This is a genomic window from Pseudomonas sp. P2S-1 (genome assembly GCF_057197725.1).
The window spans coordinates 3,624,720-3,677,500 of the sequence record NZ_CM170068.1 but is presented as its reverse complement, the minus strand read 5'-3'; the positions used below and the strand labels follow the sequence as shown (position 1 = coordinate 3,677,500).

General features: G+C 59.1%; 48 protein-coding genes, 7 tRNA genes and 2 rRNA genes (2 of these 57 cut by a window edge). 40 read left to right on the top strand and 17 right to left on the bottom strand.

What is annotated here, in order from left to right; translation table 11 throughout:
• The 7 genes from AC2CQI_RS16285 to AC2CQI_RS16255 form a co-directional block, all read left to right on the top strand.
• Positions 1 to 41, top strand: a tRNA-Ile gene (locus tag AC2CQI_RS16285) (it extends 36 nt beyond the left edge of the window).
• 26 nt (positions 42 to 67) lie between these two features.
• Positions 68 to 143 (top strand) — tRNA-Ala (locus AC2CQI_RS16280).
• Between the two features lie 232 nt (positions 144 to 375).
• Positions 376 to 3,266: ribosomal RNA gene (locus AC2CQI_RS16275) — 23S ribosomal RNA — on the top strand.
• A 134-nt stretch (positions 3,267 to 3,400) separates the two neighbouring features.
• Positions 3,401 to 3,516, top strand: a 5S ribosomal RNA gene (gene rrf / locus AC2CQI_RS16270).
• Positions 3,517 to 3,633: 117 nt separating this feature from the next.
• Positions 3,634 to 4,293, top strand: a complete 660-nt coding sequence (locus tag AC2CQI_RS16265) for a paraquat-inducible protein A (protein ID WP_075804474.1) — start codon at positions 3,634 to 3,636, stop codon at positions 4,291 to 4,293.
• Positions 4,280 to 4,903: a paraquat-inducible protein A gene (locus tag AC2CQI_RS16260; RefSeq protein WP_075804473.1), complete on the top strand. Its 624-nt coding sequence runs from the start codon at positions 4,280 to 4,282 to the stop codon at positions 4,901 to 4,903. Before AC2CQI_RS16265 ends, AC2CQI_RS16260 begins: the two co-directional genes overlap by 14 nt.
• A complete protein-coding gene (locus tag AC2CQI_RS16255; protein WP_484577323.1) occupies positions 4,896 to 7,202 on the top strand; it encodes a PqiB family protein in 2,307 nt (768 codons plus the stop codon). Before AC2CQI_RS16260 ends, AC2CQI_RS16255 begins: the two co-directional genes overlap by 8 nt.
• 148 nt (positions 7,203 to 7,350) lie before the next feature.
• On the opposite strand, the gene rpsT is transcribed toward AC2CQI_RS16255, so the two are convergent.
• A complete protein-coding gene (rpsT, locus tag AC2CQI_RS16250; RefSeq protein WP_009403531.1) occupies positions 7,351 to 7,623 on the bottom strand; it encodes a 30S ribosomal protein S20 in 273 nt (90 codons plus the stop codon).
• A gap of 250 nt (positions 7,624 to 7,873) precedes the next feature.
• Here rpsT and murJ point away from each other — a divergent pair, with 250 nt between their 5' ends.
• Positions 7,874 to 9,412 (top strand): murein biosynthesis integral membrane protein MurJ, encoded by a 1,539-nt coding sequence (gene murJ, locus AC2CQI_RS16245; protein ID WP_484577322.1) that lies wholly within the window; start codon positions 7,874 to 7,876, stop codon positions 9,410 to 9,412.
• A 13-nt stretch (positions 9,413 to 9,425) separates the two neighbouring features.
• On the opposite strand, the gene AC2CQI_RS16240 is transcribed toward murJ, so the two are convergent.
• Positions 9,426 to 9,623, bottom strand: a complete 198-nt coding sequence (locus AC2CQI_RS16240) for a hypothetical protein (protein WP_178392021.1) — start codon at positions 9,621 to 9,623, stop codon at positions 9,426 to 9,428.
• Between AC2CQI_RS16240 and ribF the strand changes: the two genes are divergently transcribed.
• From ribF to ispH, 5 genes are read left to right on the top strand one after another with little or no spacing between them, the layout of a single operon-like run.
• On the top strand, positions 9,531 to 10,481 hold the full coding sequence (gene ribF / locus AC2CQI_RS16235) for a bifunctional riboflavin kinase/FAD synthetase (RefSeq protein WP_075804471.1): 951 nt from the start codon (positions 9,531 to 9,533) through the stop codon (positions 10,479 to 10,481). The two genes, AC2CQI_RS16240 and ribF, sit on opposite strands and share 93 nt — an antisense overlap.
• Complete coding sequence (ileS, locus tag AC2CQI_RS16230; RefSeq protein ID WP_484577321.1) at positions 10,478 to 13,309, top strand: isoleucine--tRNA ligase; 2,832 nt, start codon at positions 10,478 to 10,480, stop codon at positions 13,307 to 13,309. The genes ribF and ileS overlap by 4 nt, the downstream gene beginning before the upstream one ends.
• Complete coding sequence (gene lspA / locus AC2CQI_RS16225) at positions 13,302 to 13,817, top strand: signal peptidase II (RefSeq protein ID WP_075804469.1); 516 nt, start codon at positions 13,302 to 13,304, stop codon at positions 13,815 to 13,817. The genes ileS and lspA overlap by 8 nt, the downstream gene beginning before the upstream one ends.
• Positions 13,810 to 14,247, top strand: coding sequence for an FKBP-type peptidyl-prolyl cis-trans isomerase (gene fkpB, locus AC2CQI_RS16220; protein WP_075804468.1), 438 nt, complete (start codon positions 13,810 to 13,812; stop codon positions 14,245 to 14,247). The genes lspA and fkpB overlap by 8 nt, the downstream gene beginning before the upstream one ends.
• A gap of 14 nt (positions 14,248 to 14,261) precedes the next feature.
• Positions 14,262 to 15,209 carry a 4-hydroxy-3-methylbut-2-enyl diphosphate reductase gene (gene ispH, locus AC2CQI_RS16215; protein ID WP_484577320.1) on the top strand — a complete coding sequence of 316 codons (948 nt, stop codon included), beginning with the start codon at positions 14,262 to 14,264 and terminating at the stop codon, positions 15,207 to 15,209.
• On the opposite strand, the gene AC2CQI_RS16210 is transcribed toward ispH, so the two are convergent.
• Entirely contained in the window at positions 15,202 to 15,708 is a 507-nt protein-coding gene (locus tag AC2CQI_RS16210; RefSeq protein ID WP_484577319.1) for a GspH/FimT family pseudopilin, read from the bottom strand. The two genes, ispH and AC2CQI_RS16210, sit on opposite strands and share 8 nt — an antisense overlap.
• A 108-nt stretch (positions 15,709 to 15,816) precedes the next feature.
• Between AC2CQI_RS16210 and pilV the strand changes: the two genes are divergently transcribed.
• The 5 genes from pilV (at position 15,817) to thiO (ending at position 18,925) form a co-directional block, all read left to right on the top strand.
• Entirely contained in the window at positions 15,817 to 16,164 is a 348-nt protein-coding gene (gene pilV / locus AC2CQI_RS16205) for a type IV pilus modification protein PilV (RefSeq protein WP_484577318.1), read from the top strand.
• Positions 16,161 to 16,805, top strand: coding sequence for a PilW family protein (locus AC2CQI_RS16200; RefSeq protein ID WP_484577317.1), 645 nt, complete (start codon positions 16,161 to 16,163; stop codon positions 16,803 to 16,805). Before pilV ends, AC2CQI_RS16200 begins: the two co-directional genes overlap by 4 nt.
• Before the next feature lie 157 nt (positions 16,806 to 16,962).
• Positions 16,963 to 17,355 (top strand): PilX N-terminal domain-containing pilus assembly protein, encoded by a 393-nt coding sequence (locus tag AC2CQI_RS16195; protein WP_178392023.1) that lies wholly within the window; start codon positions 16,963 to 16,965, stop codon positions 17,353 to 17,355.
• Entirely contained in the window at positions 17,355 to 17,765 is a 411-nt protein-coding gene (locus tag AC2CQI_RS16190; RefSeq protein WP_075804462.1) for a type IV pilin protein, read from the top strand. Before AC2CQI_RS16195 ends, AC2CQI_RS16190 begins: the two co-directional genes overlap by 1 nt.
• A gap of 56 nt (positions 17,766 to 17,821) precedes the next feature.
• Entirely contained in the window at positions 17,822 to 18,925 is a 1,104-nt protein-coding gene (gene thiO / locus AC2CQI_RS16185) for a glycine oxidase ThiO (RefSeq protein ID WP_075804461.1), read from the top strand.
• An 11-nt stretch (positions 18,926 to 18,936) separates the two neighbouring features.
• Here the strand turns inward: thiO and AC2CQI_RS16180 are convergent, their stop codons facing one another.
• Both AC2CQI_RS16180 and AC2CQI_RS16175 read right to left on the bottom strand, forming a co-directional pair.
• Positions 18,937 to 19,170 (bottom strand): PP0621 family protein, encoded by a 234-nt coding sequence (locus tag AC2CQI_RS16180; RefSeq protein WP_484577316.1) that lies wholly within the window; start codon positions 19,168 to 19,170, stop codon positions 18,937 to 18,939.
• 102 nt (positions 19,171 to 19,272) lie between these two features.
• Positions 19,273 to 20,289 (bottom strand): outer membrane protein assembly factor BamD, encoded by a 1,017-nt coding sequence (locus AC2CQI_RS16175; RefSeq protein ID WP_484577315.1) that lies wholly within the window; start codon positions 20,287 to 20,289, stop codon positions 19,273 to 19,275.
• A gap of 149 nt (positions 20,290 to 20,438) precedes the next feature.
• Here AC2CQI_RS16175 and rluD point away from each other — a divergent pair, with 149 nt between their 5' ends.
• The 8 genes from rluD (at position 20,439) to AC2CQI_RS16135 (ending at position 27,853) form a co-directional block, all read left to right on the top strand.
• Entirely contained in the window at positions 20,439 to 21,401 is a 963-nt protein-coding gene (gene rluD, locus AC2CQI_RS16170) for a 23S rRNA pseudouridine(1911/1915/1917) synthase RluD (RefSeq protein ID WP_075804458.1), read from the top strand.
• Positions 21,398 to 22,138, top strand: coding sequence for a peptidoglycan editing factor PgeF (gene pgeF, locus AC2CQI_RS16165; RefSeq protein ID WP_484577314.1), 741 nt, complete (start codon positions 21,398 to 21,400; stop codon positions 22,136 to 22,138). Before rluD ends, pgeF begins: the two co-directional genes overlap by 4 nt.
• 125 nt (positions 22,139 to 22,263) lie before the next feature.
• On the top strand, positions 22,264 to 24,828 hold the full coding sequence (gene clpB, locus AC2CQI_RS16160; protein ID WP_075804456.1) for an ATP-dependent chaperone ClpB: 2,565 nt from the start codon (positions 22,264 to 22,266) through the stop codon (positions 24,826 to 24,828).
• A gap of 298 nt (positions 24,829 to 25,126) precedes the next feature.
• Positions 25,127 to 25,202: transfer RNA gene (locus AC2CQI_RS16155), tRNA-Asn, on the top strand.
• Between the two features lie 10 nt (positions 25,203 to 25,212).
• Positions 25,213 to 25,289 (top strand) — tRNA-Pro (locus AC2CQI_RS16150).
• Between the two features lie 5 nt (positions 25,290 to 25,294).
• Positions 25,295 to 25,370, top strand: a tRNA-Lys gene (locus tag AC2CQI_RS16145).
• Between the two features lie 98 nt (positions 25,371 to 25,468).
• Positions 25,469 to 25,545, top strand: a tRNA-Pro gene (locus AC2CQI_RS16140).
• Between the two features lie 241 nt (positions 25,546 to 25,786).
• Entirely contained in the window at positions 25,787 to 27,853 is a 2,067-nt protein-coding gene (locus AC2CQI_RS16135) for a multicopper oxidase family protein (RefSeq protein ID WP_484577313.1), read from the top strand.
• A 167-nt stretch (positions 27,854 to 28,020) separates the two neighbouring features.
• Here the strand turns inward: AC2CQI_RS16135 and AC2CQI_RS16130 are convergent, their stop codons facing one another.
• The 3 genes from AC2CQI_RS16130 to AC2CQI_RS16120 all read right to left on the bottom strand — a co-directional run bounded on the left by AC2CQI_RS16130 (position 28,021) and on the right by AC2CQI_RS16120 (position 30,454).
• On the bottom strand, positions 28,021 to 29,316 hold the full coding sequence (locus AC2CQI_RS16130; RefSeq protein ID WP_075804454.1) for an NAD(P)/FAD-dependent oxidoreductase: 1,296 nt from the start codon (positions 29,314 to 29,316) through the stop codon (positions 28,021 to 28,023).
• Between the two features lie 90 nt (positions 29,317 to 29,406).
• The gene (locus AC2CQI_RS16125) at positions 29,407 to 29,580 is read right to left on the bottom strand and encodes a DUF3094 family protein (protein WP_484577312.1); all 174 of its coding nucleotides are present in this window, start codon (positions 29,578 to 29,580) and stop codon (positions 29,407 to 29,409) included.
• A 244-nt stretch (positions 29,581 to 29,824) separates the two neighbouring features.
• Positions 29,825 to 30,454, bottom strand: coding sequence for a DUF1780 domain-containing protein (locus tag AC2CQI_RS16120; protein ID WP_009403501.1), 630 nt, complete (start codon positions 30,452 to 30,454; stop codon positions 29,825 to 29,827).
• Between the two features lie 140 nt (positions 30,455 to 30,594).
• Here AC2CQI_RS16120 and AC2CQI_RS16115 point away from each other — a divergent pair, with 140 nt between their 5' ends.
• A complete protein-coding gene (locus AC2CQI_RS16115; RefSeq protein WP_075804453.1) occupies positions 30,595 to 31,281 on the top strand; it encodes an energy-coupling factor ABC transporter permease in 687 nt (228 codons plus the stop codon).
• Here AC2CQI_RS16115 and yacG read toward each other — a convergent pair.
• From yacG to AC2CQI_RS16095, 4 genes are read right to left on the bottom strand one after another with little or no spacing between them, the layout of a single operon-like run.
• The gene (yacG, locus tag AC2CQI_RS16110; protein ID WP_484577311.1) at positions 31,275 to 31,481 is read right to left on the bottom strand and encodes a DNA gyrase inhibitor YacG; all 207 of its coding nucleotides are present in this window, start codon (positions 31,479 to 31,481) and stop codon (positions 31,275 to 31,277) included. The two genes, AC2CQI_RS16115 and yacG, sit on opposite strands and share 7 nt — an antisense overlap.
• The gene (coaE, locus tag AC2CQI_RS16105; protein ID WP_075804451.1) at positions 31,478 to 32,101 is read right to left on the bottom strand and encodes a dephospho-CoA kinase; all 624 of its coding nucleotides are present in this window, start codon (positions 32,099 to 32,101) and stop codon (positions 31,478 to 31,480) included. Before coaE ends, yacG begins: the two co-directional genes overlap by 4 nt.
• Positions 32,101 to 32,970 carry a prepilin peptidase gene (locus AC2CQI_RS16100; protein WP_484577310.1) on the bottom strand — a complete coding sequence of 290 codons (870 nt, stop codon included), beginning with the start codon at positions 32,968 to 32,970 and terminating at the stop codon, positions 32,101 to 32,103. Before AC2CQI_RS16100 ends, coaE begins: the two co-directional genes overlap by 1 nt.
• A 1-nt stretch (position 32,971) precedes the next feature.
• Complete coding sequence (locus tag AC2CQI_RS16095) at positions 32,972 to 34,177, bottom strand: type II secretion system F family protein (RefSeq protein ID WP_484577309.1); 1,206 nt, start codon at positions 34,175 to 34,177, stop codon at positions 32,972 to 32,974.
• A gap of 209 nt (positions 34,178 to 34,386) precedes the next feature.
• Between AC2CQI_RS16095 and AC2CQI_RS16090 the strand changes: the two genes are divergently transcribed.
• From AC2CQI_RS16090 to AC2CQI_RS16045, 10 genes are all read left to right on the top strand, one after another.
• Positions 34,387 to 34,803 (top strand): pilin, encoded by a 417-nt coding sequence (locus AC2CQI_RS16090; RefSeq protein ID WP_075804448.1) that lies wholly within the window; start codon positions 34,387 to 34,389, stop codon positions 34,801 to 34,803.
• Positions 34,804 to 34,860: 57 nt separating this feature from the next.
• Positions 34,861 to 34,936 (top strand) — tRNA-Thr (locus AC2CQI_RS16085).
• 161 nt (positions 34,937 to 35,097) lie between these two features.
• Complete coding sequence (locus tag AC2CQI_RS16080; protein WP_484577308.1) at positions 35,098 to 36,393, top strand: tyrosine-type recombinase/integrase; 1,296 nt, start codon at positions 35,098 to 35,100, stop codon at positions 36,391 to 36,393.
• 280 nt (positions 36,394 to 36,673) lie between these two features.
• On the top strand, positions 36,674 to 37,630 hold the full coding sequence (locus AC2CQI_RS16075; RefSeq protein ID WP_484577307.1) for a hypothetical protein: 957 nt from the start codon (positions 36,674 to 36,676) through the stop codon (positions 37,628 to 37,630).
• Positions 37,631 to 37,682: 52 nt separating this feature from the next.
• Positions 37,683 to 37,946 carry a helix-turn-helix transcriptional regulator gene (locus AC2CQI_RS16070; protein WP_484577306.1) on the top strand — a complete coding sequence of 88 codons (264 nt, stop codon included), beginning with the start codon at positions 37,683 to 37,685 and terminating at the stop codon, positions 37,944 to 37,946.
• Entirely contained in the window at positions 37,943 to 38,536 is a 594-nt protein-coding gene (locus AC2CQI_RS16065) for a hypothetical protein (RefSeq protein ID WP_484577305.1), read from the top strand. The genes AC2CQI_RS16070 and AC2CQI_RS16065 overlap by 4 nt, the downstream gene beginning before the upstream one ends.
• A 550-nt stretch (positions 38,537 to 39,086) precedes the next feature.
• Positions 39,087 to 39,371 carry a hypothetical protein gene (locus tag AC2CQI_RS16060; RefSeq protein ID WP_484577304.1) on the top strand — a complete coding sequence of 95 codons (285 nt, stop codon included), beginning with the start codon at positions 39,087 to 39,089 and terminating at the stop codon, positions 39,369 to 39,371.
• On the top strand, positions 39,368 to 39,637 hold the full coding sequence (locus AC2CQI_RS16055) for a DUF3077 domain-containing protein (protein ID WP_484577303.1): 270 nt from the start codon (positions 39,368 to 39,370) through the stop codon (positions 39,635 to 39,637). Before AC2CQI_RS16060 ends, AC2CQI_RS16055 begins: the two co-directional genes overlap by 4 nt.
• Positions 39,634 to 42,528 carry a DUF927 domain-containing protein gene (locus tag AC2CQI_RS16050; RefSeq protein ID WP_484577302.1) on the top strand — a complete coding sequence of 965 codons (2,895 nt, stop codon included), beginning with the start codon at positions 39,634 to 39,636 and terminating at the stop codon, positions 42,526 to 42,528. Before AC2CQI_RS16055 ends, AC2CQI_RS16050 begins: the two co-directional genes overlap by 4 nt.
• Positions 42,529 to 42,609: 81 nt before the next feature.
• The gene (locus AC2CQI_RS16045) at positions 42,610 to 43,500 is read left to right on the top strand and encodes a chromosome segregation protein SMC (protein ID WP_484577301.1); all 891 of its coding nucleotides are present in this window, start codon (positions 42,610 to 42,612) and stop codon (positions 43,498 to 43,500) included.
• A gap of 512 nt (positions 43,501 to 44,012) precedes the next feature.
• Here the strand turns inward: AC2CQI_RS16045 and AC2CQI_RS16040 are convergent.
• From AC2CQI_RS16040 to AC2CQI_RS16030, 3 genes are all read right to left on the bottom strand, one after another.
• The gene (locus tag AC2CQI_RS16040) at positions 44,013 to 46,142 is read right to left on the bottom strand and encodes a KAP family P-loop NTPase fold protein (RefSeq protein WP_484577300.1); all 2,130 of its coding nucleotides are present in this window, start codon (positions 46,140 to 46,142) and stop codon (positions 44,013 to 44,015) included.
• Positions 46,143 to 46,490: 348 nt separating this feature from the next.
• Complete coding sequence (locus tag AC2CQI_RS16035) at positions 46,491 to 46,619, bottom strand: hypothetical protein (RefSeq protein ID WP_484577299.1); 129 nt, start codon at positions 46,617 to 46,619, stop codon at positions 46,491 to 46,493.
• Positions 46,620 to 46,705: 86 nt separating this feature from the next.
• Positions 46,706 to 46,966, bottom strand: a complete 261-nt coding sequence (locus AC2CQI_RS16030) for a hypothetical protein (RefSeq protein WP_484577298.1) — start codon at positions 46,964 to 46,966, stop codon at positions 46,706 to 46,708.
• A gap of 213 nt (positions 46,967 to 47,179) precedes the next feature.
• On the opposite strand from AC2CQI_RS16030, the gene AC2CQI_RS16025 reads away from it, so the two are divergent.
• Positions 47,180 to 48,844, top strand: coding sequence for an ATP-dependent nuclease (locus AC2CQI_RS16025; protein ID WP_484577297.1), 1,665 nt, complete (start codon positions 47,180 to 47,182; stop codon positions 48,842 to 48,844).
• A 1,309-nt stretch (positions 48,845 to 50,153) separates the two neighbouring features.
• Positions 50,154 to 51,008 carry a hypothetical protein gene (locus tag AC2CQI_RS16020; protein WP_484577296.1) on the top strand — a complete coding sequence of 285 codons (855 nt, stop codon included), beginning with the start codon at positions 50,154 to 50,156 and terminating at the stop codon, positions 51,006 to 51,008.
• A 176-nt stretch (positions 51,009 to 51,184) separates the two neighbouring features.
• Here the strand turns inward: AC2CQI_RS16020 and AC2CQI_RS16015 are convergent, their stop codons facing one another.
• Positions 51,185 to 51,445, bottom strand: coding sequence for a hypothetical protein (locus AC2CQI_RS16015; protein WP_484577295.1), 261 nt, complete (start codon positions 51,443 to 51,445; stop codon positions 51,185 to 51,187).
• A 266-nt stretch (positions 51,446 to 51,711) separates the two neighbouring features.
• Between AC2CQI_RS16015 and AC2CQI_RS16010 the strand changes: the two genes are divergently transcribed.
• Positions 51,712 to 52,500: a DKNYY domain-containing protein gene (locus AC2CQI_RS16010; RefSeq protein WP_484577294.1), complete on the top strand. Its 789-nt coding sequence runs from the start codon at positions 51,712 to 51,714 to the stop codon at positions 52,498 to 52,500.
• A gap of 71 nt (positions 52,501 to 52,571) precedes the next feature.
• Here AC2CQI_RS16010 and AC2CQI_RS16005 read toward each other — a convergent pair whose 3' ends face one another.
• A protein-coding gene (locus tag AC2CQI_RS16005) for an EAL domain-containing protein (protein WP_484577293.1) crosses the window boundary here: on the bottom strand, positions 52,572 to 52,781 show its 3' end. It continues 579 nt past the right edge of the window; only the last 210 of its 789 coding nucleotides appear in the window; its start codon lies off the right edge, out of view — the gene reads right to left on this strand; its stop codon occupies positions 52,572 to 52,574.

Sequence of the window (52,781 nt, the reverse complement as noted above, 5' to 3'; positions counted from 1 at the left end):
TAAGGGTGAGGTCGGCAGTTCGAATCTGCCCAGACCCACCAATTAAGTTACACGTTAGCCTCAGTCTGGGGCCATAGCTCAGCTGGGAGAGCGCCTGCCTTGCACGCAGGAGGTCAGCGGTTCGATCCCGCTTGGCTCCACCATAATCTGCTTGAAACGCCTGATTAAAGCTTAGAAATGAGCATTCGCATCGAATGTTGATTTCTAGTCTTTGTTGACTGGTCCGTTCTTTAAAAATTTGGGTATGTGATAGAAATAGACTGAACGACACTTTCACTGGTGTTGATTCAGGCTAAGGTAAAATTTGTGAGTTTTTGTCATGAATTTTCGGCGAATGTCGTCTTCACAGTATAACCAGATTGCTTGGGGTTATATGGTCAAGTGAAGAAGCGCATACGGTGGATGCCTTGGCAGTCAGAGGCGATGAAAGACGTGGTAGCCTGCGATAAGCTTTGGGGAGTCGGCAAACAGACTGTGATCCAGAGATCTCTGAATGGGGGAACCCACTCAGCACAAGCTGAGTATCTTGCACTGAATACATAGGTGCAAGAGGCGAACCAGGGGAACTGAAACATCTAAGTACCCTGAGGAAAAGAAATCAACCGAGATTCCCTTAGTAGTGGCGAGCGAACGGGGACTAGCCCTTAAGTTGATTTGAGATTAGTGGAAGGCTCTGGAAAGTGCCGCCATAGTGGGTGATAGCCCCGTACACGAAAATCTCTTGTCAATGAAATCGAGTAGGACGGAGCACGAGAAACTTTGTCTGAATATGGGGGGACCATCCTCCAAGGCTAAATACTACTGACTGACCGATAGTGAACCAGTACCGTGAGGGAAAGGCGAAAAGAACCCCGGAGAGGGGAGTGAAATAGAACCTGAAACCGTATGCGTACAAGCAGTGGGAGCCTACTTTGTTAGGTGACTGCGTACCTTTTGTATAATGGGTCAGCGACTTATATTCAGTGGCGAGCTTAACCGAATAGGGGAGGCGTAGCGAAAGCGAGTCTTAATAGGGCGTTTAGTCGCTGGGTATAGACCCGAAACCGGGCGATCTATCCATGGGCAGGTTGAAGGTTAGGTAACACTGACTGGAGGACCGAACCGACTACCGTTGAAAAGTTAGCGGATGACCTGTGGATCGGAGTGAAAGGCTAATCAAGCTCGGAGATAGCTGGTTCTCCTCGAAAGCTATTTAGGTAGCGCCTCATGTATCACTCCAGGGGGTAGAGCACTGTTTCGGCTAGGGGGTCATCCCGACTTACCAAACCGATGCAAACTCCGAATACCTGGAAGTGCCGAGCATGGGAGACACACGGCGGGTGCTAACGTCCGTCGTGAAAAGGGAAACAACCCAGACCGTCAGCTAAGGTCCCAAAGTCATGGTTAAGTGGGAAACGATGTGGGAAGGCTTAGACAGCTAGGAGGTTGGCTTAGAAGCAGCCACCCTTTAAAGAAAGCGTAATAGCTCACTAGTCGAGTCGGCCTGCGCGGAAGATGTAACGGGGCTCAAACCATGCACCGAAGCTACGGGTATCACTTAGGTGATGCGGTAGAGGAGCGTTCTGTAAGCCTGTGAAGGTGAGTTGAGAAGCTTGCTGGAGGTATCAGAAGTGCGAATGCTGACATGAGTAACGACAATGGGAGTGAAAAACTCCCACGCCGAAAGACCAAGGTTTCCTGCGCAACGTTAATCGACGCAGGGTTAGTCGGTCCCTAAGGCGAGGCTGAAAAGCGTAGTCGATGGAAAACAGGTTAATATTCCTGTACTTCCGGTTATTGCGATGGAGGGACGGAGAAGGCTAGGCCAGCTTGGCGTTGGTTGTCCAAGTTTAAGGTGGTAGGCTGGGATCTTAGGTAAATCCGGGATTTCAAGGCCGAGAGCTGATGACGAGTTGCCTTTAGGCGACGAAGTGGTTGATGCCATGCTTCCAAGAAAAGCTTCTAAGCTTCAGATAACCGGGAACCGTACCCCAAACCGACACAGGTGGTTGGGTAGAGAATACCAAGGCGCTTGAGAGAACTCGGGTGAAGGAACTAGGCAAAATGGCACCGTAACTTCGGGAGAAGGTGCGCCGGCGAGGGTGAAGGACTTGCTCCGTAAGCCCATGCCGGTCGAAGATACCAGGCCGCTGCGACTGTTTATTAAAAACACAGCACTCTGCAAACACGAAAGTGGACGTATAGGGTGTGACGCCTGCCCGGTGCCGGAAGGTTAATTGATGGGGTTAGCTAACGCGAAGCTCTTGATCGAAGCCCCGGTAAACGGCGGCCGTAACTATAACGGTCCTAAGGTAGCGAAATTCCTTGTCGGGTAAGTTCCGACCTGCACGAATGGCGTAACGATGGCGGCGCTGTCTCCACCCGAGACTCAGTGAAATTGAAATCGCTGTGAAGATGCAGTGTATCCGCGGCTAGACGGAAAGACCCCGTGAACCTTTACTATAGCTTTGCACTGGACTTTGAATTTGCTTGTGTAGGATAGGTGGGAGGCTTTGAAGCGTGGACGCCAGTTCGCGTGGAGCCATCCTTGAAATACCACCCTGGCAACTTTGAGGTTCTAACTCAGGTCCGTTATCCGGATCGAGGACAGTGTATGGTGGGTAGTTTGACTGGGGCGGTCTCCTCCTAAAGAGTAACGGAGGAGTACGAAGGTGCGCTCAGACCGGTCGGAAATCGGTCGTAGAGTATAAAGGCAAAAGCGCGCTTGACTGCGAGACAGACACGTCGAGCAGGTACGAAAGTAGGTCTTAGTGATCCGGTGGTTCTGTATGGAAGGGCCATCGCTCAACGGATAAAAGGTACTCCGGGGATAACAGGCTGATACCGCCCAAGAGTTCATATCGACGGCGGTGTTTGGCACCTCGATGTCGGCTCATCACATCCTGGGGCTGAAGCCGGTCCCAAGGGTATGGCTGTTCGCCATTTAAAGTGGTACGCGAGCTGGGTTTAGAACGTCGTGAGACAGTTCGGTCCCTATCTGCCGTGGACGTTTGAGATTTGAGAGGGGCTGCTCCTAGTACGAGAGGACCGGAGTGGACGAACCTCTGGTGTTCCGGTTGTCACGCCAGTGGCATTGCCGGGTAGCTATGTTCGGAAGAGATAACCGCTGAAAGCATCTAAGCGGGAAACTTGCCTCAAGATGAGATCTCACTGGAACCTTGAGTTCCCTGAAGGGCCGTCGAAGACTACGACGTTGATAGGTTGGGTGTGTAAGCGCTGTGAGGCGTTGAGCTAACCAATACTAATTGCCCGTGAGGCTTGACCATATAACACCCAAGCAATTTGCGCGTAAGCCGAATTGTGGTGGTGAAGACGCAATGAACCGAAAGTTCGTGCAAACCACAAATGTCACATACCCGATTTGCTGAAGCGTCGAAAGACGATTTGGCACACAGAATTTCTTGACGACCATAGAGCATTGGAACCACCTGATCCCATCCCGAACTCAGCAGTGAAACGATGCATCGCCGATGGTAGTGTGGAGCTTCTCCATGTGAGAGTAGGTCATCGTCAAGATTCAATTCCGAAACCCCTATCTGCGTATGCAGGTAGGGGTTTTGTCTTTCTATCCTCCCCACAAATCGGAACGGGCGCACTAGAATAGACCCCGACGCCGTCATTCAGAATTTTCCTATGTCCGATCCTGCCGACTCCCGGCCCCTCGCGAATCTGCCGCTGGACGAACTGGTGGCCTGTCACGAGTGCGACCTGCTGATGCGCAAACCGGTGCTCAAGCGCGACGAAAAGGCCCACTGCCCCCGTTGTGGCTATGAGCTGTATGCCCACAGGCACAATGTCGTCGATCGTAGCCTGGCGCTCGTCCTGGCTGCTTTAATGCTGTACGTCCCGGCGAACTTCCTGCCAATCATGCAGCTCCATCTATTGGGGCAGAATGCGGATGACACCGTGTGGAGCGGTGTGCTTGGTCTGTATGACTCTGGCATGCGTGGTATCGCCGTGGTGGTGTTTCTCTGCAGCATGGCGATACCGCTACTCAAGTTGCTGTGCCAGCTTGCCGTGTTGCTCAGCATTCGCTGGAACATCGGAAGAAGCTACGGATTGCTGCTCTATCGCATTTATCACCACCTGCGCGACTGGGGCATGCTCGAGGTGTACTTCATGGGTGTGCTGGTGGCGATCGTCAAGCTGGTGGACCTGGCCGAACTAAGCCTTGGCCTGGGCCTGGCGTGTTTTATCAGTCTTTTGCTGGTTCAGGTCTGGCTGGAAATAGTGATGTCGCCACACCAGATCTGGGTGGCTTTGTCGGGAGAAGACCTGCATGCGGGCGATTGATGCCGGAATCCTTATTTGTTGCGAATGCCACCAGCTCAATCATCAGGAGCCGGATGCTCGTTCGCAGGTCTGCACACGCTGCGGCGCGATCGTGCATGCGCGGCGCCCCAACAGCCTGGTGCGTACCTGGGCGTTGCTGCTGACCGCGGCGATTCTCTATATCCCGGCCAATGTCCTGCCGATCATGACCGTCAGTACCTTGGGCCAGGGCAGTCCGGACACCATCATGTCCGGCGTGATCACCCTGATGAAGCACGGCATGCTGCCGATCGCCGCGGTGGTGTTCATTGCCAGTATCCTGGTGCCGACCTTCAAATTGGTCGGTATTGCCCTGCTGCTTTATTCGGTACAGCGCCATCAACCCTTGTCCGCTCGCCAGCGCATCCTGATGTACCGTTTCATCGAGTTCATCGGGCGTTGGTCGATGCTGGATATCTTCGTCATCGCCATTCTAGTGGCAGTAGTGAATTTCGGGCGCATCGCCAGCGTCGAAGCCAACCTGGGGGCTGTTGCCTTTGCCAGTGTGGTGATACTGACGATGTTTGCAGCAGTAACTTTCGATCCCCGACTGATCTGGGATAACACGGAGTCGGACGACGACCATGAGTGACGATTTGCCTACGGCTAGAACCCGGCCAGCCTCGAACTGGTCGGCCATCTGGATTTTGCCTTTGATCGCCCTGCTGATCGGCGGCTGGCTTGGCTGGCAGGCTTACCGGGATTCGGGGGTGAACATCGAGGTTCGCTTCAAGAGCGGCGACGGTATCGTCGCCAACAAGACCGAGGTGGTCTACAAGGGCATGCCGGTCGGCAAGGTCAAAAGCCTGGTACTGGATGCCAAGGGCAGCGATGCCGGGGTGGTCGCCACCATCGAGATGAATGCTGCCGCCGAGCCCCATCTGCGGACCAATACGCGCTTCTGGCTGGTCAAGCCCAGTGTCACGCTGGCGGGTATCACGGGTCTGGAGACGCTGGTCTCCGGCAACTATATTGCCGTCAGTCCGGGTGATGGCGAGCCGACCAAGAACTTCGTCGCCTTGCCGGAGGCGCCGCCGCTGTCCGACAGCGAGCCGGGTCTGCACCTGACGCTCAAGGCGGACCGCCTGGGTTCGCTCAATCGCGACAGTCCGGTGTTCTACAAGCAGATCCAGGTCGGCCGGGTGAAGAGTTATCGCCTTGCTGAAGACCAGGGCACGGTGGAGATCAAGGTCTTCATCGAGCCTGCCTACGCCTCCCTGGTGCGCAAGCACACGCGTTTCTGGAATGCCAGTGGTGTGAGCGTCGATGCCAGCCTGTCCGGGGTGAAGATCCGCAGCGAGTCGCTGGCCAGCATCGTCGCCGGCGGTATCGCCTTCGCCACGCCTGAGCACCGCAAGGACAGCCCGCCCACGGACCCGAGCCTGCCGTTCCGTCTGTACGAGGACTTCGACGCGGCCCAGGCTGGTATCCGGGTAAAGGTCAAGCTGAGCGACTTCGAAGGCCTGCAGGAAGGCCGTACCCCGGTGATGTACAAGGGCATCCAGGTCGGTACCCTGAAAACCCTGAAGGTCGAATCCGATCTGAATAGCGCAATGGCCGAACTGACCCTCGACCCGCTGGCCGAGGATTACCTGGTGCAGGGCACCCAGTTCTGGGTGGTCAAGCCGTCGATTTCCCTCGCGGGCATCACTGGCCTGGAAGCGTTGGTGAAGGGTAACTACATTGCCGTGCGCCCAGGCGACAAGGGCGCCGCGCCGCAGCGCGAGTTCGAAGCCCGGGCCAAGGCACCACCCCTCGACCTGAAGGCGCCGGGTCTGCACCTGGTGCTGTTCAGCGAGAACCTGGGTTCGCTGGAGGTCGGAAGCCCGGTCCTCTACCGCCAGGTCAAGGTCGGTACCGTGCAGAGCTACCAGTTCTCGCGCAAGCACGAGAAACGCCTGCTGATCGGCGTCCATATCGAGCCGGAGTACGCCAACCTGGTCAATGGCTCGACGCGCTTCTGGAATGCCAGCGGTATCACCCTGACCGGTGGCCTGTCGGGTATCCAGATCAAGAGCGAGTCGCTGCAAAGCCTGATGGCCGGCGGTATTTCCTTCGATACGCCCAAGCCGAACGTACCGCTTAAACGGAAGATTCCTACCTTCCGCCTGAATGAAAGCCAGGAGGCCGCCAACCTTTCGGGTATTCCAGTCACCATCAAGGTGGCGGATGCCGATGGCCTGAAGGTGGGCACGCCGATTCGCTTCAAGGGCCTGGATGTTGGCAAGGTCGAGGCGGTCGATCTGAGCGCGGACCTGCAATCCGTGCTGCTCAAGGCGCGGATCACCGAGGTGCCTGAACGTATTGCGCGGGTGGGCACGCAGTTCTGGGTGGTCAAGCCGGCGCTGGGGATCGTCAAGACGGAGAACCTTGGCACCCTGATCACCGGACAGTACCTCGAAGTCCAGCCGGCAGCACAGAACAAGGGGTCGCAGCGCGAGTTCACGGCATTGCCCGAGGCGCCGGAGGTCATCGGAGCGCCGCAGGGGCTGGCCCTGGTCTTGAGTGCGCCAAGGCGCGGGTCGATCAAGCCGGGTGTGCCGGTGACCTACCGGGAGATTCCCGTGGGCAAGGTGACAGGTTTCGAGTTGGGGCAGACGGCTGACCGCGTGCTGATCCATATCCTGATCGAGCCGCGTTACGTTCCCCTGGTGCGTGGCGGCAGCCGTTTCTGGAACACCAGCGGCTTCGGCTTCGAGTTCGGTTTGATCAAGGGGGCGACCATCCGCACCGAGTCCCTGGAAACCATGATCCAGGGCGGTATCGCCTTCGCCACGCCTGAAGGCGAGCAGATGGGCAAGCCGGCCTTGCCGCAGCAGACCTTCGCCTTGTTCGAGAAGGCGGAAGAAGACTGGCTGCAATGGGCGCCGAAGATTCCGATCGGTAAGTAAAGCTACAAGCTTTAAGCTGCAAGTCATAAGTAGGAGCGGGCGCGGTGCTGGCCAGCTTTTACTTATGACTTGCGGCTTGAAGCTTGGAGCTCAAATCCCAGGCAATAAAAAACCGACCCTGAGGTCGGTTTTTTAACAAGCTTGTCGCTTAGGCAGCAGCTTTCAGCGCCTTGATGTGGCCATTCAGACGGCCTTTATGGCGAGCAGCCTTGTTCTTGTGGATGATACCCTTGTCGGCCATACGGTCGATTACAGGTACAGCCAGGATGTAAGCAGCTTGCGCTTTTTCGGCGTCTTTTGCGTCGATGGCTTTAACTACATTCTTGATGTAGGTACGAACCATGGAACGCAGGCTGGCGTTGTGGCTGCGACGCTTCTCAGCCTGTTTTGCACGTTTTTTGGCGGAAGGTGAGTTGGCCACCGTCGAGCTCCTCGAAAGACTTGGTAAATAGCAAACAAAATAGGCCGCGAATCATGCCGATGAGTTGACTGCTTGTCAAGGCCACGAACGGGTAACCGCTCGGTGGTCATTCTCCATCGGGATGATTCCCTTCTGGTGCACGACCTGTAAACTCGGGAGCTTTTGCGCTGCCTGTTTTGCGCGGCGCGCATTATTGCACATCCGAATGACGTTCGGCCTGCACTTCATCCAACGGCGTGAAAAACTTTCGATGAATCTCCTCAAATCCCTGGCTGCGGTCAGCTCGATCACCATGGTCTCGCGGGTGCTGGGCTTCGTCCGTGACACCATCCTGGCCCGTATCTTCGGCGCCGGCGTGGCCACCGACGCCTTCTTCATCGCCTTCAAGCTGCCCAACCTGCTGCGCCGGATCTTCGCCGAGGGCGCCTTCTCCCAGGCTTTCGTGCCGATCCTGGCCGAGTACAAGACCCAGCAAGGCGAGGAAGCGACCCGCACCTTCATCGCCTACGTATCCGGCCTGCTGACCCTGGCCCTGGCGGTGGTGACTGCGCTCGGCATACTGGCGGCCCCGTGGATCGTCTGGGCCACTGCGCCGGGCTTCGTCGACAGTCCGGAAAAATTCCAGCTGACCACCGACCTGCTGCGTGTGACCTTTCCTTATATATTGCTGATCTCGCTGTCATCCCTGGCCGGCGCGATCCTCAATACCTGGAACCGCTTCTCGGTCCCGGCCTTCGTGCCGACCCTGCTCAACGTCGCGATGATCTTCTTCGCGCTGTTCCTCACGCCGTACTTCGATCCACCGGTGATGGCCCTGGGCTGGGCGGTGCTGGCCGGCGGCGTGTTGCAGCTTCTTTATCAGCTGCCGCACCTGAAAAGGATCGGCATGCTCGTGCTGCCGCGCCTGAACCTGCGCGACACCGGTGTCTGGCGCGTGATGAAACAGATGCTTCCGGCGATCCTCGGGGTCTCGGTCAGCCAGATCTCGCTGATCATCAACACCATCTTCGCCTCGTTCCTGGTGGCCGGCTCGGTCTCCTGGATGTACTACGCCGACCGCCTGATGGAGCTGCCGTCCGGCGTCCTTGGCGTGGCCCTGGGCACCATCCTCCTGCCGACCCTGGCCAAGACCTACGCCAACAAGGACCGCCAGCAGTACTCGCAGATCCTCGACTGGGGCCTGCGCCTGTGCTTCCTGCTGGTGCTGCCATGCTCCCTGGCCCTGGCGATCCTCGCCGAGCCGCTGACCGTCGCCCTGTTCCAGTACGGCAAGTTCAGCGCCTTCGATGCGCAGATGACCCAGCGCGCGCTGATCGCCTATTCGGTCGGCCTGCTCGGCATCATCATGATCAAGGTCCTGGCGCCCGGCTTCTATGCCCAGCAGAACATCCGTACTCCCGTGAAGATCGCGCTCTTTACCCTGGTCTCCACGCAACTGCTCAACCTGGTGTTCATCGGCCCGTTGCAGCACGCCGGGCTGGCCCTGGCGATCAGCGTCGGTGCGTGCCTCAACGCGGGCCTGCTGTACTGGAAACTGCGCCAGCAGCGCCTGTTCGAGCCGCAGCCGGGCTGGACCGGTTTCCTGGTCAAGCTGGTGATCGCGGTGTTGCTGATGTCCGCCGTACTGCTGGTCGGCATGCATTTCATGCCGCCCTGGGCAGAAGGGGAGATGCTGATGCGCTTCCTGCGCCTTGGCGCCCTGATCGCTGCGGGCGTGGTGACCTATTTCGGCAGCCTGTTCCTGTTCGGCTTCCGCCCCCGGGACTTCGCCCGCAAGGCGCTGCACTGACGGACGGCGCGGGTCAGGCGTCGGTTTCGCGAAATCGGCGTCCTGGCAACGCGCTGCTGCCTGTCGTCAGCGCCCGGGTATGGTTATAATCGACCACTTTATGAGCAAGAAGCGCGTTATGCAGCTGGTTCGAGGCCTTCAAAACCTTCGCCCCCGGCATCGGGGCTGCGTTGCTACTATCGGCAACTTCGACGGTGTTCACCGCGGTCACCAGGCTATCCTGGCCCGTTTGCGTGAGCGCGCGGTGGAGCTGGGCGTACCCAGCTGCGTGGTGATTTTCGAACCACAGCCGCGTGAGTACTTCGCCCCGGACACCGCCCCGGCCCGCCTGGCCCGCCTGCGCGACAAGGTCGCCCTGCTGGCCGCCGAAGGTGTCGACCGGGTCCTGTGCCTGGCCTTCAACCAGCGCCTGAGCAAGCTCAGTGCCGACGCGTTCGTCGAGACCATCCTGGTCGACGGCCTCGGCGTGAAGCACCTCGAGGTCGGTGACGACTTCCGCTTCGGCTGCGACCGCCTGGGCGACTTCGCTTTCCTGCAGGACGCCGGCCAGCGCCACGGCTTCAGCGTCGAAGCGGCGCAGACGGTGGAGCTGGATGGCCTGCGGGTCAGCAGCACCCAGGTCCGCGATGCCCTGGCCGCGGCGGACTTCGCCCTGGCCGAGCGCCTGCTGGGCCGGCCGTTCCGTATTCGCGGGCGGGTCCTGCATGGCCAGAAGCTCGCACGGCAGTTGGGTACGCCCACCGCCAACGTACAACTCAAGCGCCGTCGCGTGCCGCTGACCGGGGTCTACCTGGTCAGCGCTGAAATAGACGGCAAGGTGTGGCCCGGGGTCGCCAATATCGGCGTGCGCCCGACCGTTGCCGGCGACGGCAGCGCCCACCTGGAAGTGCATTTGCTGGATTTCGCCGGTGATCTGTATGGCCGGCGCCTGACGGTGGAATTCCACCACAAGCTGCGCGAAGAGCAGCGCTTCGCCTCCCTGGAGGCGCTCAAGTCGGCGATCGACGCGGATATCGCCGCCGCTCGTGCCCATTGGCACGCTCAACCGCTAACCAAGAGCCTGAAATGACCGACTATAAAGCCACGCTAAACCTTCCGGACACCGCCTTCCCGATGAAGGCCGGCCTGCCACAGCGCGAACCGCAGATCCTGCAGCGCTGGGACAGTATTGGCCTGTACCGGAAACTGCGTGAGATTGGCAAGGATCGTCCGAAGTTCGTCCTGCACGACGGTCCTCCCTATGCCAACGGCAAGATTCACATCGGTCACGCGCTCAACAAGATCCTCAAGGACATGATCATCCGCTCGAAGACCCTGTCGGGCTTCGACGCGCCTTATGTTCCGGGCTGGGACTGCCACGGCCTGCCGATCGAGCACAAGGTCGAGGTCACCCACGGCAAGAACCTGACCGCGGACAAGACCCGCGAACTGTGCCGTGCCTACGCCGCCGAGCAGATCGAAGGCCAGAAGGCCGAGTTCATCCGCCTGGGCGTGCTGGGTGACTGGGACAACCCGTACAAGACCATGGACTTCGCCAACGAGGCGGGTGAAATCCGTGCCCTGGCCGAAATGGTCAAGCACGGCTTCGTATTCAAGGGCCTGAAACCGGTCAACTGGTGCTTCGATTGCGGTTCGGCCCTGGCCGAAGCGGAAGTCGAGTACGCCGACAAGAAATCCCAGACCATCGACGTCGCCTTCAAGGCCGTCGATGAAGACAAGCTGGCCAGCGCCTTCGGCCTGGCCAGCCTGGCAAAACCAGCTTCCATCGTGATCTGGACCACCACCCCGTGGACCATCCCGGCCAACCAGGCGCTGAACATCCATCCGGAATTCACCTACGCCCTGGTCGACGTCGGCGACAAGCTGCTGATCCTCGCCGAAGAGCTGGTCGAGTCATGCCTCAAGCGCTTCTCCCTGGAAGGCTCGGTGATTGCCACCGCGCCGGGTTCGGCCCTGGAGCTGATCAACTTCCGTCACCCGCTGTACGACCGCCTGTCGCCCATCTACCTGGCCGAGTACGTCGAGCTGGGCGCCGGTACCGGCGTGGTTCACTCCGCCCCGGCTTACGGCGAGGACGACTTCGTCACCTGCAAGCGCTACGGCATGGTCAACGACGATATCCTGACCCCGGTGCAGAGCAACGGTGTCTATGTCGACTCCCTGGAGTTCTTCGGCGGCCAGTTCATCTGGAAAGCCAACCCGCACATCGTCGAGAAGCTGGCCGAAGTCGGCGCGCTGATGTTCACCGAGACCATCAGCCACAGCTACATGCACTGCTGGCGCCACAAGACCCCGCTGATCTACCGCGCCACCGCGCAGTGGTTCGTCGGCATGGACAAGCAACCGAACAACGGCGACACCCTGCGTGAACGCGCCCTGAAAGCCATCGAGGACACCAAGTTCGTCCCGGCCTGGGGCCAGGCGCGCCTGCACTCGATGATCGCCAACCGTCCCGACTGGTGCATCTCGCGCCAGCGCAACTGGGGCGTACCGATCCCGTTCTTCCTGCACAAGCAGACCGGCGAGCTGCACCCGCGCACCGTCGAGCTGATGGAAGAAGTGGCCAAGCGTGTCGAACAGGAAGGCATCGAAGCCTGGTTCAAGATGGACGCCGCCGAACTGCTCGGTGACGAAGCCGGCCAGTACGACAAGATCGCCGACACCCTCGACGTCTGGTTCGACTCCGGCACCACCCACTGGCACGTGCTGCGTGGCTCGCACAACATCGGCCACGAGACCGGCCCGCGCGCCGACCTGTACCTGGAAGGCTCCGACCAGCACCGCGGCTGGTTCCACTCGTCGCTGCTGACCGGTTGCGCCATCGACAACCACGCGCCGTATCGCGAGCTGCTGACCCACGGCTTCACCGTCGACGAAAACGGCCGCAAGATGTCCAAGTCGCTGGGCAACACTATCGAGCCGCAGAAGGTCAACGACACCCTGGGTGCCGACATCATGCGCCTGTGGGTTTCCGCCACCGACTACTCGGGCGAGATGGCCGTTTCCGACCAGATCCTCCAGCGCAGCGCCGATGCCTATCGCCGCATCCGCAACACCGCGCGCTTCCTGCTTTCCAACCTGTCCGGCTTCGATCCGGCCCGCGACCTGCTGCCGGCCGAAGACATGCTGGCCCTGGACCGCTGGGCCGTCGACCGTACCCTGCTGCTGCAGCGCGAGCTGGAAGAGCACTACGGCGAATACCGCTTCTGGAACGTCTACTCGAAGATCCACAACTTCTGCGTGCAGGAGCTGGGTGGCTTCTACCTCGACATCATCAAGGACCGCCAGTACACCACCGGCGCCAACAGCGTCGCCCGCCGCTCCTGCCAGACCGCGCTGTACCACATCGCCGAAGCGCTGGTGCGCTGGATCGCGCCGATCCTGTCGTTCACCGCGGACGAGCTGTGGCAGTACCTGCCTGGCGAGCGCAACGAATCGGTGATGCTCAACACCTGGTACCAGGGCCTGACCGAGCTGCCGGAAGGCACCGAGCTGGATCGCGCCTACTGGGATCGCGTGATGGCGGTGAAGACCGCGGTCAACAAGGAACTGGAGAACCAGCGTGCGGCCAAGGCCATCGGTGGCAACCTGCAGGCCGAAGTGACCCTGTTCGCCGACGAGGCCCTGGGCAACGACCTGACCAAGCTGGGCAACGAGCTGCGCTTCGTGTTGATCACCTCCGCCGCCAGCGTCGCGCCGTTCGTCGAAGCGCCTGCCGATGCGGTGGTTACCGAAGTCGCCGGCCTCAAGTTGAAGGTGGTCAAGTCCGGCTACGTGAAGTGCGGTCGTTGCTGGCACTTCCGTCCGGATGTCGGGGTCAACCCGGAGCACCCGGAAATCTGCGGTCGTTGCGTTGACAACATCAGCGGCAACGGCGAGGTGCGCCACTATGCCTAATGCGTCTGCGGGGCGGTTCGGCCGCCTCGCCTGGCTCTGGCTGAGCGTGCTGGTCCTGGTCCTCGACCAGGCCAGCAAGTTCCATTTCGAAAACTCGCTGAGCATGTACCAGCAGATCGTAGTCATTCCCGACTACTTCAGCTGGACCCTGGCCTACAACACCGGCGCGGCGTTCAGCTTCCTGGCCGACAGCTCCGGCTGGCAGCGCTGGCTGTTCGCCCTGATCGCCGTGGTGGTCAGCGCGGTGCTGGTAGTCTGGCTCAAGCGCCTGGGGCGTGACGAAACCTGGCTGGCGATCGCCCTGTCCCTGGTCCTCGGTGGTGCCCTGGGCAACCTGTACGACCGGGTCGCCCTCGGCCATGTGATCGACTTCATCCTCGTGCACTGGCAGAACCGCTGGTACTTCCCGGCCTTCAACCTGGCCGACAGCGCCATTACCGTTGGTGCGGTGATGCTGGCGCTGGATATGTTCAAGAGCAAAAAGTCCGGAGAACCTGTCCATGAGTGACATCCGTATCGGCCAGAACACCGAAGTCACCCTGCACTTCGCCCTGCATCTGGAAAACGGCGATACCGTCGACAGCACCTTCGACAAGGCTCCGGCGGTCTTCAAGGTCGGCGACGGCAACCTGCTGCCCGGTTTCGAAGCGGCGATCTTCGGTTTCAAGGCCGGTGACAAGCGCAACGTCACCGTGGCCCCGGAGAATGCCTTCGGCCAGCCCAACCCGCAGAACGTGCAGGTCATGCCGCGTTCGCAGTTCCAGGACATGGAGCTGTCCGAAGGCCTGCTGGTCATCTTCAACGATGCCGCCAATGCCGAGCTGCCAGGTGTGGTGAAAGCCTTCGACGACGCCCAGGTGACCGTCGACTTCAACCATCCACTGGCTGGCAAGACCCTGACCTTCGAGGTGGAAATCCTTGAAGTGAAGGCTCTCTGAGCCGGGAGTTCCTCATGCAGATCAAACTCGCCAACCCTCGTGGCTTCTGCGCCGGCGTGGACCGGGCGATCGAAATCGTCAACCGGGCGCTGGAGGTCTTCGGGCCGCCGATCTATGTGCGCCACGAAGTGGTGCACAACAAGTTCGTCGTCGAAGACCTGCGCGCCCGCGGCGCCATCTTCGTCGAAGAGCTGGATCAGGTGCCGGACGACGTCATCGTCATCTTCAGTGCCCATGGCGTTTCCCAGGCCGTGCGCCAGGAGGCGGCAGGCCGCGGCCTGAAGGTGTTCGACGCCACCTGTCCGCTGGTGACCAAGGTACACATCGAAGTCGCCCGCTACAGCCGCGACGGCAAGGAATGCATCCTGATCGGCCACGCCGGGCACCCGGAAGTCGAAGGCACCATGGGTCAGTACGACGACAGCAATGGCGGCTCGATCTACCTGGTCGAAGACGAGGACGATGTCGCCAAACTCGAGGTGCGTAACCCCGAGAAACTGGCGTTCGTGACCCAGACCACGCTGTCGATGGATGACACCAGCCGCGTGATCGATGCCCTGCGTACCCGTTTCCCGAGTATCGGTGGGCCGCGCAAGGACGACATCTGCTACGCCACCCAGAACCGTCAGGATGCGGTCAAGCAACTGGCCGACGAGTGCGACGTGGTCCTGGTGGTCGGCAGCCCGAACAGCTCCAACTCCAACCGCCTGCGCGAACTGGCTGAGCGCATGTCCACCCCGGCCTACCTGATCGATGGTGCCGAGGATCTGCAGCGCGCCTGGTTCGATGGCGTCGCGCGCGTCGGCATCACTGCCGGCGCCTCGGCCCCGGAAGTCCTGGTACGTGGCGTGATCCAGCAACTGCGCGACTGGGGTGCCAGCGGCGCGGAGGAGCTGGATGGTCGCGAGGAGAATGTCACCTTCTCCATGCCCAAGGAACTGCGGGTCCGTACCGTCAGCTGATGTCGCCGTCGCACAGCGGCTGGTCGGGCGGCGCATGCTGCAGCCTGACCCGGCCGCTGGCCGACAGGCGCACCTGATACAGGCTTTCCTGTCCGGGCGCCCCGCAGACCAGCAGGGTCCCGGCCTGGAAAGCGCCGCCCTCACGCAGCGGAACGCCCAAGCCGCTGAAGCGCACCCACTGCGCGACCGGTTGATTGCCGATCACCCTGACACCGCCCCTCGCCGAATACTCCCGTAACAACTGCTCCGGACCCTGCTCCAGGCGTATCTGCCAGCCGTTGCTCCAATCACCCTCCAATGCATGCAGCATGACCACCTGGTTGCGCAGCAAGGCCTCGCTGCGCGTGGCGCGCAGGGCTTGGGCGAGGCTCTCGGCGATGGCCTGCTGTTGCAGGTCGTGGCTCATCTTGCTGTAGGACGATATTCCCAGTTGCGTCAGAAGGGCCAGCAGGCCAACCGCAAACAGCATCTGCATCAGTGTTACGCCCTGTTGCTTCATCGTGCATTCCTCCCTGGAAGTGCTTCGCTTAGGGTCCGGCGTCGGGGCGGGTGGTGTCGAGTCAGCCGGGTTGGCAGTGTGCCGGGGAAAGTTCGCAGGAGGCGGGTGATGGCAAGGAAGCAGCGGGGATTGACCCTGATCGAGGTGATGGTGGCGCAGGTGGTGCTGGCGCTTGGGCTGCTGGGGGCGGCGGGGCTGCAACTGCGCTCGGTGCAAGGGACAGACAGTGCGCGTATGGTCAGCCAGGGGGCGGTCATCGCTCACGGGATGCTGGAGCGGGCGCGCTCGGCGCGGGGTGTCGACGGGCGTGATCAGGCCGAACTGCAGCGTCAGGTCGAGGCCTTCGCTGGCGCGTCCGGGCGCGGCGTATTTCGTGGAAATGGCGTGCTGGTGAGCTGGCGCGATGAGCGCGGTGGGGGAGGGCTGCGGTCCATCGAGCTGGGGATATCACAATGAGATCGGTGGCGGGGTTCAGCCTGATCGAGGTGTTGCTTGCCATGAGCCTGGGGTTGCTGCTGATACTCGGTGGCAGCCGGGTGTTCATCGGGGCCTTGCACAGTTGGAAAGTGCAGGAGGCAGCGGCGCGGCTGCAGGAGGATGCGCGCCTGGTGCTGCACCGGATGGCCGGGGATATTCGCATGGCTGGCATGTTTGGTTGTTTGCGTCGGGAGGCGATGAGCTTTCCTGATGCGGACACGGCGCGGCTGTTCGCGCAGGCGATGCGGCTTGAGCAGGCGAGCGATGGTGGACTGGGCAGCCTGACGCTGGTCGCAGCCGAATGGGGCGAGCTGGCTGGCGCTCCCGACTGGACGCTGGTGACTGATTGTCTGGCCAGTGCCACCGTTTTGAAAGGCCGTGCAATCGCCGGCCCTGGCCAGTTCGCGGTGCCCATCCGTCAGCAAATCTATCGACTCGACGGTCGTAGCCTATTGCTCGGCGGTGGGGGCAGTAGTGCGGTGCTGGTCGACAATATAGGGCGATTCGGTGTTCGTCGGGATGATGATCGGATGCTGCTCAGCTTGACGCTGGAGGATCCCGGGCAGCGGGTCCGCCCGCAGACCTATGAACTCACCGTGGTCCTGCGCAATGGCCAATAATCAAAAGCGACACGGACCCTGTGGGAGCTGGCTTGTCGGACCGCCGAACCGCAGCGATTGCAATAGTGAATTCACCACCGCTATCGCTGGCAAGCCAGCTCCCACAGGTCCGCGCCAGGCAAGAAAAATGCAGCGGGGCGCAGTACTGGCACTGGTCATGATTCTATTGGTCCTGTTGGGCATCCTCGGCCTTTTCGCCATCCAGTCCAGCACCCAGCAAACCCGCATGGCCAGCAACCACCTGGCCTCGCTCCAGGCCTTCGAAGCCGCAGAAAACCTCCTGTCGACAGCCGAAGCCCGCCTCCCCGCAACGCCACCATCCGGCTGGCAACAGCTCGGCACAGGCCGCTACCTCATTGAACACCTCGGCCAGACCGACCAGGCCGCGCACATGCCGGCAGACCTCCCCGCCACCCTGTTCCGCATCACCGCCATCGCCGAAGAGCGCCAGGCCCGGATCACCCTGGAAAGCGTCGTGGCCTGGCCACTCTCGCCCGACCACGGCCCCGCCCGCCGCATCCTCTGGCGCCAACATCCACGGGAGTCTTGATGCAGCGCACGCAGAATGGCCTGAGCCTGATCGAAGTGTTGATTGTCCTCGCGCTGGTGGGCATGCTGGCGGGCATTGCCTACCCCAGCTACAGCGAAATGGTCCGCAAGGGCGCGCGCACGGAAATAGCCGGGATCCTGTACGAAAGCGCGCAGCACCTGGAGCAGCACCATTCCCGCACCGGCCGCTATCTCGACACTGACGGGTCGATTGTCCCGCTGCCGGACGGAAACGCCCATTACCGCCTGCATGCCCGGCGCGAAGCCGACAGCTACCTGCTGAGCGCCACCCGGCGCCCGGGTGGCCCCATGGCCTTCGACGCCTGCGGCGATTTCGAACTCGATCACCGTGGCGTGCGCGCCAATCCCGGCAGCGACGCGGATGCCGGCAAGGGCTGCTGGGAGGGTTGAAGGCATTCATGGCGCCTGCGTGGCGTCGCGGTTCACTTCGGGTACTGGATCTACAGATGAGCAAGCAAGTGGTGATTGTGGGTGGCGGTGTGATTGGCCTGCTGACGGCGTTCAATCTGGCCGCGCAGGTCGATCGGGTGATCGTCTGCGACAAGGGCGAACTGGGCGGCGAATCCTCCTGGGCCGGCGGTGGCATCGTCTCGCCGCTTTACCCATGGCGCTACAGCCCGGCGGTCACTGCGCTGGCGCACTGGTCCCAGGACTTTTATCCACAGCTCGGCGAGCGTCTGCATGCCAGTACCGGCATCGATCCGCAGGTGCATGTAACCGGCCTGTACTGGCTGGATCTGGACGATGAAGCCGAGGCGCTGGCCTGGGCCGCAAGGGAAGGGCGCCCGTTGAGCAAGGTCGCGGTCTCCGAGGCCTACGCCGCGGTGCCGGTGCTGGGCCCGGGCTTCGAGAGTGCGGTGTACATGGCTGGCGTGGCCAACGTGCGCAATCCGCGACTGCTCAAGTCGCTCAAGGCGGCGTTGCAGGCGCTGCCGAACGTCACCCTGAACGAGCATTGCGCGATCACCGGCTTTATCCGCGAAGGCGAGCGTATCGCGGGTGTGGAAACGGCCGAAGGCGCCATCACCGCTGATGAAGTGGTGCTGACCGCTGGCGCCTGGAGCGGCGATCTGCTGCGCCCGCTGGGCTTCGAACTACCGGTGGAGCCGGTGAAGGGGCAGATGATCCTGTTCAAGTGCGCCGAGGATTTCCTGCCGAGCATGGTCCTGGCCAAGGGACGCTATGCGATTCCGCGTCGCGATGGTCATATCCTGGTGGGAAGCACCCTGGAACACGCCGGCTACGACAAGACTCCGACTGACGAAGCACTGGAAAGCCTGCGCGCTTCCGCCATCGACCTGGTACCGGCGCTGGCCGATGCCGAGCTGGTCGGGCACTGGGCCGGGTTGCGGCCGGGGTCGCCTGAGGGCGTGCCCTATATCGGTCGGGTTCCAGGTTGCGACGGGCTGTGGCTGAACTGCGGGCATTACCGCAATGGCCTGGTGCTGGCGCCTGCTTCCTGCCAACTGTTCAGCGACCTGATCGGCGGGCACGAGCCGATCATCGACCCGGCGCCTTACGCGCCGGCCGGACGCTTGCAGGTGATCTGAGCCGAAGGGCCTCAGCGCTTGTCGCTGGGGCCTTGTTCAAGGTGAGCGGTGCTGCAATACCACTCGTTGCCGCGGTGCAGGGCGCGGTCATTCGGCAGGTGTACGCCGCAATGGGCGCAACGCACCATCTTCAGGGTGGTTTCCTGAGGCGGGGTCGAGGAGGAGGCGTTATTGCCGACCTTGAACTTGCGCCACAGCCAGAAGGCGGCAGCGATCACGGCGATCCAGAAAAGTAGGCGAACCATGGTGTCCAGCTTATTCAGTGAAGATGCGGCAGTGTAGAAGAGCCGTTGGTCGCGGCCAATAAAAAGGGAAGCCCAAGCTTCCCTTTTTGTATTTCTTTGCGATCAGTCAAACACGCCGAAGGTCATGTAGCTGAACCAGGAGCGGTCGTTGTTGTTGCCTTCTGCCTCGTGATTCTCTTCCTGAACGGCATCGCCGTCTTTTGGCAGCAGGTCTTCCGGAATCGCTTCCTTGGCGTCTTCGTACTGCTTGATCACGTCCTGGTTGGCGCGGGTCTCGCCCGGCGGCAGCGGCGTGGCAGTGTTGATCAGGCCCAGGGTGGCCTTGGACAGCCAGGAACGGTTGTCGGCTTCTTCCTGGCGCGGCACGAACTGGCCGTCGACCAGGCTCGGGTGGTCAGGGTAGTTCAGCTTCAGGGTTTCCAGGCTGGTAGCGGCCAGGTCGTCCAGGTGCAGGCGCTGGTAGGCCTCGGTCATCACCGCCAGGCCGTCGCCGACCGATGGGGTTTCCTGGAAGTTCTCCACCACGTAGCGGCCACGGTTGGCAGCGGCGACATAGGCCTGACGGGTCAGGTAGTAGTCGGCAACGTGGATCTCGTAGGAGGCCAGCAGGTTGCGCAGGTAGATCATGCGCTGCTTGGCGTCCGGCGCGTAGCGGCTGTTCGGGAAGCGGCTGGTCAGCTGGGCGAACTCGTTGTAGGAGTCGCGGGCGGCGCCCGGGTCACGCTTGGTCATGTCCAGCGGCAGGAAGCGCGCCAGCAGGCCGCGGTCCTGGTCGAAGGAGGTCAGGCCCTTCAGGTAGTAGGCGTAGTCGACGTTCGGGTGCTGCGGGTGCAGGCGAATGAAACGCTCGGCGGCGGACTTGGCGGCCTCCGGCTCGGCGTTCTTGTAGTTCGCGTAGATCAGCTCCAGCTGCGCCTGGTCGGCATAGCGACCGAACGGATAGCGGGATTCCAGGGCCTTCAGCTTGGAAGTGGCGCTGGTGTAGCTGTGGTTGTCCAGGTCGGCCTGCGCCTGCTGGTACAGCTCGGCTTCGCTCAGGTTTTCGTCGACGACTTCCTTCGAAGAACAAGCAGCGGTGAGTCCGAGGATGGCGATCAGCAGCAGGTGTTTCACTTGCATGGCGGCTTGCGTCCCTATGACGGCCGCTGTCTTGGGCACGGCCGTCCTGTTATGATGAGCACCCCGCGGAGCACCCGGGGCAAAAGACGCCGTATTTAACCACAAGCGCGCAGCCGAAACCAAAGGCTGTGCCGTCGCCTTGTCAGAGCATGTCCGAGATCATTCAACTTAGCGCAGAGGTGCCGTCCGAAATGGGCGGGCAACGCCTCGACCAGGTCGCCGCCCAATTGTTCGCCGAGCACTCGCGCTCGCGCCTTTCCGCCTGGATCAAGGACGGCCTCCTGACCGTCGACGGCAACGTCATGCGGCCCCGTGACATCGTTCACGGCGGCTCCGTGCTGGCGCTGGAAGCCGAACAGGAAGCCCAGGGCGAGTGGGTAGCCCAGGATATCGAGCTGGATATCGTCTACGAAGACGAGCAGATCCTGGTGATCAACAAGCCTGCGGGCCTGGTGGTCCACCCGGCTGCCGGTCATGCCGACGGCACCTTGCTCAATGCCCTGCTGCACCATGTGCCCGGCATCATCAACGTGCCGCGCGCGGGTATCGTGCACCGCCTCGACAAGGACACCACCGGTCTGATGGTGGTGGCCAAGACCCTCGAGGCGCAGACCAGCCTGGTGACCCAGCTGCAAAGCCGCAGCGTCAGCCGCATCTATGAATGCATCGTGGTCGGCGTGGTCACGGCGGGTGGCAAGATCAACGCCCCGATCGGCCGTCACGGCGGCCAGCGCCAGCGCATGGCGGTGACCGAAGGCGGCAAGCCGGCGGTCAGCCACTATCGCGTGCTGGAGCGCTTCCGTTCCCACACCCACGTGCGGGTCAAGCTGGAAACCGGGCGGACCCACCAGATTCGCGTGCACATGGCCCACGTCAACTTCCCGTTGGTCGGCGATCCAGTGTATGGCGGTCGTTTCCGTATTCCACCGGCTGCCAGCCCGACCATGGTCGAGGCGGTCAAGACCTTCCCGCGCCAGGCCCTGCACGCGCGCTTCCTGGAGCTGGAACATCCGGAGACGGGCAAACGCATGAAGTGGGAATCGCCGCTGCCGGATGATTTCGTCTGGCTGCTGTCGCTGCTCAAGCAGGACCGCGAGGCCTTCATCGGATGAGCGACCTGACCCCCAGCCTGCTGATTCCGGACTGGCCTGCGCCAGCCGGGGTCCGTGCCTGCGTCACGACGCGGGCGGGCGGGGTCAGTCTGCCTCCCTATGACACCTTCAATCTCGGTGACCATGTCGGCGATGCGTCGGCTGCGGTGGCCGAGAATCGCAAGCGCCTCACCGACGAGTGCCGCGCTGACGCGGCATGGCTCAAGCAGGTCCATGGCCTGGCGGTGGCCTACGCCAACCCGCAGGTAATCGACGAAGCCGACGCCAGCTGGACCGATACCCCTGGCATCGCCTGCACGGTGATGACTGCCGACTGCCTACCGGCCCTGTTCTGTGATCGTGCCGGGACTCGCGTAGCCGCCGCCCACGCCGGTTGGCGCGGTCTGGCGGGTGGCGTGCTGGAAGCCGCCCTGGACACCCTCGATAGCGATCCTGCCGAGATTCTCGTCTGGCTTGGCCCGGCCATCGGCCCGCAAGCCTTCGAAGTCGGCGCCGAAGTGCGCGAAGCCTTTATCGCCATCCATCCGCAAGCCGATGAGGCCTTTGTTCCAGGCGCACAGCCGGGCAAGTTCATGGCCGACATCTACAAGCTGGCGCGCATCCGCCTGGCTGCCCGCGGTGTCACGGCCGTCTACGGTGGCGGTTACTGCACCGTCACCGATCCGCGCTTCTTCTCCTACCGCCGTGCCTCCACCACCGGCCGCTTCGCCTCCCTCATCTGGCTCGACGCCCGCTGACCTGCATCAAGCCGTCTACGCTTGAATCTTCCAGAATGATCCCTATCTAGATGGGTATCTCAGGCAGGCTTTTCTTCATCAGGTGTGTCCATCGCTCCGGCCTGCCCTTTATAGGAAGGTAACTTATGCGTATAGACCGTTTGACCAGCAAGTTGCAGCTGGCGTTATCCGACTCCCAATCCCTGGCCGTTGGCATGGATCATCCGGCCATCGAGCCCGTACACCTGTTGCAGGCCCTGATCGACCAGCAGGGCGGCTCGATCAAGCCGCTGCTGATGCAGGTCGGCTTCGACGTCAATGGCCTGCGCAGCGCGTTGAGCAAAGAGCTCGACCAACTGCCGAAAATCCAGAACCCCACCGGCGACGTGAACATGTCCCAGGACCTGGCGCGCCTGCTCAACCAGGCCGACCGCCTGGCCCAGCAGAAGGGCGACCAGTTCATTTCCAGCGAGCTGGTGCTGCTCGCCGCCATGGACGAAAACAGCAAGCTCGGCAAGTTGCTGCTGGGCCAGGGCGTGACCAAGAAAGCCCTGGAAAATGCCATCAGCAACCTGCGCGGCGGCGAAGCGGTAAATGACCCGAACGCCGAGGAATCCCGTCAGGCTCTCGACAAATACACCGTCGACCTGACCAAGCGCGCCGAAGACGGCAAGCTCGATCCGGTGATCGGCCGTGACGATGAAATCCGCCGGACCATCCAGGTCCTGCAGCGCCGCACCAAGAACAACCCGGTGCTGATCGGTGAGCCCGGCGTCGGTAAAACCGCCATCGCCGAGGGCCTGGCCCAGCGCATCATCAATGGCGAGGTGCCGGATGGCCTGAAAGGCAAGCGCCTGCTGTCCCTGGACATGGGCGCGCTGATCGCTGGCGCCAAGTTCCGTGGCGAGTTCGAGGAGCGCCTGAAAGCGCTGCTCAATGAGCTGTCCAAGCAGGAAGGCCAGATCATCCTGTTCATCGACGAACTGCACACCATGGTCGGCGCGGGCAAGGGCGAGGGCTCCATGGATGCGGGCAACATGCTCAAGCCGGCCCTGGCCCGTGGCGAGTTGCATTGCGTCGGTGCCACCACGCTGAACGAGTACCGCCAGTACATCGAGAAGGACGCGGCTTTGGAGCGGCGCTTCCAGAAGGTGCTGGTGGAAGAGCCGAGCGAGGAAGACACCATCGCCATCCTCCGCGGCCTGAAAGAGCGCTACGAAGTGCACCACAAGGTGGCGATCACCGACGGTGCGATCATCGCGGCGGCCAAGCTCAGCCACCGCTACATCACCGATCGTCAGTTGCCAGACAAGGCCATCGACCTGATCGACGAAGCGGCCAGCCGCATCCGCATGGAGATCGACTCCAAGCCGGAAGTGCTGGACCGCCTGGAACGCCGTCTGATCCAGCTCAAGGTCGAATCCCAGGCCCTGAAGAAGGAAGACGACGAGGCTGCGATCAAGCGCTTGGAGAAGCTGACCGAGGAAATCGCCCGTCTGGAGCGTGAATACGCCGACCTGGAAGAGGTCTGGACCTCCGAGAAGGCCGAAGTGCAGGGCTCGGCGCAGATCCAGCAGAAGATCGAGCAATCGCGCCAGGAGCTGGAAACGGCCCGGCGCAAAGGCGACCTGAGCCGCATGGCCGAGCTGCAGTACGGGGTGATCCCGGACCTGGAGCGCAGCCTGCAGATGGTCGACCAGCACGGCAAGGCGGAAAACCAGTTGCTGCGCAACAAGGTCACCGAGGAAGAAATTGCCGAGGTGGTCTCCAAGTGGACCGGTATTCCGGTGTCGAAGATGCTCGAAGGCGAGCGGGAAAAACTGCTGAAGATGGAAAGCCTGCTGCATGAGCGGGTGATCGGCCAGGACGAAGCCGTGGTGGCGGTGGCCAACGCGGTACGGCGTTCCCGCGCCGGGCTGTCGGACCCGAACCGTCCGAGTGGCTCGTTCCTCTTCCTCGGCCCGACCGGCGTCGGCAAGACCGAGCTGTGCAAGGCGCTGGCGGAGTTCCTCTTCGATACCGAGGAGGCCATGGTGCGCATCGACATGTCCGAGTTCATGGAGAAACATTCCGTGGCTCGCCTGATCGGTGCACCGCCAGGCTACGTGGGTTATGAAGAAGGCGGCTACCTGACCGAAGCCGTGCGGCGCAAACCCTACTCGGTGGTGCTGCTGGACGAAGTGGAGAAGGCCCACCCGGATGTGTTCAACGTGCTGCTGCAGGTTCTGGAGGATGGCCGTCTGACCGACAGCCACGGACGTACGGTGGACTTCCGCAATACCGTGATCGTCATGACCTCGAACCTCGGTTCGGCGCAGATCCAGGACCTGGTCGGCGACCGTGAGGCGCAGCGCGCTGCGGTCATGGACGCGGTGGGTTCGCACTTCCGGCCGGAGTTCATCAACCGGATCGACGAAGTGGTGGTGTTCGAGCCACTGGGCCGCGACCAGATCGCCGGTATCACGCAGATCCAGCTCGGCCGCCTGCGCAGCCGCCTGGCCGAGCGCGAGCTGAGCCTGGAGCTGAGCCCCGAGGCGTTGGACAAGCTGATCGCCGTCGGTTACGACCCGGTCTACGGTGCACGGCCGCTGAAACGGGCGATCCAGCGCTGGATCGAGAACCCGCTGGCCCAGCTGATCCTGGCGGGCAGCTTCCTGCCGGGGGCTTCGATCACGGCGAAAGTGGACGGCGAGGAGATCGTTTTCGCCTGATTTTCCGGGGGTTGAAGAAAGGCCTCGAAATTCGGGGCCTTTTTTCTTTGCATTTTCTTTCGAGTGCTTGTAAAGTGCGCCCCGCTGTAAGTCATCCCGGTTTTCCAGCAGTTTTTGGAAATCTGAAAACAAGTTGCAAATCAGTAAGTTGAATGCAAATTGGGGGTTGACAAAGGTTTTGAAGGTTGTAGAATGACGCGCCTCAGAGACATGAACGCAGCGATGCACAAGGTCGAAGGGTTCGAAGCGGTAGTGATACAGCGTTCGAAATTGCAGTAGATGTATTGAAATTGATAGTTCCGCGATAGCTCAGTCGGTAGAGCAAATGACTGTTAATCATTGGGTCCCTGGTTCGAGTCCAGGTCGCGGAGCCAAATTTCAAGCCGGGGTATAGCGCAGTCCGGTAGCGCGCCTGCTTTGGGAGCAGGATGTCAGGAGTTCGAATCCCCTTACCCCGACCATTTTTGGGTCGTTAGCTCAGTTGGTAGAGCAGTTGGCTTTTAACCAATTGGTCGTAGGTTCGAATCCTACACGACCCACCATTTTCGAATCCGGTTCGCTGGAATCGAATCTTAAAAGACTGGAACGCCATTAGCGCCCAGTCGTAAAAAAGGCGCCTTAACCGGTGCCTTTTTTTTACCGGGGTATAGCGCAGTCCGGTAGCGCGCCTGCTTTGGGAGCAGGATGTCAGGAGTTCGAATCCCCTTACCCCGACCATATTCAGAAAAAGGGCACCCGCAAGGGTGCCCTTTTTCGTTTGCGCCGAGATCTTTTCCTGTTGCGCTTCTGCCCCCGTTTTCACTAGGGTTGGCGGCGCAGGGATAGCACCAAGCCATTATTTCTCGGCTCGAACCCAGGTTCGCGTTTTCCCCTGCGCCTACGGCGGTCGTGGCAGGCGGGGGAGCCTGGTCCATGCCCGTTTGTCTTTTCTCGACGAAACGCTGCAGGAGCACCCGGCATGACAGGACTTCACCCAAACAGGCACGCCCGGCCATTCGGCCTGAGCGCGCTGGCACTGATGTGTGCCGCCACGGCGGCCCAGGCCGATCAGCAGCCCCTGGGTTTCAGCAACCCGCCTTCGATCCAGCAGGTCGCGCCGACCCTTGAGGAAGCACGCGGCACCCTGCTGATGAAGGCGAAGGCTCCAGCCAGCGCAGTGCTCAACCCGCACGCGGGTCATGAGCGGCTGCTGGACCTGACGATCGAATACACCCACAACACCATTCGCGATCCAGGCACCAAGCGCGACGTGCCCGTTTACCTGCGTAGTTATCACGGCACCGGTGTGGATCCCAAGGCGCCGTTCGTGGCGCCGACCATCGACGTCACGCCGGGCGACACCATTCGCATTAACCTGGACAACCGCCTGCCTGCGGACCCGAGCTGCCTTCCCGGTGCGAAAGTGCCGATGAATACGCCGCATTGCTTCAACGGCACCAACCTGCATTCCCATGGACTGTGGGTCAGCCCGACGGGCAATAGCGACAACGTCCTGCTGAAAATCAATCCGCAGCAGAAATTCCAGTACGAATACAACATTCCGTCCGACCACCCGGCCGGCACCTTCTGGTATCACCCGCACCTGCACGGCTCGACGGCCTTGCAAGTGGGCAGCGGCATGGCCGGTGCCCTGGTCATTCGTGGCGACCGCTTGCCGACCAAGGACTCCAACGGTGATATCGATACCCTGCTCAAGCCGATCAAGGGCCAGGACTTCGTCGAACGCCTGCTGGTGCTGCAGCAGATCCCCTATGCCTGTGTCGGCGACAACGGCAAGGGGCCGATCAAGAAGAAGCAGAAGATGAAAGACGGCCAGCCGGTGATGAAGGACGGCAAGCCGGTCATGGAAGTCGATTGGAGCTGTGCCGAGGGGGAAATCGGCGTGGTCGAGTCCTACGATCAATTCGGATTCGGGACCTGGGAAGCCTCCGGTCGTTTTACCAGCGTCAACGGCCTGGTGCAGCCGCGCTTCGCGGCCAATACCCGTGACGTCCAGCGCTGGCGCCTGGTGCATGCCGGGGTGCGGGACACGGTGAACCTGCAGTTCGTCAAGCTCAAGGACAGTGCCATCAAGCTGAGCCAGGCGGGCGTCTCGGCGGCCGATGCGCCGGCGTTCATCGCGCAGAACTGCACGGGTGAAGCCGTGCCATACCAGGTGATCGCCGCCGACGGCCTGACCTTCGCCAAGGCCCAGCAGAAGCAGCAGCTCACCCTGCAGCCGGGCTACCGCAACGACCTGTTGATAGCCTTCCCGGAGAAGGGCGATTACTGCGTGATCGACCGTGCCGGTCCGGCCACGGCCGAAGTGACCCAGGAGCAAAGCGAGCATCAGTTGCTTGGCTTCGTCGACGTGCAGGGCGATAACAACAGCAACAAGGACTACATTCGCGACACGCTGGTCGCTGCTGCCAAGGTCAACATGCCCCAGGGCGAGGTGCGCGACCAGGTGGTCGCCGATCTGCAGAAGGACCTGTCGCTGAGCAAGTTCGTGCCGCACCGCGCGATCGACGACAAGGAGCTGGTCAGCGAAGAGCAACACCTGGTGTTCAACATCACCGGCGAGGGTGCAAACACCAAGTTTGCCATTGGTACTACAGCAGACGACGCCGAGCCCTACGATCCGGCGCAGATCCCGCGTGAGTTGAAGCTCGGTGATTCCCAGCGCTGGGTGCTGCAATCGGCGCTGGCGGGGCATCCGTTCCACATCCACGTCAACCCGTTCCAGATCGAGAAGATCATCGCCCCGGACGGCGTCACCGATCTCAGTGAGCCGGGGGCGAAGGACACCGACGGTGATAGCCAGTATGCGGGCCTCAAGGGCGAGTGGAAGGACACGCTGTTCGTCAAACCGATGAACGCCGACGGCAAGTACTACACCGTCTACGTGAAGACCCGTTACCAGCGCTATATCGGTGAGTTCGTCCTGCATTGCCACATCCTCGATCACGAGGACCAGGGCATGATGCAGAACGTGCGGATCTCCCTGGATGGCAAGGGAGGCGATGCCCACAGCGCGCATCACTGAGCGAAAAAAACCGGGCCCTGATGGGCCCGGTCTTTTCTTTGTCCCTTCCGGCCTCATCGCTGGCAAGCCAGCTACCACAGGTTCGTGGCGCACGCGATACCTGTGGGAGCTGGCTTGCCAGCGATGAGGCCCGGTCAGTCAACCCAAGGCTGGCTGCCCCGCCACCATCAGTGCAGCTTCAACCGCGGCTCGGTCCCACGCCCGATTCGGCTGCCGATCATCAGCATCAGCGTACGGAAGGTGCCATACAGCGCCATCTGGTGCATGCGGTACAGCGACACGTAGAACATCCGCGCCAGCCAGCCTTCCAGCATGACGCTACCGGTCAGGTTGCCCATCAGGTTGCCGACCGCCGAGAAACGCGACAGCGATACCAGCGAGCCATAATCGCGGTAGGCGTAGGTGCCCAGCGGTTTGCCTTCCAGGCGGGCCTTCAGGCTTTTCGCCAGCAGCGAGGCCTGCTGGTGTGCGGCCTGGGCCCGTGGCGGCACATTGCGGTCGCTGCCCGGCTGCGGACAGGCGGCGCAGTCACCGAAGGCGAAGATATTGTCGTCCAGGGTGGTTTGCAGCGTAGGACGCACTACCAACTGGTTGATCCGGTTGGTTTCCAGGCCGTCGATGTCCTTGAGGAAGGCCGGTGCGCGGATCCCGGCGGCCCACACTTTCAGGCTCGCCTCGATCACATCGCCACTGCTGGTCTTCAGGCTGTCGGCGGTAACTTCGCTGACCGCTGCGTTGGTCATGACCTTCACCCCGAGTTTCTCCAGGGTCTTGTGCACCGGCACGCTGATGCGTTCCGGCAGCGCTGGCAGCACCCGCGGGCCGGCCTCGATGAGGGTGATGTGCATGTCTTCCGGCTTGATCCGGTCCAGGCCATAGGCCGCCAGTTCATGGGCAGCGTGGTGCAGCTCTGCGGCCAGTTCGACCCCGGTGGCACCGGCGCCGACGATGGCGACGCTGATCTTTTCCTTGGCCTGGTCGCCGGCATGGGCGCGCAGGTAGTGGTTGAGCAGTTGCTGGTGGAAGCGCTCGGCCTGCTTGCGGGTATCGAGGAACAGGCAATGCTGCGCCGCGCCCAGGGTGCCGAAGTCGTTGGTGTTGCTGCCGACGGCGATCACCAGGGTGTCATAGGCCAGGGTACGCGCAGGCAGCAGCTCGCGGCCGTCCTCGTCGAGGGTGGCGGCCAGCTGGATCTGCTGGGTGGCGCGGTCCAGGCCGCTCATGCGGCCGAGCTGGAACTGGAAGTGATTCCACTTGGCCTGGGCCACGTAGTTCAGTTCGTCTTCCGAGGAGTTCAGCGAGCCGGCGGCCACTTCGTGCAGCAGGGGTTTCCAGATATGGGTCAGGTTGGCGTCGACCAGGGTGATCTCGGCGCTGCCTTTCTTACCCAGGGTCTTGCCCAGGCGGGTCGCCAGTTCCAGGCCGCCGGCGCCGCCGCCGACAATCACGATGCGGTGAGTCATGGAGATATCTCATAAGGTTTACGGAATTCGAATTCGGGGCCTGAGTATCCGGCCGCAAGGGGCGGGCGGCGTGGGCGAGCGCGAGGCAGCTCATAGCACCAACAGACTCAGGAGGCGGCTCAACACACCCAGACCTATGGTCACGCCAACCACCAGGGCAAGGAGCAGCCACGGCCGGAAAGGCTTGCGCTCGACTTGATGATGGGGGGCTTGCAGGTACTGATCGACACGTCGCTGGTCTTCGGGGTTCAGGCGGCTGGTCATGTGGGCCTCGGCAAGGTAGACGCTTGTGACTGTGGGAAAGCTACAGTGTTCACTGTAGCCGTTTGCCACTGGCGTACCTGCCGGCAACTGCTCGGGAGCGGAATGATTGCGCTTTGTATCACCGCTGATGGGTTTCTGCCAATCCTGCTTTTGCAGGAGGAGGGATTTGGCAGGTTTCTCAGGGCTTCATTGCCGGCATATGCGCCGCGGTCCCTGTGGGAGCTGGCTTGCCAGCGATGAGGCCCTAAAGGCTGATACCGACATCGAATACGATGCTGCGCCCCAGATTGCTCCTCAGGAAATCCGGTGCATCCGGATGGGCAAAGATCACCCGGGCAAAGGTCGGCCCCACCAGGGACAACGACCGCCAGCCCTGGCGCAAATACTCGGTCGGCGCCGGAAAGTGGCTGTTCAGGTCCAGCGTCTCGCGCTTCAGCGCGGTGAAGGCGATGATATCCAGCTCGCCCAGGTCCAGCCCGCGTTCGCGGTAGTTGTGCGCCTTCTTGCGCAAGGTCGGCGCCAGGCGCTGCAATAGCTCCGGTGCGCCGATCCGTCGTGGCCGGGCTTCGCGGCGCACCAGCTGCGCCAGGGAAAACGCACTGCGCCGCCGCTGCAACTCCTCGCGCCATTCGTCGTTCAAGCGCCGCCCTTCATCCAGGACGAAAAACACCTCGAACGCTGCATCGCGGAACAAAACATCCGGCGGCTCTTGCCCGGCGGGGGTGAAGTCCTCGCTACGGTAGGGAATGTTCAAGCCTTGCAGCAGGCGCTGGCAGACCCAACGCTCGCGCTCCCATTTGCGCGCGTTGGACAGGAACGCATTGGCTTGTTCGGCCTGAAGGGTCAGCAGGCGCAGGTAGTCTGAGTCGTCCATGGGAACAAGCTTAGCGCCCAATCGCCCGGTTGCGCGGAGCAAGTGGCTGATTCTGGTCGGGTTTGCCTGCTCCAGCGCAGGGCAGGAGGGCGACGCGGGTGTAGACTTCGAGGATTCCCCGTGAACAAGGGCTGCCTGCCGTGATCGCCGCGCAACTGCTTTCGGACCTGAGCCTGACCCTCGGCTGGCTGGCCTTCGTGCCCCTGCTGCTGTGGGCGGTGGCGCGCACGCGCTGGGTCGAGCTGTTCACCGACAGCCGGCGCCAGCATCTGCTGTTCGGCACGGTGTTCGCGCTGTTCGCGTTGTGGCTGGTGCGCAGGGACTTCGATACCGGTGTGTCCTACCACTTTATCGGCCTGACCGCGGTCACGCTGCTGCTGGACTGGCCGCTGGCGGTACTCGGCGCCTTTATCGCCCAGCTGGGACTGGTTGCCCTCGGCCGCCAGGACCTTGCGGCCATGGGCGTCAACGGCGTGCTGCTGATCGGTGTGCCGGTGCTGGTCACCGAATGCTGCGCGATCCTGGTCGAGCGCGCGCAGCCGCGCAATCTGTTCGTCTACATCTTCTGCTCGGGATTCTTCGCCGCCGCGTTGTCGGCACTGCTGTGCCTGCTGGCGAGTCTTGGCGTGCTATGGCTGGACGGACGTTTCGCGATGCCGGAATGGCTGGAGGATTTTATCGGCTACCTGTGGCTGATCATGTTCCCCGAGGCCTTTATCAACGGCATGGTGATCAGTGCGCTGGTGGTATTCCGCCCGGAATGGCTGGAGACCTTCAACAGGACCCGCTATCTGCAGGCCCCATGGAAGGACGACGAACCTCAGTGATGGTCGCGAGGCATCAGCTCGCCGGAGAACAGTTCATCCTCGGCGTCCGGTGCCACCGGAATCTTGTGCTCTTCGGCGGCCCAGGCGCCGAGGTCGATCAGTTTGCAGCGATCGGAGCAGAACGGCCGGTAGGTGCTGGCGCTGCTCCATTCGACAGGGGCGCCGCAGGTCGGGCAATCAACGGTGACGGGCTGGCTCATTCGCGGCCTCCTCGTAAAGTCAGGTAGAAGTTGTGCAGGCGGTCGACCTCCGAATGCAGCCAGGCGATATCGCGGTCATTGACCAGGATGTCGTCGGCGTGGCGCAAGCGCTCCTCGCGGTTGGCCTGGGCCTTGAGGATGGCCTGGACCTGTTCCGGGCTGGTCTGGTCGCGCAGCAGGGTGCGCTGGACCTGCAGCTCCTGCGGGGCGTCTATCACCAGCAGGCGGTCGGTGCGTTTGTATTGTCCCGACTCGATCATCAAGGGGGAAACGAATACCGCATAAGGCGATTCGGCCTTGGCCAGGTAGCTGAAGATTTCCTGGCCGATCAACGGGTGGAGCAGGGCCTCGACCCAGCGGCGCTGCTCGGGATCGGCGAAGATCACCTGGCGCAGGGCGGCGCGATCGAGTTGGCCGTCTTCCAGCAGCATACCCGGGCCGAAGCGCTCGACGATGCTGGCCAGGGCCGGGCGACCGGGTTCGACCACCCAGCGTGCGGCCTGGTCGGCGTCCACCAGGTGCACGCCCAGTTCGACGAAACGTTGCGCGGCCGCGCTCTTGCCGCTGCCGATGCCTCCGGTGAGGCCGAGAATCCAGGGGGTGAAAGCGGGTGTTGTCATCAGGATCCAGCGAAATGCAGATAGGAAGTGGTTATTTGACCACCCCAGAGCAGCGCGATCCACCCCGTCAGTGCCAGATAGGGACCGAAGGGAATTGGCGTGCTGGTTTCGCGGCCCTTCACCCTTAGCAGGATCAGGCCGACCACCGCCCCCAGCAGCGAGCTGAACAGCAGGATAAACGGCAGGATCTGCCAGCCACCCCAGGCACCGAGCATTGCCAGCAACTTGAAATCGCCATAGCCCATGCCTTCCTTGCCGGTGACCAGGCGAAACAACCAATACACCGACCACAGCACCAGATAACCCCCGACTGCGCCCCAGAGCGCCTGCTCCAGTGGCACGAACAGGCCGAAGGCATTGACGATCAGGCCCAGCCACAACAGCGGCAACACCAGGGCGTCGTGCAGTAACTGGTGCTCGAGATCGATCAGGCTCAGGGCCAGCAGCCCCCAGCTCAACAGCATGAAGGCCGCCGCGCTGATGCTGACCCCGAAATGCCAGGCGGCCAACAGGGTCAGCCCGGCGCTGAGCAGTTCCACCAGCGGGTAGCGCGGGCTGATGCGGGTCTTGCAGGCGGAACAGCGACCGCGCAGCAGCAGGTAGCTCAGCACCGGGATGTTTTCCCAGGCGCGGATCCGATGCTGGCAATGCGGACAATGGGAGGCGGGCAGCAGCAGGTCGAAGCGCTCTCCTGCGGGAGCTTCCGCCAGCCCCAGTGCATCACGGGCTTCCGCCTGCCAGCGGCGCTCCATCATCAGCGGCAAGCGATGCACCAGCACATTGAGGAAACTGCCGACGATCAACCCCAGCAGCAGGGCGCTGCCCAGGTAGATCGACGGCTGGTTGACGAACAGGTCCCACAGGCTCATCTCAGATCACATCGCCCAATTGGAAGATCGGCAGGTACATGGCAATCACCAGGCTGCCGACCAGCAGGCCGAGCACCAGCACGATCACCGGCTCGAACAGGCTGGTCAGGCTTTCCATCAATTGGTCGATGGACTGTTCATGATGGTTGGCAATGCGGTCGAGCATATCGTCGAGGGTGCTGGATGTCTCGCCGATACTGCACATCTGCACGCACAGGTTGGGGAACAAAGGGCTGGCGCGCATCGCCGTGCTCAGCGACAGGCCATTGCCGAGATCATGGCGCAGCCGGCCGATAGCCTGCTCATACAATGCGTTGCCGCTGGCCCTGGCCACCGGCACGAGGGCGTCCATCAGCGGAATCCCGGCCGCGAAGCAGGTGTGCAGGGTGCGGGCAAAGCGGGCCATGGCCGCATGCCGCAGCAGCGTGCCCACCAACGGCAGGCGGTGGGCCATACCCAGCACCCGTAAATGAAAGCGCTGGTGATGGCGAAACAGCTGGCGCACACCAACGGCCGAGAGTCCCACCGCCAGGCTCAACGCCAGCAGATGGCTGGAAAGCCAGCCGGCGAGACCGATGACCATCCGCGTGAAGGTTGGCAGCTCCGCGCCCATGCCGGCGAACAGCACCTCGAACTGGGGCACCACCTGCAACAGCAGCAGGCTGGACACCCCCAGCCCGACCATCAGCACCAGCAACGGATACAGCATCGCCTTGCGCATGCGCGAGCGCAGGGCGGCGCGTTTCTCCTGGTAGGTAGCCAGTTGGTCAAGCAGGGTATCCAGGCGCCCGGACGTCTCGCCCACCTCCACCAGGTTGCAGTAAAGCGTGTCGAAATAGCGCGGATGCTTGCGCAGCGACTCGGCCAGGCTATTGCCCGCGGCGATATCGCGCTTGAGTGCGGCCAGCAGGTTGATCATGCGTGGGTGACGGCTGCCGTCGGCGATGATATCGAGGCCGTGCAGCAGGGGAATACCGGCCTGGAACAGCGTGGCCAGATGGCGGCTGAGCTGGGTCAATTGCGCGGCATTGATCTCCCGTGACCAATACAAGGCGGCCAGCCGTCGCGAATGGCGGATGCGGGTGGTATGGATCCCGCGTTTGCGCAGCATGGCCTTGACCAGCGCCGGGCTCTGCCCGTCGCTGCGGCCGCTGACCCGGGTGCCGTTACGGTCGACCCCCTGCCAGCTGTAGGTTCTGGTTTTCATGTAGTGCCACGTCCTTGTTGCAATTGGCCAAACACAATTTCCGTTACAGCTCCAGCCGGCAGCGTTACCCGGCCCGCACTAGAGTAGACGAGCCACGCCGGGCGGCCGTGTTCAGCGAGGTGACAAAAGATGTCGGTTCGGGCCTACTGGCGCGCTTGTCGGCCTGACCGGTCGAAATGATTGACGGATTTGAGATGGGGAATACGTCCATGAGGATGCAACGCGGTATTACATTGATCGAACTGATGATCGTGATTGCCATCATCGGCCTGCTGATGACCATTGCCATGCCGTTCTACACCGACCACCAGGCGCGGACCAAGGCCACGGCTGGCCTGGCCGAGATCAGCGCGCTGAAGACCGCCTTCGAAGTGCGTCTCAGCCAGGGCCAGGACATCACCGGCCCGACCCAGCTTGGCGGGCAGGAACGCACGGCCCACTGCACCATCACCGCTGCGGGCACAGCGGCCAACGGCACCGGCAGCATCGCCTGCGCCCTGCTCGACGCCCCGGCGCCGGTGCTGGGCAAGGTCCTCACCCTGACCCGCTCCGCCACTGGCTGGGCGTGCAGCACCGACGCCAGCGAAGACCTCGCGCCGAAGGGGTGTACCGGCACGGCTCAATAGTCGTTAGGAAACAGTGAATTGCGTAACCCGCGCGGCAGTGGTAGCGTTGCTGCCACCGCCGGTGTAGCTCAGTCGGTAGAGCAGCGCACTCGTAACGCGAAGGTCGCAGGTTCGATTCCTGTCTCCGGCACCAGAGACCAGTTTCCAGAAGTCTATGACTGTCTACGAAACACCCAGAAAAGCCCGCCTAGTGCGGGCTTTGCTGTTTCTATCTGTCTCGTTTTGTCTCTGGGCATCTACACGATTTAGGGATATGGTTAGGGATATCTCGGTTCGACAAGGAAACGTATCCCTATGGCACGCACAGTGGTGCCTCTCACCGATCCCAAATGCGATGCGGCCAAGCCTCGGGATAAGGATTACAAGCTGTTCGATGGCAAAGGCCTCTACCTGCTGGTGAAGCCGTCAGGGGTCAAGACCTGGCGTATGAAGTACACCAAACCTGATGGCCGTGATGGTTTAGCTACCTTTGGCAACTATCCGGCGCTCGGCTTGAAAGCGGCCAGGGAGCGACGCGCTCAGGCGCTTGAGCTTCTTGCTGCTGGGAAAGACCCCATCGAGCAGGCACGCTTGGACAAACAGGAAGCGGTCAATGCCCGGGCGAATACCTTCCGTTTGCTTGCACAGGAATGGCACGCGGCCTGCGCTCGTAAGTGGACACCTGGTCATTCCTCCACCGTTTGGCGACGTATTGAATCCCATCTGTTGCCCACTCTCGGTGATCGTCCGGTCGCGGAGCTGAAAACACGGGATCTACTTGTCCCTCTCAAAGCGGCAGAAAAGCGGGATACCCTGGATACGGCTGCACGCCTGCGCCAGTACATGACAGGCATCCTCCGCATGGCGGTTCAGCATGGCCATCTAGATTTCAACCCAGCGATCGATCTGCAAGGAGCCACGGCTACCCGCAAAACAGCGCACCGGCCTGCTTTACCATTTGACCGCTTACCTGAGTTTCTCCAGCGGATAGATGCCGACAGCGGGCGGGGCCTGACTAAGCTCGCTGTACAACTGACCTTGCTGGTGTTTATCCGCTCCAGTGAGCTCCGGTTCGCTCGCTGGAGAGAGATCGACATGGAGAGGTTGATGTGGGAAATCCCTGGTGAGCGAGCGCCTATCGAGGGAGTAAAAAACTCCCATCGCGGTTCGAAGATGAGCACGCCACACTTGGTACCGCTCAGTCGCCAATCAGTGAATGTCCTGGAACGAATCCGCGATCTCACCGGCCGATTCGACTTGGTATTTGCAGGTGACCACCATCACTGGAAACCCATGAGCGAAAACACCGTCAATAAGGCCCTGCGACGCATGGGGTATGACACGAAGTCAGAGGTGTGCGGCCACGGTTTCAGGACAATGGCTTGTTCAGCACTGGTTGAGTCTGGGCTGTGGAGTAAAGACGCCGTCGAACGACAGATGAGCCATCAGGAGCGAAACACGGTGCGCGCAGCGTATATCCACAAAGCAGAACACATTCAGGAGCGAAGGCTCATGGTGCAGTGGTGGGCAGATTATTTGGACGCCAATCGGGTGGAAGCGATCACCCCGTACGACTTTGCCCATCGAGATGCTGTAGCGAGCGGCATTTGAGACTTCAAGAAACGCATGAGGCATCGAGAGCAAGCGATGCGTCACGGTCATCAGTGCTCGCGGATCGTAGCCACCAGTTGGGGTGTTTCATGTGTAACTGGTGTTTCGGTGCTGATGGAATAGTTGAAAATCCTAGCCTCCGGACTGGTAACACGTCGCTGGCCCACGCGGACAAGCAGGTGTATCAACGCTGTATGGTGTTTCGCACCACCGTTGCCTGTCGGCAGCTTAGCGATCATCTACCGCGCAGGCTCATTTTTCGATCAAGGGGGCGTGGGGTGTGATCTGGTCCGCAAATGAGGTGGAGCAATTCACGTTCGAGCTTGCGAATACTGATATCAGTAGCCTGCTCGATGAGATCCAGATCATGGAGGATGCTGTAGCGGAAGCTGCGCTTTTCCCTGAGTTTCGTGGGCACTTTCGCCAGGCATTCGATGTGATAAACGAGGCAGCTTCATATTGGCTCGAAGACGGCCTGGGGTATTCCAGTCAGGCAAGGCGGGTAATCCATGAGACGTTCAGCCAGCGAGATCTCATTTACGAGCGATTGTGTTATGCCCAGTCGTTTTCGCTGCCAGATGTAGTGCGTGAGGTGCTAGGTCAAGTTGAAGCTATTCCTAGCTCTCGAATGGCGGCGAGCTATGCCTTCGCACAAGCACTGGACGCTGTTCAGTTGCTGACTGATTGGCTGGGGAATGTTGAGCTCAATGTGTACGACATCGACCCTGACTTAGCCGAATACCTAAGGCTGAATGATCCCGCGTTTTTCCAAACCATGGTTGAGCGCCAACGTCTTACCCAACCGGGCAGGGAAGCGGAGGTGAGAGAGGCCTTTGCTCAATGGGTGGCTGAATCGGAAAAGGTTTTGATGCTTGCTGACCTTCATCGCCAGTCTGAAGTCGCGCTCCGCTCTGGGACGCTTCAGCCAGGTAGCTTTTTTCCGACGATGATCGACAAAATCTACACCGTGAAAAGCTCCGAGAGGGCTCGCTTGGCTGGCAAGGGGAACAGTCGGCCAGGTACCGCCACTCAAGATGGAAAGGCGAAGAAGCGGGAGCTCACCCGGGCAGCCGTTGAGCGTATCAAGAAGTCCTACCCTGAAATTGAACCTAAGGCACTGCTGTCCAGGCTGGTCGGTATAGTGGGGATCGGAACGCGGGACACGATTAGGGAAAATCTCAGAGAGCTGGGAGAGTACGGCCCTAGGAAAAAAAGAAAAAAGAGCGGACCGTGTTGATTCGTTTTTGAGTTTTTAGTCTGTACCTGTCTCTGTAGATATAGGTACGACTATGACCACTTTCTCCGCAGCAACCTCCCTCCATTCTGGGCGCGACCCACAGACCACTCTGATACGCATCACTGAAGTGATGGCCATCGTAGGGTTGGCCCGCCCCACGATCTACAAGCTGATGCAGCAGGCCGAGAGTGGCTTTCCGCTGCCCGTTAAGCTGAGCAACAGCAACGCCCGGGGTGCCCCAGTAGCCTGGGTTCTTTCCGAAGTTCAAGCATGGACGCGCAGCCGAATTCAGGCGCGTGATCGGGTGGCTGTATGAGCGTGCGCCGCCACCATTTCGCCGGCCCATTCCACGATCCGTATGGCGCAGCGTTCTGTTTGTACAAGAAGGACGAAATCAACTGGCGTCACCGGATCATTGCCGGTGTGAGCTGGAACGGCCAAACCCAAGAGGCGTTCTTTTTCAATCCAGACGGGCTGACCATTCCGCTCCGTGCGAACCCATGGGAAATGCCCGACTTCGTGCGCAAGCACGGCATTCGTCGCGAGTTCTCCACCATTCACGGCGACGGCCCGTTTGCCATGGAGAAACAGCGGTGCTTGGCGTTGACGCCGAGCCAGACAGCCGAGTGGGTCACCTACTGGTTCGTCGATGAAAGTTGCACCTACTCCAACGACCCAGAAGTCTGGGACACATGGGTAGCGAAAGACCTGGAAGCGGAGCGAGCCACCAGTGAAAAGAGCCACGCATTTGGACGGGAAAAGGCCGACCTGGAAACCTTCGTCGCAGAGTGCGTGGCGGATCGAGAGACATGGCTCGCAGAAGAGTACCGGCGCCGTTGTCGTGAAGACGCACGGATCTATGCCTGGCTGAAAGGCGAGCCTCACCCGCCGGAGTCCGGCAACTGACCCTCCCAGCTTTCCCTCCAAATGAAAACGCCCCCGGCGGCTACCAGGGGCGTTTGGGTGAATCTGTATGCACGCTCAATCTATTTCGCTTCGGATCAATCCGCAAGCCCTCGTTACGGTTGCGCTTTCAGAAGAGCACAGTTACTCTCATCCGGTCGCTGCAAATTCAGCGACCGGGTTTGGCGACCCGATGAATTCAAGGCGCACAAGCGCCCCCATTACGATTGCTGGCGCTTTTTTTGTGCCCGCACGTCCTGTTTATGGTGGCTGTGCGTGGGAGACCTTCGGGTCTGCCGGTTTCCTTGATTCCCGGTTCGCCAACCCGCGCACAGCTACCACCCTTAATCGTTTGGCGACGGTTGGTGGTAGCTCCTCAAATCAAGGAGTCTCACCGTATGCACGCCCTCAGTCCGTCCAAAATTCGCGCCGCTGCACACCGTGCAATGGCTCTCGCCGCTCTACACGCCAACTCCAGCCTCGCTACACGCCTCTCCCGCTACAACGCCCATATGGCAAAAGCTCGCGCCCTGGAAACCACCGGGGGTGTCCTATGAGCACTCTCCACGGATCCGACCTGCCTGAGCAATTGCTCACCGTCGGTAATCAAGCCGAACCCGGCATACCTATCGATGCGATCACCTGCGCGATCAACCGCGCTGACTCCGTGCTGACCTTGCTTGAGTACCACTTCGAGAGTGATCAACCCAGCCTCTCCGGCGATGTCATCGCATCAATCATTTGGGATGTTCGTGGCACCCTGGGTCTGATCAAAACACTTGCGCTTCATGGTGATGCGACCTCTGTTCCTGTTGAGCAGAAAGGCGGTGCCCAATGACCGCTCCAACTACGCTGGGCCGGGCATCTTTCCTTGAAAGCCCAAATGGGGAGCGCCTGTTTCGAGTGAACGCCGGAGCGTCTATCTCTGATGCTCTCGAAACGGTTTCCCTTCTGCAGTTTTACGCAAATCAACTGACCCTCGAGGCCGCCCTGAACGATGGCAGCGAGCGCTTCAGTTGGCCCGCCTTCTACCTCGGCCAGATGGCCAAGGCCCTCCTTGATGACGTGAGCGACTCAATGTTTGCAGCGAGGGCAGAGCCATGACCCAGCGCACTGGCAGCACTCAAAAACGACCAAGCTTCGCTGACGTGAAAAGCGCCGCTCTGCAGAACATCGATCGTGTGCTGGAGCACTGGCTGCCACACGGCAAGCGTGTCGATGGCGGCAAGGAATACACCGCTCCCAACCCAACCCGTACCGACAAGCACGCGGGCTCGCTCAAGGTGAGTTTGAGCAAGGGCACCTGGGCGGACTTCGCCACCGGTGACAAAGGCGGGGACCTTATTGACCTGGTGCGCTACCTCGATGGGGGCACTGACGTTGAAGCCTGCAACAAGCTGGCGGACCTGCTTGGAGTTTCTGCCGGCACAACCCAAGGCAAGAGCTCGCCTGCCAAAAGTAAGGCACCTGACTGGATCGCTGTTCAGCCGATCCCTGCCGAGGCCATGAGCAAGTGTCCGGCCAAACATCGGCAGCACGGCGCGCCATCCAAGGTATGGATCTACCGGGATGCCCAGGGTGAACCTCTCATGGTCCTGTATCGCTTCGATCTCGGACCGGATGAGGACGGCAAGCCGAGAAAAGTGTTTGCACCGTTGACCTGGTGTAACCGGTCTGACGGTCAAGCCACTCAGTGGCGTTGGCAAGGGCTATCCGAGCCACGCCCACTGCTGCGATTGAATGAGCTGGCCCAGCGAGCCGATGCACCGGTAGTCCTGTGCGAAGGTGAAAAGGCTGCTGACGCTGCGGCTGAGTTGATGCCAGAGCACGTGGGGACCTGCTGGCCGAATGGCTCGAACTCTTGGCATAAGGCGGACCTGTCTCCACTCAAGGAGCGCGACGTGTTGCTCTGGCCGGACAACGACGCCAGCGGAAAAGCTTGCATGGATGCCGTCGAGTCGAAGTTGCTTGAGCTCGGGGCGAAATCAGTCCAGCGACTGACGCTTGAGGTGTTCAAGCGTAAGCCCACCAGCAAAAGCGGAAAGCCCGCATTTGCCAAAGGCGGTAAGTGGGAAGACGGCGATGACGCTGCCGATGCACTGGCGAAAGGCTGGACCGCTGACCACCTCGCGGAGCTGCTGCGAACTGGCGAACTTCTTTCGTCCGCGACCGGCAAGAAACCTGAAGAGCCTGCACCGGCAAAGCCAGTGGCCAAACGGCCTGTAAAATCAAAGAACGACCTGATGCCTGGGGGCTTTCGGCTGACTCCCGATGGGGTCTTCTACGCCGGCGATGATGGCGAGGCGCGTCCGGTGTGTTCGCCCTTGGAAATCATTGCCCGAACTCGCGATGAGAAGGGCCACAACTGGGGCTTGCTGGTCGAGTTCGACGACCCGGACGGCGTGAAAAAACGCTGGAACATTCCGGCGCGGACCATGACCGGGGACTTCGGCAAGGACGTGTTAGGCCCTCTGGTGGATATGGGGTTACGACTTGCCGGGAGCCGCTCCGGACGCAATGCCCGAAACGACCTCCAGAGCTATCTGGGTGGGTTCGATAGTGCGCAGCGAGCCCGACTGGTTACGCGCCTGGGCTGGCACGGTAATGCCTTTCTCCTACCAGAGCAGCAGATCGGATCAAACGACGAGCATCTGTACTTCTACGAGGCTGGGGCGCAACTGCCGCCCATCAGCGAGGCCGGTTCCCTGGAGCAGTGGCAACAGCAGATCGGCGCGCTGTGCATAGGCAACCACCGTTTGGCATTTGTCGTCAGCGTCGCCTTTGCGGGGCCTTTGTTGAACCTGTTGGGCCATGAATCCGGCGGCTTCCACTTCTACGGCGATAGTTCGGGCGGCAAGACCACACACCTGCAGGTGGCCGCGTCCGTCTACGGCGGTCCCCGCCTGGTGCGTTCGTGGCGGTCGACGGATAACGCCTTGGAGTCCATCGCCGCCGCGCATTCGGATGGACTCCTGGTACTGGATGAAATCGGCATGTGCGATGCCCGCATCATCGGTGAGACGGTGTACATGCTCGGCAACGGGACCGGTAAGGCCAGGGCCAATGATCGAGGTCAAGCGGGCCGGCAGGTGCAGGAGTGGCGTCTGCTGTTCCTCTCGACCGGCGAGAAGACATTGGCGCAGCACATGGCCGAGGCCAACAAGGATCTCAAGGCCGGTATGGAAGTGCGGATGCTTGCCGTGCCGGCAGACGCGAGCAAGGGCCTCGGCATGTTCGATGCGCTGAACGGATTTGAGGATGCCGCTGCGCTCTCTGACGCCCTCAAGGCGCGGGTAGCCAAGTATTACGGCACGCCGCTCACTTCCTTTCTGAGGGCTCTGAGTGAGCCTGGCGACATGCTGCGGTGGTCGGTGATCGTGCGGCGTACCGTGGAGCAGTTCATTGCCCAGAACCTTCCTGCCACGGCCAGCGGCCAGGCCCAGCGGGCGGCGTTGCGTTTTGCCTTGGCAGCAGCGGCGGGAGAGCTGGCAACCGCCTTTGGTGTGACGGGCTGGCCGGATGGAACGGCCACGACCGCAGCCCGGGTTTGTCTGCATGGATGGCTGGCGGAGCGTGGCGGCGCAGGCAACCTGGAAGGCGAAGCGATCATGACTCGATTGCGCCAGGTGATCGAGCGCTTCGGCGAGAGTCGGTTCACACGCTGGGAATCCACCGCCGCCAAGATCGATGAGCACGGACCGCGAACCATTGATCGACTGGGCTTCCGAAAAACCATGGAGCACGGTGTAGGCGACAACCTGCATACCACCATCACCTATTACGTGCTGCCCGAGGCCTGGCGCTTTGAAGTGTTTGGAGGTTTTAACCTCACCGCCGTCAATCGGGAGCTTGTCCTGCGGGGGGTACTGCAGCCAGGTAAAGACGGAAAAGCGTCTAGCTCGGTACGCCTTCCTGGCATGGGTGTGCAGCGCTGCTATGTGGTCTTGAGCGAGCCAGGGGCAGAGGTGGCATTGGCGGAAACGGAAGCGGCTTAACGGCAGCTCATCACGACGAGATCTAGCCGGGCGCTTCCGGCCTCGCCAGCCATCCAACCCCAACGACTTTAAGGAAACCCTATGAGAACTTTCGACGCATTATCTGTAGAACGCGCAAGCCTTGAATCTGAAATTCAGCAGCACCAGGAGGACGTAGCGAGGCATGAAGCTCTGCTACGCGAGCCTGCAACAGAGCATTCGGGAGAAAGAGGCAGCATCGAAACGGACCTGAATATCAGCTTGGGCCGTATCAGTAGCCTTCAGCACAGGATTGAAATAATCGACCGTGATCTCAACTGGCACCAGCGCAAACAAAATACCCCAAGCCTGATGGCCGACTATCACGAACACCTGCGTTCCTGGGCGGCGGATAAGTCCGAACTGTTGGAGAAGCGCAAAGTGCTGACCACTCGCCTCGAAGAGGTGAAGGCCCAGACGACTAAGCAAACCTCAGAGGCCCGCGCTGCTGAGGAGGAAGCGGCTCGAAGCTATGCTCAAGCGGTAGCCTGGGGGGATATCGACGGAGAAAAAGCTGCCTCGACTGCCGCTCAGAAAGCGGCCAAAGCTCTAGAAACTGCCCAAGAGGATGAACGCCGTCATGGCCTGATCGTCACCGCACTAGAGCGAGAGATTCAGGTCGTGGATGAGCATATCGAGGAGGCTGACCGAGAGTATTCAAAGCTCGAACGTAATGCGGTATCGCTGGCCACCGAGCGGCTGGAGGAGGAGTGGGATGCGGCAGCCCAGGCGCTGATCGATCTCGGGGGTAAGCTGTACGCCGGCATGCAGTACCTGGGGCGAGAGCAAATGGCCTTCCATGATTTCAGGATCCCGAGTCGCATGGATCTGTATCGCCAATGGAATCAGAGCAGCTTGATGGTTGGGGCCAGGCAATTCGGACCTCAACAGATCATCGGGTTGGAAAACGATGCAGAAAGTCAGGCTGACGCCACGGCGGGGGGCCTTGATTGAGCCCTAGCCTCAATAGGAAGCGAGCAGTCTGCATCAGCAGGCTGCAATGCGTTTGGAACGCATAAGAGAAAGGACCATGTTTGGATTAACAGAAAACTCACCCTCTGTTCGCGACGCGCTAACAGAGCGAAGGCTTTACCTGCGGGGCCTGGTGAAGCTAATCAAGGATAATCATCAAAGACTCACGCTCGTTGAAAGGAAGTCGATAGATGTCATGAACGCAGCAGTGAAGCACATCGATAATCGTCTGATTTCTTTGCAGAAGACGTGAACTTGATAGTGACATAGCCACAGAAAAAAGAGGGCGCAGCGCCCTCTTTTTTCATACCGTATCCCGACCTGGTGTCGGAGCGGTCTGTCGCGACCGTCCGCTTTCGACCCAAAGCAGCCATCTGCTGAAGACAGCAAACGACCAGGAGCGGACACTCCTAAATCCGAGCAAGCCTGCCTTTGCATGATAACGTCCCCAAGAACGAGCGGAACGCATCGGCTGTAGTAGCATTAGCGATCGATCACATTCGTCCATCAGAGCCATTACCGTATAGCGGTTTCTTCTCTACCACCGATCTCCATGCCGCACGCACTGGATACTCAACATCCTTATCTGCAAGGCGTATCTGAGCATGTGCGAGGAGTGTCTGGGGTCTAACCAGATTCGTGACCGCTGGATCATCGGGGAGGCAGTAGCTTTGACCGCCATTGGAGCTGAAGGCATGCTTCAAAAAGTGCAGTGCGAACTCATCAAGTGTCGGGTCTTGTCGCTTGAGTGCTGAGAACATTTTCTTTGCTGATTCGGGGGCCGCTCGCATGATCGTCCATAGAACTCGAGACGGATCATATCTAGACCAGAGCGAGCCATCCTCCGCTGAGCTGATTGCGTTCTTAGCGAATGCTTCAGCTACCGTATTTTGCGCTTGAGGATTGCATACCAGCTCATGGTCCTCTTTGGGAGCGAAGAGTCCTCGACTCAAGACGAGAGCGGCCATAGATAGAGAGTCTGGATCTGCAGTGATCGAGTGGGCAATCTCATTGGCATCTTGGCCGGAATTGGTGATGAGACTTTCGATGGCCGACATCGCAAGCGCATCAGCTGAAACTGTGAAGAAGCCACGCGAATCGATCGAAAGCGAGAACGGTGGTTTATCTAAGAGCCGGCCAATAGCTAAACAGAGGTCATTCAGATCGGCAACCTCTTCTGGCGTGGTTGATTCTGCAATGTCACCTAATAGTTCGAGGAAACCTAAGCAGTTCTCTCTCGACAGTTTTGCCTCAATGTTTCCGCGTAAATGCGGCTGAACAATATATTGTCTGGCATCCACCAGACTCACATCTGTGGTTCCAATCGCCATGCTTAGTGCAATGTTTAGACGGCTCGGTGCGGCTAAATGACCCTCGATATCGATCGAGCGGGAAAATCCAAAACTGCCGCTAGCCTCCGCTACTGCAGGGAAAAGATGATGTACGAGCTTACGAACTGCATCCGGATTCGAGCACTGAGAAAAGAGGCGGTTCGCCTTCCTTCGATAGTCATTTTCCCGCTCTTTAGCGTCCGCCCCCCCTCTAATGGAGGGGCTCCTTGCAGTGAAAAAGTCAGGGTCCTTCCGTAGAACGCTATAAACACTAGGCGCTCGGACCATCAGGCAAGCCAAACCTAGAATGTCGGCAAGAACAATCTCACCACGTAGCCCCGGTTCTATGACACTTAAGGTGTTCATCACTCGTGTCACATCGCGCGGGTGTTCTAGTAATTCGCGGAGGCCAGAGAAGTAAAGGGTTTGAAGGCGGCCTTCCTGCTTCTCGAAGTAATCCGCCGTCATGTCCTCTGGAAGCGCCGCCAAAGCACCGTTCAGAAGCTGGAGACGAGCATGCGCAGAGATAGCGGGAATAGGAAGGCGAACCTGGACAATTTTGTCGAGGTAGTTGGCTGCCTGCGGGACTGTCGCGGCTTTCAGGGCACGACAGATATAGTCTGGGTCCCAGGCCACCACGTAACCGACATTGGGTAATTGGCCCACTGCCTTGATGATTCGAACCATTTCAAAAACTTCAGTCGGGAACAGTCGATCCACGTCATCAATAAACACGTAGATCTTCTTGTCCAGCTTTCGCAGAGCCTTCTCAAGCCTATCTTTCTGTCCTTCAATGCCCTGAATTTTTTCTTCAGCAATTCCGCCGACAACTTTCCCTCCTGCTTCCATTACTCCCTTAACAAGTGAGGCCCACGGCTCTGCGCCTGGAACCCACTTCACGAGATCAAAGACGGTGGCGTAGTTGAGCAGTGCTGTGGATGCTTTTTGAGCTTTCCCTGCATGATCCTGAACGTTGATTGCTGACGCGATGGCATTCAGGAACTGGCGAAGGAGTGCATCGCGATCACCGACCAACCAGGGATTGAAGTTAGCGATGATCGGGGGCTTGCGTTCATCCTGGACAATCAGCTGCTCCATCATTGCGAGCACTGATGACTTCCCACTCCCCCACGGTCCTTCAATTGATATGACGAATCCGGCCGTGGACGATACCCTCTGCAGGGCCTTCATTGCAGCTTCAGCGAAGCCCCGTCGCTGGAGCTTGTCATGATCAAGAGCGTGGGACTTCGATAGAGGTTGGTCTGAGTCGATGAGCGGAAGGTCTTTCTTCATAGCTGGGTAGCATCCGATGCAAAGGGGGCGCCTGCGCGACGCAACGGTAGAGTCAGTATTGGCAACCGTAAGGCTTTAGGGGTGTGATGCTCAAGGTCTGGAGGGGCGACCTCGTTTGTAATCGGCGAGGCGTCTTGCTTTCCACCGAACCCGATGCAATTGGCCGCTAGCACCGAGCTGGAGAAAGGATTCGACGTCTCCCAAAATTTTGAGTGGCGCTCAGCATGAGATGGAAGCTCCAGTTTTATATACAGGCGGATGGTCCGCTGTTGTCCGTGAGTTGCTCCCGCCAACGGGCTGCTTTGGGTCGGAAGCGGGCGCCTCACAAGGCAGCCTCCCTCCTGCCCTTCAGTTGCTGCCGTTGCGTTTCAGGGTCATCTTGAATGAGAACTTTCCATTCACATTGGGCTTGTCGCCAGTGGTGATGACATTGCCATTGGCGCCGCCATCGATCGAAAGCGCGTAGTCCTTACGCATGACCATTGCCGCCAGCCCAAGCACGCCGACGGTGGCAATCGCAGCAACGGCAATCGCAGCTGCGCCGCCAGTGATACCGGTAGCACCTACGCACCCGCAGCAGCTCCGAAGGCCACCAGACCGCTGGCTCCGGCAACACCACCAGAAATAGCTCCCACCGGGTTCCAGAAGCTGGCCGCGGCTACCCCTGCTCCGCCTGCTATCAATGCAAGTTTCGTGTACGTCACGGACTTGATCACACGTACCGCCAAAGCAAGCTTACGATCGGTGATCACGATGCAGTCTGCCTTGTCGTTCGGGCCGCTTTTCAGCTCTTTAGCATTCCCTACGAATCGCGTACTGCTCACTTCGGTAATCCTTGGAGATGATGGTCAAAGATGCATGATTTTACGGCAGAAGGCTATCATCTTCCTGGAGCGCTGATCCGAGGCTGCCAACGGCCAATACCAGCCGTTTGCGGCGAGTCACAAACGGCCGAGAGCAGTCATTTATTGCGCGACAGTATCCTGATAGATGTTTCCGTACTGTCACTTTAATTTTAAACATAGGCTAGGTAGATCTTGACTATTAATACTAGTTTTTGGGTTCGGGATTATAGAGGTTTTAAACAGAAAGGAGCTGGCTTTTTGGCGATCAAGCCAGTAAATGTGATTGTTGGCAAAAATAATATAGGCAAGTCAAGCCTTATTGCCGCCGTGGATCATATGTTTAGGGAGCGCGGAGTCGAAAATGAAATAGGGAAAAGCATCGAGTTTGGAGAAACATTAACCGAGGCCGAATTGCAGCCACATTTTAGTCACAATATGACGGGAGGGGACCTACCTAATAATCACTGGCGGGGGCATGGTCAGAATTTTATAGGTAAGCGTGTTATATGGAGGGAGTTGGGAAGAGATGTAGAAGTCCTCAGGGTTGAGGGGTACGAAGCAAGTTTGTTACGTGGTGAAATTTTGCGGATTAGCCGTGCTGTAGCAGCAAGTAAACATAGGAGCTTTCGACATATTCAGCTTGATGCAGACAGGGATCTTGTTAAGGAACAATATACACGTGAGTTTACACTGAAAAGCAATGGCGAGGGAGCTACAAATATTATTCAGAGCTATATAAATAATTCACATCTTGACAGGGACTTGATTCAGGTCAGATTACTTACGGCGTTAAATGTGATTTTCACGCCTGATGCTGTATTTTCAGAGATAGTAGTTCAGCATCATTCCGATAGTAATACATGGGAAATTTATCTTGGCGAGGAAGGGAAGGGCCTTGTTCCACTTTCGGCATCAGGCAGCGGACTGAAGACCGTTATATTAACATTACTTAATCTCTTGGTGCGCCCGGACTTTGAGAGCAAAGACATCCCAAATTATATTTTCTCATTCGAGGAGTTGGAAAATAACTTACATCCTTCGTTGCAAAGAAATTTGTTTTCATTCTTACTGGATTACGCAAAATCGAAAAAATGTCATATTTTTTTGACAACGCATTCGCAGGTCGCAATTGACCTTTTTCATGGTGAAGATGATGCGCAAATTCTCCATGTGAAAAAGCAGAATGGCGAGGTTCTTGGATTTATTTTGGATGACTTAAATCGCGGTTATTCCGTCCTAGACGATCTAGGTGCCAAAGCCAGTGACATACTCCAGGCAAATGGCATCATCTGGGTAGAGGGGCCGTCAGATAGAATTTATTTAAATAAGTTTATTGAGTTGTGGGGTGAGGGGGCTTACAAGGAAGGACATCACTATCAATTTATTTACTATGGCGGTAGTGTGCTGGCCCACATAGATGCTAGTACTCCAGAAGCGGATTTGCAGGAAGCGGTTAGCGCCGTAAAAATAAATAGAAATTTTATATTTGCATGTGATAGCGATAGAAGAAATAAGAATGGAAAGTTGAAGAACAGGGTAACAGAGCTTCTTTCAAGCGTTGCTAGCGACCGTGGGTATGTATGGGTTACCCGATGCCGAGAAATTGAAAATTATATTCCAAAGGAATGTTTTGAATCGGTTTATGAAAAGTCTAGCTTGCCTCAAATCGGTGAGTATGAGTACGTTCAGGACTATCTAAAAAATAACAATCTTTCCCAGGCTGCTGAATTCACAGATAAACATCATAAGGCGGTAAAATTCAGCGAGACCTTCTCCAAGGAAAACTTATCATTTAGACCGGAGCTATCTACAGAAATGATGGCAATAATTAATCGCTTAATGATCTGGAATAGTTGAATTTATTCCTGAGGTTCGATCATATGACCGCCATGGAGAATCAGCCCAGTCCCTCTGGGTTTCGTTGGAAAGCAATCATCACCCAATCGTGCAAGCAGTGAATAGTCACTGCTTGCTTTGCCAATGCAGCTAGGAGTTGTAGGAAAAGGATTTGTGGCGCCCTGTGTACTCGATACCCGTGACTGAAACTCCCTTGTTTCGTAAAGGAGATGTAGTGACCGCTTTTGGCCGTTAGCTGTCCTACATGACGGGTACCTAACGGAGTGGTCTGCTATGCGTCCTATACTCCTGTGGGCAAACCGGAGGACAGCATGGACGACTTACGGGAAAAGATAGAGGCGGGTGAGCCACTTATGCAGCAGGCCATTGAGGCATTACGAAGGTACCACGAAGCCAAAGCTGCGGGGCGCCCATCCGATGAGACCGAGCACCTGAGACTGCTGGCGGAGTCGTTACTTGAGGCCGTTTCCCAGTACCAAGTTCAAGTATTTGGAGGCCCAACAAGGCCTCTTCATTAGAGGTTGATGTCTACAGCTTCTCTCGCCCCAAAGCTGCCTTTTATGGAGGGCTGCTCGGGTCATTGGCTGCCTTCTGTCAAGTGCAGCCTGGCGTCGCAAGCGGGCAGCCGAGGTTACACCGCTTCCGTTGTCACACTGCTAGATAGATGTGTATTGCCCGTGGTGCAACTGAATAATTACCTATATTAATCAATGGGTTGCTTTATTTCGTTACACGCTTTACACCTGTTACACAGCTTCAAGGTCCTACTCTGCTAGAGATCCCACGCCCTCCATCTAACAGCGCCTTCAGCGGTCGAGGCATGCTTTGTTCCTCCTTCAGAAATCGCGTGGGGACCCTGGGAGATCAGGCAAGATACGGGGCTGGGAACCCGCGAGGCTTCGTTAGCGGCAGGCCGCTCAGCTTAGTGAACAGGTGAACCGAGTGAACACACCTATATGGGAGCTATCCCAATTATTCATTCTCTTTGCGAATGACCTCTGCCCTTGGGAGGGCCTCACCATCATCGACCGACCCGCAACAGCAAACGGGCCGGGGCCTCGGTCCCGCATGACATCAGTTCGGGCAAGGAACCAGCATGCTTTGAGCGAACGGGTAGGTTAGCTGGGTGCTTTCATGCATACATCTGATGGACAGAGAAATGGGAAGCAGGTAATTTCAACTGTCACGGATGCTTGCTTGATCCATAAAGTGTAAAGAAGATAAGGCTCGGTTCGGATAAGTGTATAAGTAGCACAGCATCTGGATTGGGTGTTAATGGCTCGATAGATATATTTCGGGAAAATAAAAATTGGACTGGATAGCGCCCTATAGTTTGGGAAACTCCGCAAAGCTGATCAGGAAGTTTCTTATTGAAGTTGCCTCTATGGAGGAGGCGATTGCGTATGAAGGATTGTACGTAACCAGAAGTATTGAAGGTTTCGATAGTGCCGTGGTGGCGATGGATGAGTTTCCTGAACTGTTCTATTCAATGAAGCGAAATATTGCAAGTATTGATGGGGAGATATATTTGCAGCTGGACCATCTTGAACGGGAGTCCAGTCTTGTCGAGCAGGTGTCGCTAATAAATTTAAAGTTGCAAATGTCGCGCAGGCCGAAATACACAAGCTTTTTAAGAGCTTTGGCGGGAATGCGATTTTTTTCATCGTCAGAAACCAAAAGAGTTTTTGGTGAAGAAAGCATATCTCTTGAGCGTATAATAATTAATTGTGACAAGCTAATATCGAGTCTGAAATTGGCAGAGGAGGTACTTCGTTATCGGGAGGAGTCGGACGATGGTATATTTAAGCCTTCAAAGATACAGGGGCAAGTTGTAGTTGATTTGATTGATAAGGCTTTGGACGAATTAAGCGGTTCGGAATGCTTGACCGAAGAGACGAAGCTGTTGGCAATTGCTTACTTGCGCGAGATTAAGGCGCAGGCTTTGTCTAAGTTTCCGAAGTGGCAAAGTATTATCGGCTCACTCGTGGTAGTTGCAGCCTTAACCAGCGGACTAGCTGATGCACCTGCAGCCTCAAAGACGCTACAGAGTCTGGTTGAATATTTAGTGGGAGCCTCGGTCCCCACGCCAGAACAACCCTATCTGCCGGCGCTTCCCTGGCAGAAGCCGATTGATGAGGCGTTGGTTGGTGGTACCCAGATTTAATACGAGGCAGAAGGGGGCTGGAGCGTAAACACAAAGCCACGCGAAAAATCAAAAAAGTCAGCCCCCACTAGTTGCAGAGCCGGCCTCCAACCGCGTCCCCGTATGATGATGAGGTCCCAGGCAGTAGATATTTTTTTAGGGATACGTTTAGGGATATGAGTTCCGATTTGGATTCGTCATTGCCACGAAATATCTTGGCTGTAGGCGTATTTTTCGATTCCTGTCTCCGGCACCAGAAATGAAGAAAGGCCCGCATTGGTTGATGCGGGCCTTTTTACTAACTTAGCGTTAAATCTGTATCCCATTTCCTCCTGTGCAAAGCTCAAGCAACGAATCCAGCAATACTTGACCACCCGGCGGACATTAATTAATACAAATAAAATAGCCTGGCACACATCCAAGAGGTGAGGGGAAATATTCGGTTTCGTTTCAATCAAGAATTATTGATCTTCGTCGCTGCGTACTAGTTGCTGTCAACGTATACTTGATACACCTTGCGCATAAAAATCATATCTCAATGAAAATTTCATCACGCACCTTATTTTCCAAATTATCAACTTTTGTTGAAGCCAAGACTCCTAAGCGGAGCTTGGGCAAGCACCCCATAAGCTGCGCTATTCTGCTCCTTTACGCTCTCTGTCTTCCTATATTTTCCTACGCATTTGAAACATTCAGTTGCCAAGAAATTTGGTTCGAGGTAAGCATGGAAGAGGCTATCGCTAGTAACAGAAACCCAGACAGGAGGCAAAACTGTCCCGCCAATAAAATCGATGACTCCGCGAGCCAAGTGGGTTATCAAATTACGGAAAGTCGCGCTTACTGGTTTTCAACCTCAACTAGTCGAAGTAGTCCGTGCAGTGGAGTCGGAGTAGGTGCACTCGGGCAGATCTTCAACCCGGTCTGCTATTTACCCAGTGAGTTGCAGTTTCACCATACTCGTGCAGAGCGAAAACTGTGGCTGACGAGCACCGACGGCAAAAATTTTCGGGTACTTGACTCGAGTCTTGCCACAGCTATACCGGAGCAGCAGCCTAAATTTGATAAATATGCGATTGATAGCACTTCGGTGTATTACTATTCTGAAAAACTGAAAAATGCAGACCCGAAGAGCTTCGAAGTCTTGTCTGCTCCCGGCAACGACATAAACCTGGCACAGTATTCGTTTGCCAAAGACCATGAAAGTCTCTTTATTGATGGCTGGAGGCTACCTGGTATTGACCTGGAAAAAATTGAGTGGCTGGAGATCCTCTGCACTGACGCTCCTGAAAAATGTGATAGTTTCCAGAGCCGCATCCCAAGCATTGGAAGAGTCGAAAGCAATATTATTTTCATTGACAGATTGCGCGCTACCTTATTTTCAAACATTGAAACATCAAAAATGTTCTGCTCACGAAAAGAGTTTCTAGTATTCTGCACTATTGGCGGTAAGCGTTACCTGATCGATTCAGGAATCCGAGAGGAGGCACGGCTGGTTATCCAGCCAGAAGACTGAATGCCAAGATTGCATTGACCGAAATGGGAAAGGGGCCGGGGAAAAGTTTTTTCCCATTTCGTGCTAGCCGTTCAAGACGAAACAAGCCGCTCAATCAAAGGCAACCCATTCACCTCCGGTCGCGCAAACAAATACCCTTGCATCAAATCAACCCCCAACGCCGCCAACGCCTGGCACTCTGGGTCCGTCTCAATCCCCTCGGCAATAAGGGTAATCCCCAACCGCTCCGCTACCAGAACAATACCGGCAACGATGGCTTGGCGAACCGGATCCTGGCTGAT

Coding starts and splice junctions, on each gene's coding strand:
- AC2CQI_RS16265 (WP_075804474.1), top strand. CDS start 3,634: ATGTCCGATCCTGCCGACTCCCGGCCCCTCGCGAATCTGCCGCTGGAC.
- AC2CQI_RS16260 (WP_075804473.1), top strand. CDS start 4,280: ATGCGGGCGATTGATGCCGGAATCCTTATTTGTTGCGAATGCCACCAG.
- AC2CQI_RS16255 (WP_484577323.1), top strand. CDS start 4,896: ATGAGTGACGATTTGCCTACGGCTAGAACCCGGCCAGCCTCGAACTGG.
- murJ (WP_484577322.1), top strand. CDS start 7,874: ATGAATCTCCTCAAATCCCTGGCTGCGGTCAGCTCGATCACCATGGTC.
- ribF (WP_075804471.1), top strand. CDS start 9,531: ATGCAGCTGGTTCGAGGCCTTCAAAACCTTCGCCCCCGGCATCGGGGC.
- ileS (WP_484577321.1), top strand. CDS start 10,478: ATGACCGACTATAAAGCCACGCTAAACCTTCCGGACACCGCCTTCCCG.
- lspA (WP_075804469.1), top strand. CDS start 13,302: ATGCCTAATGCGTCTGCGGGGCGGTTCGGCCGCCTCGCCTGGCTCTGG.
- fkpB (WP_075804468.1), top strand. CDS start 13,810: ATGAGTGACATCCGTATCGGCCAGAACACCGAAGTCACCCTGCACTTC.
- ispH (WP_484577320.1), top strand. CDS start 14,262: ATGCAGATCAAACTCGCCAACCCTCGTGGCTTCTGCGCCGGCGTGGAC.
- AC2CQI_RS16210 (WP_484577319.1), bottom strand. CDS start 15,708: ATGAAGCAACAGGGCGTAACACTGATGCAGATGCTGTTTGCGGTTGGC.
- pilV (WP_484577318.1), top strand. CDS start 15,817: ATGGCAAGGAAGCAGCGGGGATTGACCCTGATCGAGGTGATGGTGGCG.
- AC2CQI_RS16200 (WP_484577317.1), top strand. CDS start 16,161: ATGAGATCGGTGGCGGGGTTCAGCCTGATCGAGGTGTTGCTTGCCATG.
- AC2CQI_RS16195 (WP_178392023.1), top strand. CDS start 16,963: ATGATTCTATTGGTCCTGTTGGGCATCCTCGGCCTTTTCGCCATCCAG.
- AC2CQI_RS16190 (WP_075804462.1), top strand. CDS start 17,355: ATGCAGCGCACGCAGAATGGCCTGAGCCTGATCGAAGTGTTGATTGTC.
- thiO (WP_075804461.1), top strand. CDS start 17,822: ATGAGCAAGCAAGTGGTGATTGTGGGTGGCGGTGTGATTGGCCTGCTG.
- AC2CQI_RS16180 (WP_484577316.1), bottom strand. CDS start 19,170: ATGGTTCGCCTACTTTTCTGGATCGCCGTGATCGCTGCCGCCTTCTGG.
- AC2CQI_RS16175 (WP_484577315.1), bottom strand. CDS start 20,289: ATGCAAGTGAAACACCTGCTGCTGATCGCCATCCTCGGACTCACCGCT.
- rluD (WP_075804458.1), top strand. CDS start 20,439: ATGTCCGAGATCATTCAACTTAGCGCAGAGGTGCCGTCCGAAATGGGC.
- pgeF (WP_484577314.1), top strand. CDS start 21,398: ATGAGCGACCTGACCCCCAGCCTGCTGATTCCGGACTGGCCTGCGCCA.
- clpB (WP_075804456.1), top strand. CDS start 22,264: ATGCGTATAGACCGTTTGACCAGCAAGTTGCAGCTGGCGTTATCCGAC.
- AC2CQI_RS16135 (WP_484577313.1), top strand. CDS start 25,787: ATGACAGGACTTCACCCAAACAGGCACGCCCGGCCATTCGGCCTGAGC.
- AC2CQI_RS16130 (WP_075804454.1), bottom strand. CDS start 29,316: ATGACTCACCGCATCGTGATTGTCGGCGGCGGCGCCGGCGGCCTGGAA.
- AC2CQI_RS16125 (WP_484577312.1), bottom strand. CDS start 29,580: ATGACCAGCCGCCTGAACCCCGAAGACCAGCGACGTGTCGATCAGTAC.
- AC2CQI_RS16120 (WP_009403501.1), bottom strand. CDS start 30,454: ATGGACGACTCAGACTACCTGCGCCTGCTGACCCTTCAGGCCGAACAA.
- yacG (WP_484577311.1), bottom strand. CDS start 31,481: ATGAGCCAGCCCGTCACCGTTGATTGCCCGACCTGCGGCGCCCCTGTC.
- coaE (WP_075804451.1), bottom strand. CDS start 32,101: ATGACAACACCCGCTTTCACCCCCTGGATTCTCGGCCTCACCGGAGGC.
- AC2CQI_RS16100 (WP_484577310.1), bottom strand. CDS start 32,970: ATGAGCCTGTGGGACCTGTTCGTCAACCAGCCGTCGATCTACCTGGGC.
- AC2CQI_RS16095 (WP_484577309.1), bottom strand. CDS start 34,177: ATGAAAACCAGAACCTACAGCTGGCAGGGGGTCGACCGTAACGGCACC.
- AC2CQI_RS16090 (WP_075804448.1), top strand. CDS start 34,387: ATGAGGATGCAACGCGGTATTACATTGATCGAACTGATGATCGTGATT.
- AC2CQI_RS16080 (WP_484577308.1), top strand. CDS start 35,098: ATGGCACGCACAGTGGTGCCTCTCACCGATCCCAAATGCGATGCGGCC.
- AC2CQI_RS16070 (WP_484577306.1), top strand. CDS start 37,683: ATGACCACTTTCTCCGCAGCAACCTCCCTCCATTCTGGGCGCGACCCA.
- AC2CQI_RS16065 (WP_484577305.1), top strand. CDS start 37,943: ATGAGCGTGCGCCGCCACCATTTCGCCGGCCCATTCCACGATCCGTAT.
- AC2CQI_RS16060 (WP_484577304.1), top strand. CDS start 39,087: ATGAGCACTCTCCACGGATCCGACCTGCCTGAGCAATTGCTCACCGTC.
- AC2CQI_RS16055 (WP_484577303.1), top strand. CDS start 39,368: ATGACCGCTCCAACTACGCTGGGCCGGGCATCTTTCCTTGAAAGCCCA.
- AC2CQI_RS16050 (WP_484577302.1), top strand. CDS start 39,634: ATGACCCAGCGCACTGGCAGCACTCAAAAACGACCAAGCTTCGCTGAC.
- AC2CQI_RS16045 (WP_484577301.1), top strand. CDS start 42,610: ATGAGAACTTTCGACGCATTATCTGTAGAACGCGCAAGCCTTGAATCT.
- AC2CQI_RS16040 (WP_484577300.1), bottom strand. CDS start 46,142: ATGAAGAAAGACCTTCCGCTCATCGACTCAGACCAACCTCTATCGAAG.
- AC2CQI_RS16035 (WP_484577299.1), bottom strand. CDS start 46,619: ATGCGTAAGGACTACGCGCTTTCGATCGATGGCGGCGCCAATGGCAAT.
- AC2CQI_RS16010 (WP_484577294.1), top strand. CDS start 51,712: ATGGAAGAGGCTATCGCTAGTAACAGAAACCCAGACAGGAGGCAAAAC.